A 57,671-nucleotide genomic window follows, 5' to 3' on the forward strand; every position below is an offset into this window, starting at 1 on the left:
AGCAGATGGCCCAAACGCTTGTAGGTGCGGACAACCGCCTGCCGGGAAATCACTGTGCTGCCCGGGGCGCGCTCTGCCAATTCCCGTTCGAATGCCTGGACTTCCAAGTAGTCGCGCACCCACAACGTGACCACCAGGTTCTGCGTTCCCAGCACTTGGGCGCTGAGGCGGCAGTTGTTTTGTGCAGCGAAGTAGCGGCCTATGTCGTCAACGTATTGCGCCGGGATGTTGAGCATGAGCGTGACCTCCCGCAAGCCTCTGTTCGCTGCAGTGGAGGCGTCGCACCTCAGCGTGACGTAGCCAGACGCGAGGAACCGCTCCACCCGGCGTCGTGCCGTTTGCGGTGAAACGCCACAGGCGGCACCCAGGTCGGACCAACTGGCCCGGCCGTCTCTGGAGAGTTCTTCCAGAAGGGCGGCGTCCAATCGGTCAAGTGAGTACCCCGCCGGCATGACCTTGGCCTGCGATGAGACCAGCCGTGCGCGAGCGGGTTCCAGGGTCCCACTACGCCATTCCGAGGCCTGCCGGTACAGCTTGGTGACGAAAACGACTTCGCGGTGAGTGACCCCCGGAAGCTTCGGAAAGGAGTCCGTGACAATGTCCATCAGTTCCTCGTGGCTCGACGCGAAGCAATCCATGAACACATCGTGCGCGCCGGTAACCATCGAAACCGTGCCGAAGGCGGGTTCGGCACAGAGTCGTTGGATCAGTGTCTCTGTTTCGCCGGGGAGCGAAGAGAGTTGGATGAATGCGGACCAGCCGGCGTTGAGGTAGCGCTGGCCTGGAGACGGCGTAATCCATGCCAGCCGCCCCTCGATCAAGGCTTGCCAGCGGCGGGCCACCGTTGGACCGGACAGCCCCAGCGCATCTGCAACCCGACTCCATTCCGCCCGCGGATTGATCTGAAGGGCATTAATGATTTCAAGATCAAGCTCGGTAATTGTGGCTGATTCGTTCAATATTTGCTGCCTCATGTTGATTCTGAACAATCCAGAGGCAAGTGTAATCGAGGGCTCTAACGTTGTGACTCGCATCACCACAGGCGCATCCGGCCATTTCAACCGGCACAACACCCAAGGAAACACATGGCAAGCAACACAGCATCAACTGCGGCAGCGGCCACCACCCGCAGGGCCATAGCGGGCATGATCCTGGCAATGGCGCTCATCGAGTCGCTCAGTGGCGTCACCCAGGGGTACCTGAACCCCATCCTGCCTGCGCTGGGACCGGTCTTCGAGATTGACGACCCCACCATCAACGGCATTTTCCTCATCTCCAACGTCAGCTTCGCTGTCCTGACCCCCATCATTTCGAGGCTCGGCGACAGCTACGGTTACCGCCGTGTGCTTCGGTTGTCGACGGGTGTAGTGACTGTCGGTGTCCTGCTGATGGCATTGTGGCCATCGCTGTGGACGGTGACCCTGGGCGTCGTCATGCTCACCTGCGTGGTGGGCTTCATCCCCCTGATGATGGGAATCCTCCGCGTTACCAGCCCCGCCGGCACCCGCACGGGTGTCAGCGTCATGATCGGCATGCTCATGATCATGGTGGGCGCTGGTGGTTTGCTCGCCGGGATCGTTGGAGTCACGGATCCCACCTTGGGGTTCTGGGTCGCTGTGCCATTCGCAGTGATCGCCTTGGTTTGTTCCTTTTTACTGCCCGACGCCGGGATCCCGACTCGTGAGGGCATCGCCCTGGCCCCGCTGTTGGCATGTTCGCTCGGTCTCATCGCCTTTGTTGTGGCACTCTCCATGGCGCCGGAATGGGGATGGCTGGACGCCCGCACGTTAGGGGCAGGTTTGCTGGGCTTCGCACTGCTGGCCTATTGGGCCAAGCGCGACTACAGCGGTGGTGCCGGAAAGCGGTTCATGGACTTGCGCATGCTCGCCAATCCGCGGATCCGAGTGGTTTCCTTGGCAACGTTCTTCTTCGGCTTTGCCTCTATCAGCTACTTCGGCACCAACGGGATCTTCCTGCATTCCAACCCGGACAAGACCGGCTACGGGTTTGGCCTCAGCCCCCTGATGATTGCGATCATTCTGGCCTTGGCTTCTGTTCTTTCGCTGGTGTCCTCATTGATGACGGCAAGGGCCTTGCGACTGTTCGGTGAGCGGGCCACGCTCGTTTTTGCCGGCGTCATGTTGGCAGGCGGATTCCTGGTCATGATGATCGCCCATGGTTCCTTTGCCGGCTACTGCCTCGGCTTCGCGATGTTCAACCTGAGCCTTGGAATGTACCAGGCTGGAACACGCTCCCTGTCGGTGGAGGGCGTTGCTTTGGAGGAAACATCGACGGCCGCAGGGCTTAATGAACTCGCCCTGTCCGTTGGCATCGCTGTAGGAGCAGCCGTGGTCAAGCTGTTGTCGTCAGCCTCAGTGGATTCCGGGCGCATCACGGAAGCCGGATTGCTGACCATATGGGGAACATTGGCCTTCGCGGCCCTGATCGCTGCTGCGGCCAGCGCCCGGTACCCGAAGCGTCAGGCTGCAGGGGTGACGGCATGACCGCCGGGGCGAACAGCGGGACCCGTGGGGCCGCCGTCGTGATTGCATCCCAAGGCGATCTTCACACCTTGCTGGAAAATGAACTGCAGCGATGGAAGCCCGAAATCCTGGACCTGAGCCATGCCATCCATGCGGACCCGGAGGTTGGGGGGCAGGAGTTCCGAGCGGTCAAACGCGTTCAAAGGGTGCTCCGAAAAGCCGGGTTCAGTTTCGATGAAGCCCAACCGACGCAAGGCACCGCCTTCAGCGCAAGCTGCGGAAGTGGGGAACTGGTGGTGGCGCTCTGTGTGGAATACGACGCCTTGCCGGACATCGGCCATGCCTGCGGCCACAACGTCAACGCGGCAAGTGCGGTGGGGGCGGCCTTGGCCTTGGCCGCAGTGGCCGGGGAACTCGACCTTACCGTCAGGGTCTTCGGCACGCCGGCGGAAGAGACCACAGGAGGCAAAGTGGACTTGATCGATGAAGGCTTCTTCGACGACGTTTCCCTCGCCATGATGGTCCACGCCGGCGCAGCCGATGTGGTGGGTGGCTCATCGCTGGCGATGTCTATGTGGGACGTGCTTTTCGAAGGTCGGCCAGCACATGCAGCAGCGGCACCCCATCAAGGCGTCAATGCTCTGGACGCACTGGTCATCGCACAGACGGCCATTGCTTTGGCGAGGCAGCAACTCCCGACAGGATCGATCGTGTCGCTCATTGTCACCGAGGGTGGAACAGCTGTTAACGTCATCCCCGAGCGGGCACGGGCGAGCGTGGAAATGCGGGCTCCTGGAATCGACCAGTTGCGCCTGATCCAGGACAACATCAGGCGGTGCCTGGAAGCCGGCGCCCTGGCGAGCGGGTGCACACTGCAGGTGACGCCGAAGGGCAACGATTACGCAGAGTTGCACCAAGATCCGTTCCTCACCCAGGCCTACAGACAAGCCATGCAGGCGAAGGGCAGGGAGGTAGCCTTCAACGCGGCTCCTGTGGCTTCCACGGATATGGGCAATGTTTCCCAGATGGTACCGTCCATCCACCCGGTGGTGGGTTACGACGTGCGGGGCGCCGCCCACCACACCGCCGAGTTCGCGGCTTTCGGAGCTTCAGCCGGAGCGGACACGGCCGTTCTGGACGGTTCCTTCGGCATGGCAGCGGCGGCATGCGCAGCCGCTCGAGACCCGGAGCAGCGGAGACTCCTGCTGGGGGGTGGCCGGGACTAAACCGGCCCGCCTGCTGGCTCCGCCCCTTCGACGGGCGGACAATGGAGTCAACACGCAGGTGCGTGGGTTCCAAGGGAGAGCCATGGAGCGGGAATGGCAAGCGCACCCCCGCGCACACCGGGACACGGTGGCGCAGAGGGATCCGGCGATCGACCTTGTCCGATTCACCTGCCTGCTCCTGGTGGTGGCAGCGCATTGCATGATGGCCAACCCTGTTCTGCAGAAGGACGGCACGGTCACCACGGAGAACGTGCTCATGGAGCAAAGCTGGTTTACCCCTGTGGCCTGGGCCCTCATGATCGTTCCACTGTTCTTCGTGCTGGGCGGTGTGACGGGCTTGCAGTCGTGGCGGCGCCTGAAAGCACGCGGCGGTACCGGATTCGACTTCGCCCAACTCCGGCTCCTCCGACTGGTCCGCCCTGCCATGGCATTGCTCGCCGCCATGTGGGGAGGGCTGTGGGTCGCGCTGCTGCTGGGTGTCCACCCCCAGGTCATTCAGCTCATGACAGCCGGCGCCGCCATGCCGCTGTGGTTCCTGGCCGCCTACCTCACGGCGCAGCTCAGCGTTCCATTCCTGGCCAGCTTGCACGAACGCGCACCATTGCTGACCTTCGCCGCGTTGGTGGCGCTGATCATCACGGTCGACTCACTTCGAGGCGCACTTCCCGTGCTCGCGTTCACCAACCTGATCTTCGTGTGGTGCGCGGTCCAGCAATTGGGTTTCCTGATGGCGGATGGCTTCTTCGAACAGCGCAGCCGTACCTGGCTGGTGGGTGTCATTGTCACCAGCAACCTGTTGTTGGGACTGGTGACGGGGGTGGCGGTTTACCCGGGAAACATGGTGGTAAATATCAATCCACCCAACATGTGCTTGCTGCTGTTGGGCGTCTCGCAGGTCGCGACACTTCAGCTGCTCCGGAACGGCATCACCTGGCTCGCGGGAGTCCGCTGGATCCAGGCAGTCATTGCCGTGGCCGGTCGCAGGTCCATGACGATTTACCTGTGGCATCTTCCGTTGCTGGTGGGCATGTCAGGGTTGTTGTTGCTCACCGACGTGCCCAAACCCGTAGGTGGCACGCCGGAGTGGTGGTGGGCCAGGATTCCGGTTTTCCTTGCCGTGGTCGCGTTGCTGGTGCCGGTGGTGTGGCTTTGTGGGTGGTTGGAGAACCGTCCGACGGCGGCAAGCCACGCGCGGGGTCCCTCGCGTGCCGCTGTGGCGACGGCCGCCGTCGTCGTTTTGATCCCGCTTGCGGACGCCGCGTTAAACGGCCTGACACTTGCCTTGTTGGGTGGGGGAGCGGCGTGCTTTGCCCTTTCAGTCCTGTTGCTGGGGAGGGTTCCGACGCCGGTGCTGCCGCCATCGTCTGGAGTGGAGGTCCCGCAGCACCGCGTAAGAAGGGTGTCCACGTTGCCAGAGCCAGGTTTAAGTGCCAATCTCGAACCATGACCGAGTACACGGATTCACTGGCAGAATCGTTCCGTCCTGGCGTCACCACGGTGCGCAACGATAAATTCCACCGCTATGAGCTGCATGTAGACGGCGAGTTGGCCGTGATTTCACAATTCCTTGATCGGCCCGGTCACATCGACTTCATCCACACAGAAACCAAGCCCGGGTTTAACGGCCAAGGCCTGGCTAAAGTCCTGGCGCACTTCGCGCTGGACGATGTTGTGGCATCCGGCAAGCGCATCATCCCGCATTGCCCGTACATCGCCGCGTACCTGACAAAGCACGAGGGCTACGAACAGGATGTTGATTGGCCTGCCGAGAAGCCGGTAGGCGAACCGGACAACGAATAGGACCTACGCGGGCGTTGGCTGCTCCGCTCTCTTCCTTCGTTTAGGCAACTGGCCCGCCCTGTCCGCCGGGAAGGGCCAGTCCGTCCGTGCGCCGCTGAGGGACACGATTGCGTCATTTTCATCGGAAACCACCTGGCCGCGGCAGGTGGCATGGACCTGCATGGCGCTGACCAGGCTGCCCCCATGGATATGGTCTGCGTCGGTCACCAAATACGCGAAGCTCCGCATGACGGATTGGCCGGGAGCCAGAAGCGCGATCCGAAGATCGCGTTCCACGGGTTCCGAGGTGTACTGGAGGATCTCCATGCCCTCGTTGGTGAAGGAACGCGGCACCAGTGTCACGTCCCGCAGGTGGCTTGCGGAGCTGTTGGTAATCCATGCTGTGAAGATGACGGTGTCTCCCGGAATGGCTACGGGGCGGTCCGCTCCATAGACCAAGGTGGCACGCCCTGCTGTCTTCTTACGGGTGAGCGGCGCTGATCTGTGGGGCGGCAATCCACGAACAATCCCGCTCGGTTGTCGTGTTCCGTCCTTATGGACAGCGCGCATCAGTTTCAGGAGAGGGCGCGGGCGGCGGATGTCCATCATTCCTCGATTCGCACCAGGGTTCAGAAGTGTCATGTCTATTAGTGCGGGCAACGTGGAAAACGTGATGCCAAAACAAAAGTTCTCTACAGGTCCGGAACCCTCGATTCAAGTCACACGGTTTCTGATGTCACACTATTGTTTATGGATCAAGTAGTTGCCGTCACCGCCGACGCCGTGTCACCACTTTCGGCGATGCCCACCGGCAGCGATCCGCAGATCATGGCTCTGGTACGCGAAGGCGTCACGGATGCCTTCGACGTGCTCTATCAGCGGCACATGAAGGTGGCACAGTTTGTAGCCCGTTCCCAGACAGACAACCCGAGCGATGCGGATGATGTGGTGGCCGAGTCTTTCGCTGCGATTTTTCAGCTGCTGACGGAAGGCAAGGGGCCCAAGGAGTTCTTCCGGTCCTACCTCCTGACCGTGGTGCGGCGCACCGCCCACGATCGAAACCGGAAAGCCCGCCGGATGCCCATCGCAGAGGACGACGCCATCCTCGACGCTCCGGTCATGGACAACGATCAAGTAGTCAGCGAACTTGAGTCAAGCATGATGGCCAAGGCGTTCAAATCCCTGCCGGAGCGCTGRCAGGCTGTTCTGTGGCACCTGGATATCGAGGGCCTGAAACCTGCAGCGGCCGCTCCCTTCGTGGGCCTGAGTCCCAATGGTGTTTCGGCGCTGGCGCTCAGGGCCAGGGAAGGCCTGCGGCAGGCCTACCTGCAACAGCACATCGGCCGGACCGTGGATCAGGCCTGCGACGAATACGCCGGCCAGCTGGGCAAGTACGCCCGGAATGCGTTGAAGCGCACTTCCTCGGAGAAAGTCGGCGCCCACCTGGAAGGCTGTGCCAAATGCACGGCCTTGTTGATTGAACTCAATGACATCCAGGGCGGCATGCGCTCCATCCTCTTCCCCCTTCTGACGGGAATCACTTTCACGCCGGCTGGAGCGGCGGCCATCGGATTCGGCGGCACCGTGGCAGCGACAGTAAACGGAGGTGCCGGGAGCACCGCTGTACCGGGAAATATCGCTACCCAGGGCATCCGTGGCCTCAGCAACGCGTGGAAGTTGACGGCCGCACTGGTAGTGGGCGTCATGGCGTTGGCAGGGACCCTCATCTGGTTCCTTCAGCCAAGCCCGGCGTCCCAATCCACGGCTACGTCCGAGGCCGTCTCCAACCTCCCGCCAGCTCAGGAGACGTCGCTGCCCACGGCAACTCCACTCGCCACCGCGTCCTTGCCTGCAGTACCGGAATCTCCCGCGGTCGTGATTCCACGGGCAACAACTCCCTCGCCCGACACTCCGGTCGCAGCGCTGCCGGAACCTCCCGCCGTCGTGTCTCTACCAGCCGCGGTCCCGCAGCGGAAGGCTGTTGTGGTGGACTCCGGTACGGTGACGTCGACGCCGGCACCCAGTGGCGTGCCTCCTGCGGCACCCGCTACCCAGACGGTTGATGCCAGGTTCACAGCTGCCCAGGGGGCGAACCCCACCGAACGGGAACTGAAAGTGCAGTTCGCGCTTGAGGGACAGGGCACGCCGACTACCGGCCACGTGGACTTCACCCTGCCTGGCCAGGCAACGTTCCTGGCTGGGAAAACCCTCGCTCCCGCGGGGTGGACGTGCGCCGGTGTCTCTGGGGGAGACCGCCTGATCCGGTGCAGTACCGACTCCTTGGCCGGCAACGACCTCTCGTTCGTGCTGGGAATAGCCATGCCAGCCTCCGCCGTAACTGGAACGCTGGACTACCGGTTTGCCGGGCAGGGCGTCATCACCAAGAACTTCACCAATACGTTCAGCTAGGCACCACAGGGCTTTCCGGGCTGGTGATGGTCTTCGTTGCGCCCTCCGGCGTTTGGTTCCAGGCTCCTCCGCTCAGCCGACTGCTCAGGCACGGCCGTTCATAAGCAGCTCCAGGCCGGCAGCCCGGCCACCAGCCTGCCACCTGCCCGGCACCTGCCCGGGCACCTGAGGCCGTTACCGATGAGGTCGACTGCCAGTCTCTTTAATCTTTTTTGGATTTTCCGCGTTTTTCGCGTCACGAAGAGTCGTCTCCGTCCACTGGAGTACTGGCGAGTAGCCTAGCTCGATGCCGATTCGCTTCTGCGAGTCGTCCTCTTGCGTGACACAGAAAAGCGAGAGACCGTGAAACACACACGTCCACAAAAGCTGTTGGCGGCAGTAGTCGCCACAGCGATCATGTCCCTGGGGGTGGGCGGCGCCTTAGCGCCGCCGGCCTTGGCGACAGTCCCGGGGTCACCGGGTGTCGCCCAACCCGGAACACCTGTCTATACCGAGGACTTCTCCAACGAGAACGCCACTGGCGGTGCCATCAGCATCCTCAATTACACCGGTGGCACTGAAGCTGCCAACGAAACATACTTCGCCGACGCTCCCTATACTCCGGCCGGCGGACAATGCAATGGCTGGGTGATGAACTCTTCCACCCCGTTGCCCACCTCAGACGCCGGTTGCGTCAACAACCAGCCTGCTGGCTGGGGCCAAATCGGTCAAATGGCGGTGGCCCTCGGCCAGGCCCAAGGGCAAACGGCCACCCAGGCCGCCACTAACCAGGCCCTGTCCGAATACACCAACAATCCCAGCGGCCAGATCGCTGCGGGCGTCCAGTTCCGCACCGAAGCCAACACCATCCCGGCTATTGCCGGTCATTACTACGCGGTATCTGCGTACTTCGCCCAGGTAAACTGCCAGGCGACGCACGCCAAAGAGACTTTCAGCCTGCTTATCAACGGAACCCGACAGGTTCTCAGTACGGGCCTGGACCCCTGTGGCGCCAGCAACCTGGCACGGGTCCACGTCACAGAACTCCAGTCTGCAGCCTTCCAGATTCCCATGGGCACCTCTCCCTCCCTTGGTCTTGAACTGAGGAATGAAGCCACCAGCGGTTCCGGCAACGATGTCGCTTTCGACCTTCCGCAGATCGTGGACGTCACGCCCCAGGTGGACAAGTCCTTCACGCCCTCCCTCATCGGACCGGGCGGAACCTCCACGGTGACCCTGACGGTGACCAACACCGACGACCTGAAGGCCAAGAACGACTGGTTCATCACGGACACCCTTCCTGCCGGCGTCGTTATCGCTCCTACCCCAAATATGGGTGGCACTTGCGTGCAGGCTTCGGGAACCAATCCCTTGGTACGCACGGCAATTGCCGGCAGCAATGTCTTCTCGGTCACCGGCGGCGACATCGCCCTGGGCATGACCTCCTGCACCATTACGGTGGACGTCACGGCAGCGGCCGAGGGCACCTACGTCAACGGTCCCGCCAACATTGCCACCAACCTGAACCCGCCGGCAGACGCCACCTTGGTAGTCAAGGCCCCGCGCCTTGAACTGAGCAAGGCACTGGATGCCACCCGCCTGATGGATTCGGATCAGTTCACCACTGAAATCCGCACCGGCTCGGCTACCGGTCCTGTTGTCAGCAACACTGCCAACGCCACCACAACTGGTACAGGCTCCACCGTTACCGCAGGTACGGGTGTCACCGGCGAATACGTCGCTGATGCCGGCGCAACCTACTACTTGACGGAGTCGGGAACCAACCTCTCGGGTTACAGCAAGGTGATCACCTGCGTTGATGCCAACGGTCTTCAGGCAGGATTGCCCAATGGAGCAGTAGTAGATTCTGCATACTCCTTGGTGCCAGTTGCAGGCGCCGATATCAGCTGTGTTCTCACCAACACGGCCGTCCCGGCACCGGAGTTGGAATTCACCAAGTCCGCTGACGCTTCGGACATCCAGGATCCGTCTGTTGTGGGTGACCAGATCACCTACACGTTCACGTCCACCAACACGGGCAACGTGCCGCTGACGGGTGTCACCATCAACGACCCCTTGGCTGGATTGTCGGCATTGACCTACACCTGGCCGGGAACTGCGGGCACTCTGTTGCCCGGCGAAACCGTGACTGCCATGGCCACCTATGCCATCACCCAGGCTGATATCGATGCAGGACACGTGGCCAACCTTGCCACCACCACGGGTAATCCTCCGACAGGTCCTCCCGTTTCCCCGCCGCCTGCAGGTACCGATACTCCGCTGACTCCGGCTCCGGCCATGGAGTTCAGCAAGTCTGCTGATGCCTCGGATATCCAGGATCCGTCGGTTGTTGGTGACCAGATCACCTACACGTTCACTTCCAAGAACACGGGCAATGTATCCCTGACCAACGTGTCCATCATCGATCCATTGGGTGGCCTGTCTGCATTGACCTACACCTGGCCCGGTGCTGCAGGAACCCTGCTGCCCGGCCAGACCGTCACCGCTACGGCGACGTACGCCATCACGCAGGCCGACATCAACGCCGGTCACGTCGCCAACACGGCGACTACCACCGGCACTCCGCCCACCGGTCCCGCGGTAACACCGCCCCCGGCTGGGACTGATACCCCCCTGACTCCGGCTCCGGCCATGGAGTTCAGCAAGTCTGCTGATGCCTCGGGCATTCAGGATCCGTCGGTTGTTGGTGACCAGATCACCTACACGTTCACGTCCAAGAACACCGGTAACGTTCCGCTGACCAACGTGTCCATCAACGATCCGTTGGCGGGCCTTTCGACGTTGACCTACACCTGGCCGGGTACTCCGGGCGAGTTGCTTCCGGGCCAGACGGTGACGGCTACGGCAACGTACGCCATCACGCAGGCTGACATCACGGCCGGTCACGTGGCGAACTCGGCAACCACCACGGGCACCCCGCCTGTTGGTCCTCCGGTGACGCCTCCTCCGGGAACCACGGACACTCCGCTGACGTCTACTCCGGCCATGGAGTTCAGCAAGTCCGCCGATGCGTCGGCGATTCAGGATCCGTCCGTTGTGGGTGACGTCATCACCTATAAGTTCACGTCCAAGAACTCCGGCAATGTGCCGTTGACCAACGTGTCCATCAATGATCCCCTGGTTGGCCTTTCGGCTTTGGTTTACACCTGGCCGGGCACTCCTGGTGAGTTGCTTCCGGGGCAGACGGTGACGGCTACGGCAACGTATGCCATCACTCAGGCTGATATCGACGCCGGTCATGTCGCCAATGCGGCGACGACCACGGGCACCCCGCCTGTTGGGCCTCCGGTGACGCCTCCTCCGGGAACCACGGACACTCCGCTGACTGCGGCTCCCGCTATGGAGTTCACCAAGTCGGCTGACGGTTCGGACATCCAGAATCCGTCTGTTGTGGGCGATCAGATCAGCTACACGTTCACTTCGAAGAACACGGGCAATGTGAAGCTCACAGGTGTGGTCATTGATGACCCGCTGGCTGGACTTTCACCGCTGGTTTACACGTGGCCTGGTGCCGCAGGTGAGTTGCTTCCGGGTCAGTCGGTGATGGCTACGGCAACGTACGCCATCACGCAGGCTGATATCGACGCCGGTCATGTTGCGAATGTCGCGACCACCATAGGCAACCCGCCCACTGGTCCTGCTGTCACGCCTCCTCCGGCTGGTACGGACACTCCGTTGACGGCTGGTCCGGCCATGGAGTTGACCAAGTCCGCTGATGCTTCGGCGATCCAGGATCCGTCGGTAGTGGGTGACCAGATCACCTACACGTTCACCTCGAAGAACACGGGCAACGTGAAGCTGACTGGTGTTGTCATCAGCGATCCGCTCGCGGGTCTGTCGGCCCTGACCTACACCTGGCCCGGTACTCCGGGCGAGTTGCTTCCGGCCCAGTCTGTAACGGCTACGGCAACGTATGCCATTACGCAGGCTGATATCGACGCCGGTCATGTGGCGAATGTTGCGACCACCACGGGTACTCCGCCCACCGGTCCCGCGGTAACACCGCCTCCGGCTGGTACGGATACCCCGTTGACGCCTGGACCTGCCTTGGAGTTCAGCAAGTCTGCTGATGCTTCGGCGATCCAGGATCCGTCGGTTGTGGGTGACCAGATCACCTACACGTTCACCTCGAAGAACACGGGCAACGTGAAGCTGACAAACGTGTCCATCAACGATCCGCTTGCTGGCCTTTCGACGTTGACCTACACCTGGCCGGGTACGCCCGGCGAGTTGCTTCCCGGTCAGTCGGTGACGGCTACGGCAACGTACGCCATCACGCAGGCTGATATCGACGCCGGTCATGTCGCGAACAGCGCCACGACCACCGGCACTCCGCCGGTTGGTCCTCCTGTCACGCCTCCTCCGGGAACGACGGATACTCCGTTGACTCCGGCTCCGGCCATGGAGTTCAGCAAGTCCGCGGATGCCTCGGCTGTTCAGGATCCGTCTGTTGTGGGCGATCGCATCGTCTACACGTTCACTTCGAAGAACACGGGCAACGTGAAGCTCACCAATGTGTCCATCACGGACCCGCTGGCTGGTCTTTCGGCTTTGGTTTACACCTGGCCGGGCACCCCGGGTGAGTTGCTTCCGGGCCAGACCGTCACGGCTACGGCAACGTACGCCATCACCCAGGCTGACATCAACGCCGGTCACGTCGCGAACAGCGCCACGACCACCGGCACTCCGCCTGTTGGTCCTCCTGTCACGCCTCCTCCGGGAACCACGGATACTCCGTTGACTCCGGCTCCGGCCATGGAGTTCAGCAAGACGGCTGACGCTTCGGATATCCAGTCGCCCTCCGTCGTGGGGGATCAGATCAGCTACACGTTCACTTCCAAGAACACGGGCAACGTGAAGCTCACTGGTGTGGTCATCAATGACCCGCTGCCGGGCCTCTCGGGACTGGAATACACTTGGCCGGGAACCCCCGGCGAGCTGCTTCCCGGCCAGACGGTGACCGCTACAGCAACGTATGCGATTACCCAGGCTGACATCAATGCCGGCCACGTCGCGAACACTGCAACCACCGTGGGCACTCCGCCCACCGGTCCCGCAGTGACGCCTCCTCCGGCTGGTACTGATACCCCACTGACTCCGGCTCCGGCCATGGAATTCAGTAAATCTGCTGATGCCTCCGGTGTTCAGGATCCATCTGTCGTGGGCGATCGCATCGTCTACACCTTCACGGCGAAGAACAGCGGCAACGTGACCCTGACCAACGTATCCATCACGGATCCGCTGGCTGGTCTCTCGGCWCTGACGTACGCGTGGCCCGGAGTGGCAGGAACCCTTCTGCCTGGCCAGACGGTGACGGCGACGGCATCGTACGCCATCAACCAGGCTGATATCGATGCCGGGCATGTTGCCAACTCGGCAACCACTACGGGCACCCCGCCCGTTGGCCCTCCGGTGACGCCTCCTCCGGGAACAACGGACACCCCGTTGACCCCGGCTCCGGCCATGGAGTTCACCAAGTCCTCGGATGCCTCCGCTATCCAGAACCCGGCGGTTGTTGGTGACCTGATCACCTACGGCTTCACGGCGAAGAACAGCGGCAACGTGACCCTGACCAACGTGTCCATTACGGATCCGCTGGCTGGTCTCTCGGCACTGACGTACACGTGGCCCGGGGCGGCAGGAACCCTCCTGCCCGGCCAGACCGTGACGGCTACGGCAACGTACGCCATCACCCAGGCTGATATCGACGCCGGTCATGTCGCTAACTCTGCGACCACTACGGGCACTCCGCCTGTTGGCCCTCCGGTGACGCCTCCTCCGGGAACAACGGATACTCCGTTGACTCCGGCTCCGGCGATGCAGTTCACCAAGTCGGCTGACGCCTCCGCTATCCAGAACCCGTCCGTTGCAGGTGACCTGATCACCTACACGTTCACGGCGAAGAACAGTGGCAACGTCAAGCTGACCGGTGTAGTCATCAATGACCCCTTGGCCGGTCTGTCTTCCCTTGAGTACACCTGGCCGGGTACCCCCGGCGAGCTGCTCCCGGGCCAGTCGGTGACGGCTACGGCAACGTACGCAATTACCCAGGCTGATATCGACGCCGGTCGTGTCGCGAACAGCGCCACGACCACCGGCACTCCGCCCGTTGGCCCTCCGGTGACGCCTCCTCCGGGAACGACGGATACCCCGTTGACCCCGGCTCCCGCGATGGCGTTCAGCAAGTCCGCTGACGCTTCTGACATCCAGGATCCTTCGGTTGTGGGTGACGTTATTACGTATACCTTCACCTCGAAGAACACCGGCAACGTCAAGCTCACCAACGTGTCCATTGCGGATCCGCTGGCCGGTCTCTCGGCGCTGACCTACACCTGGCCTGGTACCCCCGGCGAGTTGCTTCCGGGCCAGACCGTGACGGCTACGGCGACGTACGCCATCACGCAGGCAGACATCGACGCCGGTCATGTCGCCAATGCGGCAACCACCACGGGCACTCCGCCGGTTGGTCCTCCTGTAACGCCTCCTCCGGGAACCACGGACACTCCGTTGACCCCCGGCCCGGCGATGCAGTTCACCAAGTCCGCGGATGCCTCGGGCATTCAGCACCCCGCAGTTGTGGGCGATCAAATCACCTACACCTTCACGGCCAAAAACACGGGCAACGTGACTCTGACCAACGTGTCCATCACGGATCCGCTGGCTGGTCTCTCGGCGCTGGCTTACACCTGGCCGGGCACTCCCGGGGAGCTGCAGGCGGGTCAGACCGTGACGGCTACGGCAACATACGCCATCACGCAGGCTGATATCGACGCCGGACATGTCGCGAACAGCGCCACGACCACCGGCACTCCGCCGGTTGGTCCTCCTGTCACGCCTCCTCCGGGAACGACGGACACCCCGTTGACCCCGGCACCGGCCATGGAGTTCAGCAAGACTGCTGATGCTTCGGCTGTCCAGGATCCTTCGAAGGTTGGCGACGTTATTACGTACACCTTCACCTCGAAGAACACGGGCAACGTGAAGCTCACCGGTGTGGTCATCAACGATCCGCTGGCCGGCTTGTCTGCCCTCAAGTACACCTGGCCGGGTACCCCCGGCGAGTTGCTTCCGGGTCAGACCGTGACTGCTACGGCAACGTATGCCATCGCCCAGGCTGATATCGACGCCGGACATGTTGCCAATGCGGCGACTACTACGGGTACTCCTCCCACCGGCCCGCCGGTGACGCCTCCTCCGGGAACCACGGATACTCCGTTGACCCCGGCTCCGGCGTTGGAGTTCACCAAGTCGGCCGACGCCTCGGCAATCCAGGATCCTTCGAAGGTTGGTGACGTTATTACGTACACCTTCTCCGCGAAGAACATCGGAAACGTGAAGCTCACCGGTGTGGTCATCAACGATCCGCTGGCTGGCCTCTCGGCACTGGCTTACGCCTGGCCAGGCGCAGAAGGAACCCTCCTGCCCGGTCAGACGGTGACGGCTTCGGCATCGTATGCCATCACGCAGGCTGATATCGACGCCGGTCATGTCGCCAACAGTGCCACCACCACTGGTACTCCTCCCACCGGTCCGCCGGTAACGCCTCCTCCGGGAACCACGGACACCCCGTTGACCCCGGCTCCGGCAATGGAGTTCACCAAGAGCTCGGACGCGTCCGCCATTCAGAAACCCGCAGTTGTTGGTGACCAGATCACTTACACCTTCACGGCGAAGAACTCCGGCAATGTCACGCTGAAGAACGTCACCATTGACGATCCGCTGGCTGGTCTCTCGGCACTGGCATACACCTGGCCGGGTACTCCGGGCGAGTTGCGGCCGGGTCAGACGGTGACGGCTACGGCAACGTATGCGATTACCCAAGCTGACATCAATGCAGGCCATGTTGTGAACGCGGCAACCACTACGGGCACTCCGCCTGTTGGCCCTCCGGTGACGCCTCCTCCGGGAACAACGGACACCCCGTTGACCCCGGCTCCGGCGATGCAGTTCACCAAGACAGCTGACGCTTCCGCTGTTCAGGACCCGTCCGTCGCAGGTGACAAGATCACCTACACGTTCACGGCCAAGAACACAGGCAACGTCAACCTCACCAACGTGTCCATCACGGACCCGCTGGCCGGTTTGTCCGCCCTTGAGTACGTTTGGCCGGGCACTCCGGGCGAGCTGCTCCCGGGTCAGACCGTGACCGCTACGGCAAGCTACGCGATTACCCAGGCGGATATCGACGCCGGTCACGTCGCGAACAGCGCCACGACCACTGGCACTCCTCCCACCGGCCCGCCGGTGACGCCTCCTCCGGGAACCACGGACACCCCGTTGACCCCGAAGCCGGCGATGGAGTTCACCAAGTCCGCTGACGCTTCGGCGGTCCAGGATCCTTCCAAGGCCGGTGACGTGATCACGTATGCCTTCTCCGCGAAGAACACGGGCAACGTCACGCTGACCAACGTGTCCATTACGGATCCGCTGGCTGGTCTCTCGGCGCTGAGCTACACCTGGCCCGGAGCTGCAGGAACCCTCCTGCCCGGCCAGACGGTGACGGCTACGGCAACGTATGGCATCACGCAGGCTGATATCGACGCCGGTCATGTCGCGAACAGCGCCACGACCACTGGTACTCCTCCCACCGGTCCGCCGGTGACGCCTCCTCCGGGAGAGACGGATACTCCGTTGACCCCGGCTCCGGCAATGGAGTTCACCAAGTCCGCTGACGCTTCGGCTGTCCACGATCTTTCGAAGGCCGGTGACGTGATCACGTACACCTTCTCTGCGAAGAACACGGGCAACGTGACTCTGACCAACGTGTCCATCACGGATCCGCTGGCTGGTCTCTCGGCGCTGAGCTACACCTGGCCCGGAGCTGCAGGAACACTGCAGCCCGGTCAGACGGTGACGGCTACGGCAGCGTACGCCATCACGCAGGCTGATATCGACGCCGGTCATGTCGCGAACAGCGCCACGACCACTGGCACTCCTCCCGCCGGTCCGCCGGTAGCGCCTCCTCCGGGAACCACGGACACCCCGCTGGTCCCGAAACCGGCGATGGAGTTCACCAAGTCGGCTGACGCTTCGGCGGTCCAGGATCCTTCGAAGGCCGGTGACGTGATCACGTACACCTTCTCTGCGAAGAACACGGGCAACGTCACCCTGACCAACGTGTCCATCACGGATCCGCTGGCTGGTCTCTCGGCGCTGAGCTACACCTGGCCGGGTACTCCGGGCGAGCTGCTGCCCGGTCAGACGGTGACGGCTACGGCAACGTACGCCATCACTGTGGCTGATATCGACGCCGGTCACGTCGCCAACTCGGCGACCACCACCGGCACCCCGCCGGTTGGTCCTCCTGTAACGCCTCCTCCGGGAACGACGGATACCCCGTTGACTCCGGCTCCGGCAATGGAGTTCACCAAGTCCGCGGACGTCTCCGCTGTTCAGAACCCCACCGTTGCGGGTGACAAGATCACCTACAACTTCACGGCCAAGAACACGGGCAACGTGACCCTGACCAACGTGTCCATTACGGATCCGCTGGCCGGCCTCTCGGCATTGACGTACACCTGGCCCGGGGTAGCAGGCACACTGCTGCCCGGTGAGACAGTGAAGGCTACGGCAACGTACGCCATCACCCAGGCTGACATCGATGCCGGCCACGTCGCCAACTCGGCCACCACCACCGGCACTCCGCCCACCGGCACGCCGGTGACGCCTCCTCCGGGTGAAACGGACACCCCGTTGACCCCGAATGCAGGCGTGGAGTTCACCAAGACGGCCGATGCTTCGGCCGTGGGAGATCCCACCCAGGTGGGTGACGTGATCACATACACGTTCACCGCGAAGAACACCGGGAACGTCCCGTTGACGGGCGTCTCCATCAACGATCCGATGCCGGGCCTCTCGGCCCTGGCCTACACCTGGCCCGGTGTTGCAGGAACCCTGCTCCCCGGTGAGACCGTGACCGCTACGGCAACGTATGCGATCACCCAGGCGGATATTAATGCCGGCGAGGTTGCCAACACGGCGACCGCAACGGGTACACCTCCGACGGGACCCCCGGTCACCACACCACCTGCAAGTGTTGTTGTGACCTTCCCGCCGGTTGTTCCGAGCCAGCCTGAAGGCCCACTGGCCAATACGGGAGCTGTCCTCACCGTGTTGCCCATCAGCCTTCTGGTAGTTGGCGCGGGGCTGTTCCTGTTCCTCGTTGGACGCCGCAAGCGTTCCGAGGCATAGGACAAAAAGTGCGCGGCAATCGGGGCCCCAACCCCGGTTGCCGCGCATTTTCATCAAACGTACAACCCAGAAAGAACCAGGTAGCCACACCATGAAGAAGACTGTCGCATTCATAGCGGGGGCGCTTGTTTCAGCAGCCGCGCTCGCCGGCTGTTCATCAGCGGGCAATGAGGCGGGGACATCGCCGTCGTCAACTACAACCCAGGCCGCCACCACGGGTGAGACGAAGCCTGCCAACCCGGGCACCGGCATCATCGAGGCCACCAAGATGACTTCCTGCGATACTGCGCAGGGAAAGGTGACGGCGAAGGGGACCGTAACTCCTCCCGAGGGAACCAAGGGCACGGTCAAAATTACTGTCAGTTGGGTGGATTCGAAGACCTCGGCCGTCCTCGCCCGCGGGGAGCAAACCTTTAAGGACGCCGCAGCGGGCAAGGCCCTTGACTGGGTAGCCAACGCAGAGGTGACCAAGCCGGCCACAGAGATCAAGTGCGTCTTGGGGGCCACGGTTTTGTAACAGGCACGGTCTTGTAACACGCGCGGTCTGCTGCAGGCACCACGCCAAAGCGGTCGATCAGGTATTCACTACCTGGTCGGCCGCTTTCTTTGCCACTGCACCGCGTGCCAGAACAGCAGACCGGCGGTGATCAGCGCGGCAGCCAAGAGAGCATAGGGCGCGTTGGAGAGCATCATGAAGTTCACTTGGGCTGACTCGGCGGACTGGGCGGGCGTGGGGCCCGTCATCATCGCACCGACCGAAGTGGTCAGCGCCCAGAACCCAAGCCAGGCCAACCCGGCGTCCATCACCCACAACGCAATGACGAACGGGTTGACCGGAGTGCGCTTGCGTTCCGGATCCGCGGGCTCGGGCACGTGGGGGCTGACGGCCTGCACAGCGTTGCCATGCTCGTCGATTTCGCGGAAGCCGATGCGCTCGTGGACGTGGTCCTTCATAGGGTCCCCCAACCGTTGACTGCGGATAGTCTTTGCACTCTACTCCTGTCGTCGCGGCTCCCGGCAGGAAAGTGGGCACCCCGTGCGCGTGGCCCAATGGAGACACTTCGTGGCCGAAAAAGTGCCATATTTTGCACCCAAAGCAGCCTGAAGAAAAGTCAATGACGCAGTACCGGACGGTAGATACCCGAGAAACCGCCTTCTAAGCGAAATAGGTCACAAAAGTTTGACGGAAAGGCTTGCCTAAGTAAGGCTTGCCTTTGCTAACAAGCGCCCCAACGCAATGGAAGGAAGCTGACGTGACGTCACCTAGTGTCGAAGAGCGGATCGCTCAGGAGCAGGATTTTGGCTCCAAAGTGGAACTGGCCCTCGCTGCCACCAACCAGCTGTTCAACGCACGAAATTCACCCAGTTACGTCGCTCAGGTCCTTCAGGGGGTCAACGCGGTCTCCACCAAGGTCCAGCGCACCTCCCAGCCGTTTACCGGCGTCGGGCATGCTGAACTGAAGGCCAAAGTAGGCGCCGTGGACCTTGAACGTCCGCTTCCGGATACGGCTGCCGCCCTGGAGGAGCTGGACGAGCTCTACCTCAAGGACGCCATCTACTTCCACGATTCCCGCTACGCCGCGCACCTCAACTGCCCGGTCGTCATCCCTGCGTTGGTAGGTGAAGCAGTGCTCTCGGCCGTGAACTCCTCCATGGACACGTGGGACCAGAGCGCGGGTGCCACCATGATCGAGCGCCGCCTCATCGATTGGACCGCTGAGCGCATCGGTTTCACTGAAGAAGCTGACGGCGTGTTCACCTCCGGTGGCAGCCAGTCCAACTTCCAGGCGCTGCTGATCGCCCGTAACCATGCTGTCGCCAAGCTGAGGGCCGCCAATGGGGACGCACGCCTGCCGCACCTCCTTGACCGACTCCGGATCTTCACGTCCGTGGACAGCCACTTCAGCATCCAGAAGTCCGCTTCCATGCTGGGCCTGGGCTTCGACGCCGTCATCGCGGTCCCCACCACCGAAGACCACCGCATGGACCCCACCGCCCTTGCGGCTGCTTTGGCGGAAGCGCACGACGCCGGGCTGGTGCCGATGGCTGTCGTGGCCACTGCCGGGACCACGGACTTCGGTTCGGTTGACCCCTTGCCCGAAATGGCCGCCCTTGTTCGCGCCTACGATTCCTGGCTCCACGTGGATGGCGCCTACGGTGGCGGGCTGATCGTGTCCGGTCGCCACCGGCACCTCCTGAACGGCATCCACCTGGCGGATTCCGTCACGGTGGACTTCCATAAGACCTTCTTCCAGCCCGTCAGTTCCAGCGCTGTGCTGGTCCGGAACGGCGCCATGCTGGGCCATGTCACTTACTATGCCGATTATCTGAATCCGGAAAGTGCTGCAAAGGCCGAGATCCCCAACCAGGTGGACAAGAGCATCCAGACCACCCGCCGCTTCGATGCCCTGAAGCTGTGGCTGACTCTCCGCATCATGGGCGCCGACGCCATTGGTGCGCTCTTCGACGAAGCGATCGACCTCGCCGCCCGGGTAGGAACCTTGCTGGCTGACGATGCAGAGTTCGAGCTCGCTGCCGCGCCGCAGCTGAGCACCTTGGTGTTCCGCTACCGCCCTGTGATCGGCGGCGTTCAGCTGGATGAGGATGCTGCGGACGCCCTTAACCCGGCCATCCGCGCCGCGATCTTCGCCTCGGGTCAGGCCGTTGTTGCCGGCACCAAGGTGGCGGGCCGCCACTACCTCAAATTCACCCTCCTCAACGCCGAGGCGAGCCTGAGGGACATCCAGGAAATCATCGAACTTATCCGACGGACGGGCGACAGCCTGCTCGCGGACACCACGGAGGCTGCAGCGTGAGCACCCAAGACAACGGCAAGATTTACGACGTCGCCGGTATCGGCGTCGGGCCTTTCAACTTGGGCCTGGCCGCCTTGAGCGAGCCCGTGGAGAACCTCGACTGCGTATTCCTGGATCGGCGCGAGTCCTTCGACTGGCACCCCGGCATGATGCTGGAGCCGGCGCACCTTCAGGTCCCGTTCATGGCGGACCTCGTGACGCTCGCCGACCCAACGTCGCCGTTCTCGTTCCTGAACTTCCTCAAGCAGACGGGTCGCCTGTACCGCTTTTATATCCGCGAGAACTTCTACCCGCTGCGTGCCGAGTACAACCAGTACTGCCAATGGGTGGCCGGGCAGCTGGAATCCGTTCGTTTTAGCACGGATGTGCTGGATGTGACGTACGACGACGGCGTGTACCGGATCGCGGTCCAGGGCCCGGACGGCGCTGAGGTGCTTCGCGCCCGCAAGCTGGTCCTGGGCACGGGCACGTCTCCCTACGTCCCGGACTCCTGTGCAGGGATTGTGGATGCCGGCGGACTTGTCCTCCACAACGCCGACTACCTGTCGAGGAAGAGTGAGCTTCAGTCCAAGCGCAGCATCACCATCGTGGGCAGCGGCCAGAGCGCTGCGGAGCTGTACTACGAGTTGCTTCAGGAAATCGATGTGTACGGCTACCAACTCAACTGGGTCACGCGCTCGGGCCGCTTCTTCCCGTTGGAGTACACCAAGCTCACTCTCGAGATGACCTCACCGGAGTACGTTGACTACTTCCACTCGCTTCCCGGCGAGCAGCGCGATTCGCTGATCAAGAGCCAGAAGAACCTGTACAAGGGCATCAACTCGGACCTGATCGACGACATCTACGATCTCCTCTACACCAAGAGCCTCTCCGGCATGGTGGACACCCAACTGCACACGCACTCCTCGCTCACTGCCGCAGAGTGGGATGCCACCACCGGCACCCACACTCTCCAGTTGCACCACGAAGAACACGGCCAGGGCTACTCCTTGGAGTCCGAGGCCGTGGTCCTCGCCACCGGCTACACCTATAAGGAACCGGCTTTCCTGGCGGGCATCCAGGACCGGATCCGCCGTGACGCCAAGGGTCGTTTCGACGTCGAACGCAACTATGGCACCGGCATCGAACCCGGCGAAATCTTCGTCCAGAACGCTGAGCTGCACACGCACGGCTTCGTCACGCCGGACCTCGGCATGGCCGCCTACCGCAACTCCTGCATCCTGCGCGAAATCACCGGCCGCGAGGTCTACCCCGTGGAGCGCAGCATCGCGTTTCAGCAGTTCGGCGCGCCGGCTCCAGTGACTGCTGCAGAGCCTGCTGCCGTCCCTGAAACCGTGGGAGCCACTGTATGAGCTTCACTTTCCGGCCTGTCGATCCTGTGACGGACGCACCTGTCCTCCACAGCTGGGTCAGCCAGGAATATGCGCGGTTCTGGGGTATGGTTTCGGCCACCGAGCAGGACGTTGTGGAGGAATACACGCGGATCGCTGAATCCGGCCATCACCAAGCGTTTTTGGGGCTCGACGACGGTGCCCCCGCCTTCCTGATGGAGCGGTACCGGCCGGAGTCCTCGCCGTTGGCGGACGTCTACGAAGTCCAGCCCGGGGATGTCGGCATGCACCTCTTGGTGTCACCGCCCAGCGGTGAGCCGCAGCCCGGCTTCACCACCGCCGTCATGCAGTCCGTGATGGCTGAACTGTTCGCCGACCCCGCAACCCGGCGGGTCGTCGTCGAACCTGACGCCCGCAACCACAAGATCCATGTCCTGAACGAGAAGGTGGGCTTCCGCCCGCACGGTGTGGTGACCCTTCCCGCCGTCGATCCTGCCGAAGACCATAAGCAGGGCCTGCTGAGCTTCTGCACTCGCGAGGATTTTCTCGCTACCCTGACCCCGATTCTGGCCGCGCCTGCCGCGGCGACCAGAGGAGAATCCCTGTGACCACTACTGCCAGCACCGCTTCCGACACGACCATCGCAGAGGCTGCTGCCCCCGTGTCCCACCTGACCCCGGAGCGGTGGGCCATTGCCAACCGGCACCTCGTCCGGAAGGCAATCGCCGAGTTTTCCCACGAGCGCATCCTGGTCCCGGAGCTGATCCGCGAGGAAGGCTCCGGCGTCGGGCTTTACAAGGTAGCGAGCGATGACGACGCTACCGAATACCGCTTCCGGGCCCGGCTTTTGCAGCTGGAGCACTGGTCTGTCACTGCGGAATCCATTGTCCGATTGCGTGACGGCGAAGAGCTTCCTGTGGACGCCTTGGACTTCATTGCCGAATTCCATGAGGCACTGGCCATCCGCCAGGAAATGCTGCCCGTGTACCTGGAGGAAATCAGCAGTACGTTGGCCAGCCACGCCTACAAGCAGGGCAAGCCGTTCAGCTCGGCGCAACTGGCAGCGGGTGTCACCGGGGGACGTGACCGGGCCGCGGACTTCCAGGCCATCGAACACAGCATGACCGAGGGCCACCCATGCTTCGTGGCCAACAACGGCCGGCTTGGATTCGGGATCGCGGACTACCATGCGTTCGCGCCGGAAACGGGTGCCACAGTAAAGCTGCAGTGGATCGCTGTCCACCGCAGCAAAGCAGTGTTCACGTCCAGTGCCGGTTTGGATTACCGGACGCACTTCGAGGCCGAACTCGGCCCCGCGACCCTTGCATGGTTCAACGCGGAACTGTCCGCCTCCGGTCTGGATCCCGAGGACTACCTCCTCATGCCCGTTCACCCGTGGCAGTGGGACAACAAGCTCACGGTAACGTTCGCGGCAGAAATCGCCCAGCGCCATATCGTGAACCTCGGCACCGGCGAAGACGCGTACCAGGCACAGCAGTCCATCCGTACGTTCTTCAACACCGACCACCCGGAAAAGGCCTACGTGAAGACGGCCATGTCCGTGTTGAACATGGGCTTCATGCGGGGACTGTCCCCGCAATACATGAAGGCAACACCGGCCATCAATGACTGGCTGCAGGAACTGATCGGCAATGACCAGGAGCTCCAGAACCGGGGCCTGGCCATGATCCGTGAAACCGCGGCGATCGGCTACCACAACCACTACTACGAGGCTGCTTCGGCCAAGGGTTCCCCCTACCGGAAGATGCTCTCGGCCCTGTGGAGGGAAAGTCCGCTGCCGTTGCTCAAAGACGGGCAGCAGCTGGCCACCATGGCGTCATTGCTGCACGTGGATGCCGCGGGGGAATCGGTGGTTTCGTCGCTGATCCAGCGCTCCGGCCTGGCTCCCACCGAGTGGCTCCGCCGCTACTTTGAGGCCTACCTCGTACCTTTGGTCCACTGCCTCTACGAGTACGAGCTCGCGTTCATGCCGCATGGCGAAAACGTGATCCTGATCCTCGAGGACGGCGTGCCTGTCCGGGCGATCATGAAGGACATCGCCGAAGAAATCGTGGTCATGGGGGACCGGCTGGAGCTTCCCGAGGAAGTATCCCGCGTGAAGGCGGAGATCCCGGCCGAGGAAATGGTCCTGGCCATTTTCACCGATGTGTTCGACTGCATCTTCCGCTTCCTCGGAGCAATCCTTGTTGAGGACGGGACACTGCGCGAGGACGAGTTCTGGGGGACTGCCGCCGCCGTCTTGCGGGAATATCAGCAACGCCACCCGGAACTCGCGGACCAGTTCGCCATGCACGATCTCTTTGCACCGGACTTCGAACTCTCCTGCCTCAACCGCCTCCAGCTGAGGAACAACCAGCAGATGCTTGACATCTCGGATCCGTCAGGTGGACTCCAGATGGCAGGCCGCCTGGCCAACCCGCTGGCAAAGTTCGCCTAAAGAACCCCGCCGAGGTGGCATTTGATGACAATCGTGGTCGCAAACATTGTCATCAAATGCCACGTCGGCGCAGTGTGTGCTTCGAAACCCTTGACACTCCAACGTGACGCGGGATACATTGATGCACGTTATACGAATAACTGATACGAATAACCCTTACGCTGGAACGGCCCAAGGAGGTGCCCCATGGCTAAGTCGAAGCCACATTCCAAGCCGACCATGCACGATGTTGCTGCTGCTGCCGGCGTTTCACAAGCCACCGTGTCCTTGGTGCTGAACTCAGCCGGCGGGTCACGTTTTTCGGACGAAACCCGCCGCAAGGTCAAAGAGGCCGTGGATCAGCTCGGCTACCGGACCAACGCCCATGCGAAGATGCTTCGCGATGGATTGGCCGGCATGGTCGGATTTCTTGGCGACTCTGTGGCGACTTCCCCGTTTGCCGGGGCGATCATTGAAGGCGCGCAAGAACGCGCCTGGGAGGACGGGCTCCTCCTGCTGACCATGAACACCGGCGGCGACAAGGACCTTGAGGCTGCATCCCTTGACGCCATGCTCTCCTACAACGTGGCGGGCGTCGTTTATGGCTCCATGTATCACCGGCTGCTGGAGGTGCCCAAGGCTCTCGCCGGGGTCCCCTCGGTGGTGCTGAACTCACAGGACGGGGCGGGGCGGCTGCCCAGTGTCGCGCCCGACGAGGTGAACGGCGGCTATTCAGCTACCCGCCACTTGCTGGACGCCGGTCACACCCGCGTGGGGATGATCAACATCGAATTGCTCGAAAGTGGGCTCCCCGCCGCGGTTGGTCGCTACGAGGGCTACACGGCGGCCCTTTCAGAAGCAGGGCTGGACGTGGACCCTGCCCTGGTGCGCTTTGGCAGGGGCGGCGAAGATGACGGCTACAAATATGCCATGGAATTAATGACGGCGCCCAACCAGCCTACGGCGATCTTCTGCGCCAACGACCGGACGGCCTGGGGTGCATACCAGGCTGTGGCCGATCTTCGGCTTTCGATCCCCGACGACGTCTCGATTGTGGGTTTTGATAACCAAGCAATTGTCGCTCCGCATCTTCGTCCAGGGCTGACAACCCTTGAACTGCCCTTTGTTGCCATGGGCAGGCGTGCGGTTGACCTGATCCTCCAAGGTGCCGAACCCGATGGCCGGGTGGAGCTGATGGAGTGCCCCCTTATTGAACGAAAGTCAGTTACACACCCTAAGGAGATGCCATGAGCCGCACTATGCCGGCGAAACGCGGGCGTCCGTCTGCGGCACCGATGCCGCAACTTCCGCACCGAAAAATTTCTGCTTCGCTCCGCCTCAGGCGGGTTCTTCGGGCCTGGCAGTTATACGTATTACTAGCGCCGGCGATCATCTACATCCTGGTCTTCAAGTACTGGCCGATGTATGGCGTGCAGATCGCCTTTAAGAACTACAACCCGGTGGACGGCTTCACGGACAGTCCGTGGGTTGGGCTGGACCACTTCGTCCGTTTCGTGAACTCCTACCAGTTCGGCCAGGTGGTGGGGAACACGCTGTGGATCGCGGTTCTGGGCCTCCTGGTGGCCTTCCCCATCCCCATCATTCTGGCTTTGCTGGTCAACCAGCTTCAGAGCGAGCGGTTCAAGAAATTCACTCAGACGGTGCTCTACTCTCCGGCTTTCATTTCCACCGTTGTGGTGGTGGGCATCATGTTCGTGATCTTGTCGCCACGGTCGGGGCTGGTCAATAACGCAATACAGCTGGCCGGCGGCGAGCCGATCTTCTTCATGGGTTCGGCTGAGTGGTTCCGGCCCGTTTACGTCATCTCGGATGTCTGGCAGAACGCCGGGTTCTCCATGATCGTGTACCTCGCAGCGTTGGCCGCTATCGACCCTGCCCTGCACGATGCAGCGAAGGTGGACGGAGCGTCCAAGCTTCAGCGCATCCGCCACATCGACCTGCCGGGCATCATGCCGGTGGTGACCATTCTCTTCATCCTGGCTATCGGCAACCTGCTGAACGTGGGCTTCGAGAAGGCGTTGCTGATGCAGACACCCTTGAACCTCTCGTCCTCGGAGATCATCCAGACCTACGTCTACCACGCTGGCCTGCAGCAGGCCCAGTTCAGCTACTCGGCCGCCATTGGCCTGTTCAACTCCCTCCTCAACCTCGCGCTGCTGCTCGTTTTCAATACGATCGCGCGCCGGGCCAACCAAGCGACCCTGTGGTGATGCCGAAATGTCCCTGACAACCAAACCCTCAATTATCCGCCCGGGGACCCGCACTCCCGCCTTGGGCCGCCCGAAGCAGTCGCTGCGGGACAAATACGGCGATCGCGTCTTCAACGTGGCCGCCACGGCGGTGCTGCTGTTGTCCATCCTGGCCGTGGTCTATCCCCTCTACTTCATTGTCATCGCTTCCATCAGCGACCCCAATGCCGTCTATGAGGGGAAGGTCTGGCTGTTCCCTTCCGGTGTAACCACCGAGGGCTACGAACGGATCTTCGCTGACAGCAGGATCTGGAACGGCCTCGGGAACACGCTCATGTACACGGTCCTGGGAACCGCCATCAGCGTTACCACCATCCTGTGCGGGGCTTACGCGCTGTCCAGGAAGGACATGCCGGGCCGCAAGATCCTGATGCTCCTGTTCGTGATCACCATGTTCTTCGACGGCGGACTCATCACCAAGTATCTGGTGGTCCGGGACCTGGGCATGCTGGACACCATCTGGGCCGTGGTCCTGCCGGGAGCCGTGGGTGTCTGGAACTTGATCATCGCCAGGTCATTCTTTGAACACACCATCCCGAACGAACTGCGCGAGGCCGCCCAGATGGACGGGGCAACGGACTTCAAGTTCTTCTTCAACATGGTCCTGCCACTGTCCAAGCCATTGATCATGCTGATGATCATGGTGCACGTGGTGGCCCATTGGAACTCGTTCTTCGATGCGCTGATCTTCCTCAACGACGACACCAAGTATCCGCTGCAGCTGGTGCTGCGGAACATCCTGATCCAGTCAGATGTCTCCTCCACCGGGACAACCGGCGGGGACATCGAATCCTATGCGGCGGCGCAGAGGATCGCAGAGCTCACCAAGTACGCCATGATCGTCGTCTCGAGCCTGCCACTCATGATTGCCCTGCCATTCATGCAAAAGCACTTCACCAAGGGCGCCATGATCGGCGCCGTCAAATAGTCGTTCGCCCCGCAATACGGCCCCGGGCGTTCGCCTCTGGACCGCATCTACCCACACCTCAGAACAGGAAATGACCATGGCTATCAGCCGCAAACTCGCCGTTCTTGGCGCCGTCCTGGCCGGAACGTTGACGTTCACCGCCTGCTCCGGCTCTACCTCGGGAACCACGGAGATCAAAGACGCGTCCGCAGACTTCGGCTTTCAGGAAAAAGGCTTCCCCATTGTCGGCAAGCAGCTGACGCTGAAGTTCTCCGGGACCAAGGCGGCCCTGGCACCGGACTACAACACCATGACAGTGGTGAAGGAATGGGAAAAGGCCACCAACGTCCACGTCGAGTGGGAGAACCTTCCCGAGACGGTCTTCCAGGAAAAGAAGAACCTGATCCTGGCCAGCGGCGACCTCCCTGACGCGTTCTTCAACACGGGCCTCACGGACGCCGAGATCGCCACGTACTCTGCCAGCGGCACTTTGATCCCTCTGGAAGGGCTGATCGAGAAGAACGCACCAAACCTGTCAAAGCTCCTCTCCGAGCGCCCGGACATCAAGGCCGCGATCACCTCTTCGGACGGGCATATCTACTCCCTCCCGTCCGTGGAAGAACTCGGCCTGGTTCAGTTCCCCAACGAATTAGCCATCAACACCTCCTGGCTCAAGAAACTCAACATCCCCATGCCCAAGACCATCGATGAGTTCCACGCCGCCCTGGTGGCATTCAAGTCCCGGGACGCCTCGGGCACAGGCAAGACCATTCCCTTGAGCTTCATGCCCGGCTCGTGGTGCGGTGACATCGTGGACCTGATTGCGGCTCTCGGCGGGACACCGGACAACATGGACCACCGCATCGTCCAGGATGACAAGGTCATTTTCACTGCCACCCAGGATGGCTACAAGAAGGCCATCCAAACGCTGCACGAGTGGTACAAGGAAGGCCTGATCGATCCTGAGTCCTTCTCCCAGGACGACAAAGCCTATTTGGCCAAGGGCAAGGCCGCTACGGAAAACCTCGGCTCATTCGTCTGGTGGGAAATTCCTGAAATGGTAGGCGCGGACCGTGCCGGCGACTACGCCCTGGTGCCGGTTCTTGAGGGCGTCGACGGACAACGAATMGCCAGCCAGTCCAACAACCAGGAAATCGCCCGCGGCGCATTCGCCATCACCCGGGCCAACAAATACCCGGCAGCGACCATGCGCTGGGCCGACAACCTTTACGACCCCATCCAGTCCGCCCAAGCCAACTGGGGCCCTATCGGTGAGACCCTCCAGAAGGATGCCAACGGCATCCTGACCCAAATCCCGGCGCCGGCCGGAACCAGCGAAGGCGAACGACGCCAGAAGGTCGCCCCGGGTGGACCGAAGGCGAACACCGCCGAAAACTTCACGTCCGTCGTCGCGCCCGAACCACGCGCCGCAGCGCGACAGAAGACTGTCACCGAGCACTACAAGCCCTTCGTGGGCAATGACGGCTACCCGCCCGTAGCGCTCTCCAACGAAGAGCTCCAGCAGATCGGCACCATTCAGGCCGACGTCACCTCGTTGGTCAAGCAAAACACCGCGAAGTGGATCGTCACCGGCGGCATCGAGCAGGAATGGGATGGCTACGTCGCCCAGCTCAAGAGCGTTGGCGTCGACAAAATGATCGAGGTCTACCAAGCCGCCTACGACCGCTTCAAGAAGAACTCCTAACCAACACCGCCTGCCGGCAGGCCGACGCTGACCGCGCCGGCCTGTCGGGGCTGCCCCCTCCACCGAGAAACGAGACTCGTCCTTCATGACTGCCGCCACCGCCACGACAACCGACATCTTCCGACCAGCCCTGCATTACAGCGCCGGAAGTACTTGGCTGAACGACCCCAACGGCCTCATCCATCATGACGGCGTTTACCACCTTTACTACCAAAACAACCCCTTGGACTCAGTCTGGGGAAACCTGTCCTGGGGCCACGCAACATCCACGGACCTTCTGACCTGGACTGAGCACCCGGTGGCCATCCCCTGCGACGAAAAAGAAGACATCTTCTCCGGAAGCATCGTTTTCGATCGTCACAACACCAGCGGGTTCGGCCAGGACGGAGCAGCGCCGCTGGTGGCCATCTACACCAGTGCTTTCAAAGCTGCTTCCGGGCTGGAAGGCATCCAAGCCCAGTCTTTGGCGTACAGCCTGGACGGCGGTTACACGTGGACCAAACACACCGGAAACCCCGTCCTTAACCGCAACTCCGCTGAATTCCGTGACCCCAAAGTCATCCGCTATTCGGGCATATCCGGTGACTACTGGGTCATGGTGGCCGTTGAAGCGAAGGACTTCCAGGTTGTCCTCTACAAGTCCCATGACCTCAAGTCCTGGGAGTACCTGAGCACGTTCGGGCCAGCGAACGCCACGGGAGGCGTGTGGGAATGTCCTGATCTGTTCCCCCTCCCGCTGGACGGCGACCCGAACAACGTCCAGTGGGTCCTGATCGTGAACCTCAACCCCGGTGGCCCCAACCTGGGTTCTGCCGGCCAGTACTTCGTGGGAGAGTTCGACGGCGCCACGTTCACCTCAGCCACGACGGTGACTGAAGGCCTTCAAGACCCTGACAGGCTGGGCGAATACCGGTGGCTGGACTGGGGCCGGGACTACTATGCTGCCGTGTCATTCGCGGAGGTTCCAGACAACCGCAAGCTCACCATCGCCTGGATGAACAACTGGGAATACGCCAACAGCATTCCCACCTCGCCTTGGCGGAGCCCCATGTCGCTGGTCAGGGAACTGACACTCCAAACCGTTGACGGCGAAGCGCACCTGATCCAGCAGCCAGCGGGGGACTGGGCTGCCCTGGATGCCCCGGTAGCAAACTTCAGCCTCCCCGGGACCACCATCTCCCAGGGCACCGCGATTCTTGATGGTGCCGCAGGAACTGTCCAACGCATCGACGTCTCCTGGACGCCGGGAACCGCCAAAGAATTCGGGGTGGTGGTCCGGGGCGAAGGCGGGCAGGGAACCCGTATTGGCGTCCGGCCTGCGGAGGGAAACCTCGTAGTCGACCGCCGCGAATCAGGCCAGACGGACTTCCATGAAACGTTCGCGTCCATCGACACCGCACCCGTCCGCCTCATCGACGGACACTACAAGCTCACCCTCTTCGTGGACCGATGCTCCGTTGAAGTATTCGCACAGGGCGGGCAAGTCACCATGACCGAACTCATCTTTCCTTCACCGACCAGCAAGGACGTCTCCGTCTATGCTCTGGGAGGCTCGGCCACGATCAATGGCCTGCACATCAGCCAGCACGCGTAGGCCACCCACGCCACCGGAAAGGCCGCCCCTGGCGAAGTTGGCCTGGATAGGTCCCGCGAGGGGTTGGCTTTCGGCGCTTTCACCAGTTGAGAGAGTCGAAAGCTAACCCCTCGGCGAGGAAATGAGCGCCATGATTTCCGTTTGGTAGGCCTGCGATGAGCTCATGGAACCCCGGAACCAGCACACGGCGTGAACGGACGGGTCACCCGGCACCACTATGGGGCGGAGATTGTCTACGGCGGATTCCTCGGTGATGGCTTCCCACGTCCAGGCGGCACCTGAATCGGACGTGACGCCCCGGTAGATTTCGTAGTGCGCAGTGGTGGCGCCTGTCCGCGGATCTACAGGCGTGGAGATGTACACGCGGTTCAGATCGTTCGGGTCCACCGCTCCGAGTCCCGTGTAGTCCTGTTCGTGCGGCAAGAGGCCGGGACCGGCGACGGCGAGCGGATGAAGCTTCCAGCGCGCCCCGTCGAAGCGCGCGTACAGCAGGCGGTGATCGTCGACGTCGAGCATTTGCTCCCGCTGCAGCGGACCGTTGACGTCGTTGGCCCGGCAGGTGACGACGGCCGCCAGTTCCGTGCCCTGCCGGCGCAGGTCAGCAGTCCAACCGTGGGTGAGGATGTCGCCGTCGAGCGTTGTTCCGGCTTCGAAAATGGTGGTCAAAGCCGTTTGGTTGATACCGGCGGAACCGATGACCGGCTTGCTGACCACCTTCCCCTCGGCGTCGTGGAGCGCATCGTCCTGAAGATAGCCGTGGTAGATGCTGTTGTTGAAATCGCGCGGGTGGTGGTCCGTGGTGATGAGGTCGATCCGGTCTGCGCCGTTGCCGGCATAGCGGGTATACCCATTGACGTAGCCGATTTTGGGGCGGGTGAAGAGCTTGCCGCCGTAGCTCCAGGTGCTGCCCGCATCCTCGGAGATCATGAGCGTGGGGTCGTCGTTGATGGCACGGACAAAGTTGTAGACCCGGCCTTCCGCGCTCAGGGAGTGCAGGTTGGAATACGTGGCGCCGCGACCCTGGGCCAGTTCGGTCCAATCAAACTGCTGCTCCGGCTCCCACGCTGAAGCGTCGTGTGGCCGGGTGGAGACGCGCCAGCGGGAGTAGTTGTCCGTCTTGTGCTTGGCATACATGGCTACGTAACGCCCGTCTGGCCGGATCAAGAGCGCCGGGGCGTTGTGGTCATCGGACTCCAGCTGCTCATGGAGTACATGGACGCGGCTCTGGCCGGTAGCAAGATCCAGGACCGCGATTTCTATGTTTCCGCCGCGTTCAGCACCTCCAGGTCCCTCCGGAGACGCCACTGAACCGAGCAGCACGGTGTTGTTGGCGGGGTCGATCAAGGCGCGCTCGTCCTGGAACCAGCACCAGGCGCCGTTGTTGTTGAGGAGTAGTGGGGGCTGCGGGAAAAGGGCGTCGTTGACCATGTCCATCCTTTGCATCGTTTCAATCCCTTCATCCTAGCGGCCCTTCCACGAGCTGCGACGCTCAGGGAAGGCGCTCTTCCCCAGCTTCCGAAAGTCGACTCTCAAAAGATTTCAAAAACGGTGACACGTTTTCCCTCCCTGCGGTACTTGACGATCGAAGCCGCCTGCCTGAGGGCAGCGGCAAACGATTTGCACACATTCAGCTGTGTCATTCGTCGGCGTTCGATCAATCAACGGGGGCTGCCAGTGACGTGGATGACTCCGAGTTCTGGAAGGAAATCTCCCTTGAAGTCTCCCCTTGGGAAAGCAACGGCATTATTGGCCGCGCTCATGGTGGTCCTTGGGACGCTGTCATTTGGGGTATTTGGCCCTGGGACAGCTGCTCAGGCTTATCAGGTGCCCATTGCCAATCCGACGTTTTCCAATGGCATAGCCACCCTGACCACTCCGGTATCCGGCCTGAACGCCGCCTTTGGCGCATCCGGGTTGACTGAGATTGTGGGGGGTTCAACCCTGGACAGCCGGGGCTACGTGGCCAGCGACTACAGCCCGGGACTTGCAGGGTCCCGGCCCACGGTGTCCATCCTCACTCACGCGATAAACAACTGCGCGGCGACGGGACCGTGCTCGGATCTGGGTACGTTCACCATCAACTTCAGCCAGCCTGTCATGAACCCCGTGCTCAGCCTCGCGGGCCTGGGCGGCAACGTCAACCACGACGAAGGAACTGACGGCACCATTGACCGGATGTCGCAGATCCACGCAGTCCTTGGGCTCACCACTCCAGGCCTGTCCTTGACCAAGATGTCCGGCGGGAACCTGGCGGTATCCGGCAACTCGATCACGGCGATAAACCACAGCACGTCCGCACGGTGTCAGTCAACGGCCCAATTGAGCCCGGCTGGATCGCCGGATGCCGGGGCAACCGCTGCCTGCGGATCGGTGCGGGTCAACGGCCTCGTGTCCAGCCTGACCTTCGACATGTCCGCTGTCTTCACCCGAACCACATCATCCCTCCCGGGTTACTCGGTGAACGACCGCGATAACTCGACCCACAACCAGGACGGCTTCGTGATGACGCTGACCGCTGCGCAGGATTTTGGCGACGCACCTGCCTCCTACGACCAGAACAACGCTGCGTCAGCCATTCTTTCGGACGTGACCATGGGGGCTTCAGTAACTGAGGACAACGCCCAGGTCGCCAATGGAACCGCATCTCCCAATGCCGGGGCAACCGCTGCTTTGGACCAGGACAACGGGCTTGTCCTCGCTCCGCTGGCGTTGGGTGCCACAAACTACTCCACCACGGTGGCCCTCAGCGGAGCCAGCAAGGCAGGGACAACCTGTGGGTGGATCGACTTCGACAAGGACGGAATCTTCGATAACCCCGCCGAACGGTCATGTGCTGCTTTCGCTGCCGGTGCTGCGTCCGCGACGCTGACGTGGGCAACGGTCCCGGCAGGACTGACCGCGGGCACTACGTACGCCCGTTTCCGGGTGGGCTACACGGCCTCCCAGATCCAACTGCCCACCGGAGCCTCGAACTCGGGTGAGGTGGAGGATTACGTCTTTACGTTCGCTCCCGCCCCCGCCCCTTCCATGTCCTTGCTGAAGACCGTCAACCGGACCACGCTCGTGGCGGGGCAAACCGCAACCTACACTTTCGTCGCCACCAATACCGGCAATGTCGCGCTCACTGGAGTCGTCATCGCTGAGACGCAGTTCTCCGGCACTGGCAGTATGTCGGCGTTGGCCTACTCCTGGCCGGGAGTTTCCGGAACGCTCCTTGCCGGCCAGTCTGTCACTGCGACGGCGACGTATGTGGTGACCCAAAGCGATGTGACAGCGGGCGTCTTGACCAACACGGCGAGGGTTACTGGAACCCCGCCGGTTGGAGCTCCGATCACGGCCACCAGCAACGCAACTGTCACTGCTCCGCCCGCCTGGACCATGCAGAAGGCCGCAACCGTTGGCGGCACAGCGACTCCGTCCGTCAGCCCCGGCCAGACGATTGTCTACACCGTGACAGCCACCAGCACGAGCGGCCAAATCAGTGGAATTGTCCTGACAGACAACCTGGCGGATGTCCTGGATCAGGCAACATTCGTTGCCGGTTCGGCCACCCTGAAAATCGGAACGGCAGCAGCCACTCCGGTGGCGAACCCGGCCAACGGTTCAACGACCCTGACGACGACGGCCTTCACCCTCCCTGCCGGCCTCACCGCGACCCTGACTTACTCAGTGGTGGTCAAGGCAGACGCCTGGAGCGAAGAGCTCGTCAACACCGTGACCGGCAGCGGCAGCGTGGCCCCTGCCCGATGCGCAACGGGTGTCACGCCTGTGGCCCCCGAGTGCATGACGACGCATCGTGCAACCGCCAAGTTCTTGATTGAGAAGCTGGGCGAGTCATCAGATTCCTCCTGGGTGCCCATGAGCGGATCGTCCTGGGCCGTCCGGAGTGACGCCGGCGGCGCACCAGGAGCCGGGACCGCCTACACGGTGTCAGCCATTACCGCACAGACAGGCCGGTTCCAGGTAGAAGCCATCCAGCCGGGCACTTACTGGTTGGAAGAGACTAAAGCCCCGTCCGGATTCAATCTGCTGGCCGAAGCCGTCCGCTTCACGGTGGCGCCGGATGGCGCAATCACCCTGGGCCAAGGCGATGGGGCAGGGGTTGTCACCACCGGGGACCAGGACGGCGACGGGATCTTCCTTGTCAGCGTAAGGGATGTCCCGGCGCTGCAGATGCCCGAAACCGGTGGCATTGGCTACTGGCCGTTTGCCTTGGCCGGCTCAGCCACGCTGCTGGCCGCCGCGGTCCTGGCTTCAGGGAATCTCCGCCGCAGGAAAAGCCAGCCAGCCAACAGCTGAACCATCGTGCGTGCCCCGTTTCCCGGGGGACGCATGCCCAAAAATGTTCATTTCCGAACACCGCACCACCACTAAGAAAGAGGACAGAAGTGAGTACTCACAGCTCACGGCGGCTTTTGAAGACCGCCGCCGCCACCATCACGGGGGCGGTGTTGGCAATGTCGTTCTCCATGGCTCCGGCCACGGCCGCTCCCGTTGTTGACGGTGACCAGACGGGTTCCATCACCGTTCACAAGTTTGAGCGCCCGAACACCCCCACGGGTTTGCCCAACAACGGAACAGTGGTTGATACCACCGGACTTAACCCGCTTGCAGGCGTCCAATTCACCATCCAGCAGGTCAACACCATAGACCTGTCCAGCAATGCCGGGTGGGAAGCTGCGCACAACTTGAGCAGCGTCTTCTCGGCGAGCGACCCGGCTGGTTCCATCACTGGCGCAGGCTTTACCCTGGGCTCCGCACAGTCGGACACCACTGACGCTGCCGGTACAGCTGCTTTTGGCGGCCTTCCCGTAGGCCTCTACCTGGTGTCTGAAACGGCGTACCCGCAGGGCGTTACTCCTGCAGCACCTTTCCTGGTCTCCATTCCGCTGACGGACCCGGACAACACGGACAACTGGATCTACGACGTTCACGTTTACCCCAAGAACTCCGTCACGGGTGCTGAGAAGACTGTTTCGGATTCCGCTGACATCAAACTGGGCGACCAGATTGACTACACCATCACCGGTGACATCCCCAATGACGAAGTCATTGACGGCTACAAGATCGTTGACCAGCTGGATACCAAGCTGACCTACATTGATGCCACGGCAACACTGGTTGACGGCACGGTCATCACCGAAGGCACCGATTACACGGTGAACTTCGATGCAGCGGCAAACACCGTTTCGGTAGTGTTCACCCCGGCAGGCCTTGCGCTGCTCGCAGCGCACAACGACACCCGTGTCCAGATGGTTGTGAACACAGCCGTCAACACCATTGGCGAGATCGAAAACGAAGCCTTGATCTACCCGAACCTGGGCAGCTTCACCACCGCTCCGGGCCAGCCCGGCGGTCCCACCGTCACCCCTCCCGTTGTCACCAAGTGGGGTGCCATTACGCTTCAGAAGGTGAACGAGACCGGCGCCGCACTTGCTGGTGCTTCCTTCTCGGTGTACGCCACCGAGGCTGACGCCCTGGCTGGTACCAACCCCATCACGCTCAACGGCTCCAGCAACTTCACCGTTGCTGCCGACGGTACGCTGACCATTTCCGGCCTGCGCTACTCGGATTGGGCCAACGGCGCAGCCGTCGCTCCCGGCGCAGCTGACTACCTCACCTACTACCTGGTGGAAACTGCCGCTCCTTCCGGCTATGAGCTGCTCGCTGAACCGGTCTCCTTCCTGGTGAACGCGGCATCCACCACGGTGGGTGTTGACCTCGAGGTCAAGAACGTCCCGTCCAACGGCGGCTTTGAGCTGCCGCTGACCGGTGGCGTTGGGACCGGTCTGTTGTACGGTGCCGGCCTTCTCCTGGTGGTTGGCGCCGGCTTGCTGTTCGTCCGTACCCGCCGGACCACCAACAGCTAATTTCACGAGCCGGCTAAAGCCGCGCTTTTGGTGAAAACAGAGTGGGGGAGGGCGCATAACCTGCGTGTTCCCCCACTTTGGTTCCTGCATGTACCCGTTTTATCTGCCCAGGATTCAGATGTCACAGCCCCCAGCCCATACCCGCCGCCTGCGAGGCAACCTTTCCCGACACTGGGGCAAACAGCGCTTGTTCATAGTGCTGGCCGCCGTCATCGGTGTGGGGGTGCTTCTGTATCCGACTGCTGCTGCATGGTTCTCGGACAGGGTCCACGCCACGGAAATCAGCGGCTATGTGGACTCAGTGCAGAACCTCAACCCGTCCGAGCAACAGGCGCTGCTGGACGAAGCCCGGAGTTTTAACCAAAGCCTCCCTGCCGGGCCCCTCCGCGATCCATACTCCCTCAACGGAAAAGGGGAACAGACCGTCATCGGCGCCGGGTCTGAGGCCTACAAGAAGATGCTCGCAGTGGGACCAGGCGGAATGATGGGCCGGATCAGCATTCCTTCCATTCACGCTGACCTGCCGATTTTTCACGGCACGGACGAGGAAGCACTGTCCAAGGGGGTGGGGCACCTGTTTGGATCGGGACTTCCGGTGGGTGGCGAAAGCACCCACAGTGTTCTGACCGGACACTCCGGCTTTGTCAACGCCACTCTCTTTGACCATGTTGACCAAATGGTCGAAGGCGATGTCTTCAGCATTTCAACCCTGGACGAGACCCTGTATTACAAGGTGGACCAGATCCTGACGGTCCTCCCCGACGAAACCGATGCCCTCCGCAAGGTCGAGGGCAAAGACTACGTCACCCTCATTACGTGCACGCCCAAGGGCGTCAACAGCCATAGGCTGCTGGTGCGCGGCGAACGGACCGATCCGCCATCCTCCGGTGACGGCCAGCAGGTCCTCCCCAGTACTGCGATTGATCCCGGGTTTCCTTGGTGGGCACTTGCCATGGTGGGCATCACGGTGGCTGCTGTGTGGGTGACCCGCCCCCGCGAACGCAAGGATCCGGTGGCGGAGGCCACAATGCCTGAAGCCTCGCCTGAACCCGCCCGTTTGGAAGAACTCCTGGATCGTTCTGAATCCTGAACCAGTGCATTCTGCGCTCCAGCCCTACTAGTCTTGGCGCATGACGACACGAGCCAATGAACTCACTGCCCTGATCACCGGGGCCACCGCCGGGCTCGGTGCTGAATTTGCGCGCCAGCTTGCTGAAGCCGGCCATCACGTGGTTTTGGTTGCCCGCGACGAAGAACGACTGAAGGAAAAGGCAGCGGAGTTCGAACGAGACTTCAGTATTTCGGCGGAGATCATTCCCGCTGACCTGACCACCGACGTCGGGATTTCGGCCGTGGCGGACCGTCTGCGGGACGCTGCCCGGCCCGTGGACGTGCTGGTCAACAACGCAGGCATCGGACTCTTGAAGTCGTTCGAACGCAACGACCTGAACGAGGAACGTCGGCACCTCCGGCTACACGTGCAGACACCCATGGAGCTGTGCCACGCGGCGCTGGAGGTCATGCTGGCCCGGGGCCAAGGCAGGATCATCAACGTGGCGAGCGTTGCCGCCTTCGCCAACCGTGGAACGTACTCGGCGGCCAAAGCGTGGCAGGTGACCTTCAGCCGATGGGCCAATATTGCGTATGCGAAGTCCGGCGTGCAGATAACTGCTGTGTGCCCGGGCTTCACCCATACCGAATTCCATGACCGCATGGGGATGGACAAGTCCGTAGCGCCCCGCTTCCTGTGGCTTACCGCTGAGCGGGTAGTGCGCGAAGGACTGGAGGACAACGCCAAGGGCAAGGGCGTTTCCATCCCGACGCGCCGGTACAAAGTGGTCACCTTCTTTGCCCGGATGTTGCCGGCGAAGCTGACGTCCGGCCCGCCGCGCAGGCCGCTGGAGCCGTAGCAGAGGACTAAACCCGTTCCCGGGGCGCCCGTAACAAGGGCGCACGAACCAGCACAGCTACCGCAATGCCCACCACCGCGCCCACGAACGTCTCCACGGCCCGCTCCATCACCAGCAAGCCCGGGTCCATGGGGGCCGCGAGTTGCGCGATCAGCAGGATCACTGGGGTAAAGAACACCATGGCCCACCCGTAGTGCCGGGCCATAAACAGCTCGGTGGGGAACTGGCACAGGACCACCAGCACGGCCAACACCACGGCGGTGTGGCCCGGGAAGTATTGGAGCGGTGATAGCGGGCCGGGGAAAAGTACGACGGCGACCACCGCCAACCCGAGGAACGTCCCCACTATGCGGTGGATACCGCGGTGGACGCGGCTGGGGAGGTCGGCTCCAGCGAGGGGGACTGCCGCGGCGGCCATGGCCCAGTGCGGATGGCCGCTGCCGCTGAGGACTCCGATGGCCCCGGCCACGCTGACAGCGAGGGCATAGCGTGCAGCGTGAACCATGGCTGCCTGGAGCAATGTTCCCTGCCGGAGTGGGCCGCGGAGGACGGGAACGTCGCGGGCTGCGCCGGTCTCCCATCTGCGGTGCCGGAACCACCCGGTGAAGCCAACCAGGAGGGAGAAGGCGGCGGACCCGGCTCCGATGAGTACCGCCGTCGTGAGTGGGACATTGGTTGGCACCGACGCGCAGGCGCCCAGGGCGAGGATGCCGAAGAACGGGCCGATGGGTTTGAGTCGGACGGCGTCAGCGTAGAGGGAGCCGGCTCCGGCAAAGAGGGTCGCCACCAGCACCAGCCACCAGGAGTGGATGTGGTTGACGGAAAGGAACACGCCAATGGTCAGCCCACCCACCAGGAACAGGGCTGCCTGGGATTGGTGCTTGAGCCTGAGCTGATGCGTTTCATTGCGCCCGTACATCCCCGTCAACGCACCGAACACGGCGTACATCATGAGGTCCGGACGGCCGATAAGGATGAGGACCAGCCCCGGTACCGCGACACTCAGGGCAACGCGGACGGCCGAGAGGCGATCGTTGCTGGCAGGGCCAAGACGGTGGAGCTCGCGGGCATGGTCGATGATGGCGGGCACGGCAAAACACCACCAATCATCGAGGGACTCCCTTGAAAATTATCAGGACGACCCAGCGCCTCGCCATAAGCCCAGTCACAAGCCGTAGCGAGATGGGGCACACGCGGCCGGGAAGGTCTGGGAAGATCAAGGTATGCCCGTTGCTTTCGTCTGCCGCACCCGCTCCGCCATGCCGCCGCAGGAGTTGTTCGATCTATCCCGCGACATTGATGCCCACGTGGGGTCCATGACCAAGAGCCGGGAGAAGGCGGTGGGCGGGGTCACCACTGGTTTGATCTCAGAAGGTGAGACTGTCACGTGGCAGGCGTGGCACCTGGGAGTTCGGTTCCGCATGACCAGCCGCATCACGCAGATGGAGGCACCGGCGTCGTTCTCCGACGAACAGGTAAAGGGCCCTTTCAAGTATCTCCGCCACAGACACGAGTTCCGACCGGACGGTAGCGGAACGCTCATGGTGGACACCGTGGAGTTCGCCGCACCGTTTGGTCCGTTGGGCCGCATGGTGGAGAAGCTGGTCCTGGCCCGCTACCTGCAGGACCTGATCGAGAAACGCAACGAATTCCTGGTGGCCCAAGCGCCACCCGCCCCAACCCCGGACGCCCGGCAATGATCAGGCTCGCGCACGCGGACGATCTTCTGATTTTGCAGGACATCGAGCGTGCCGCGGGCCGGGCTTTCGGGGCGCTGGGAATGGACTCGGTGGCGGACGACGAGCCACCCTCCATCAATGAGCTGCAGGGTTACGCCACCGCGGGCCGGGCCTGGGTTTCCGTCGACGGGCTGGACTACCCGGTGGCGTACCTTTTGGCGGACGTGGTTGACGAGGCCGGGCATGTGGAACAAGTCAGCGTGCATCCGGACTACGCGCACCAGGGCCTCGGCCGTGAGCTCCTGCATGCCGCCCGGGTGTGGACCCGCGGCCATGGAATGCAGCGGCAAACCCTGAGCACCTTCCGGGATGTGCCGTGGAACGCTCCGTACTACCGCCGCCTTGGCTTCGAGGTGCTCGACGCCGGCAGCTGGGGTCCGCAGTTGACCCGCCTGATGGAACATGAGGCTGAGCTGGGCCTGACGCGCTGGCCGCGGGTAGCGATGTGGCGTACAGCTGTCCCTCCCAAGTAGCCCACCACGCACAGTCAGTCCGCTACCAACTCCACCTCGTAGCTGTCCGTGTTGAGCAGGTACGCCGCGTAGTGGTCGGGACCGCCGGCGTGCGGGTATTTCGACTCGAACATCTCATACCAACCGGCGTCCGCGCCGAGCGCCCTGATCCGGTCCACATTCTCGCGGGTGCCTGCGTGGAAGGCTACGTGGTTGACCCCCGGATCAGTGCGGCGGTGGGTTGTTGCGGTGGCGGCATCCGTCTGCTCCACCACCACGTAGGTGCCGCCAAGCTTCCAGCTGCACCCCGTGGGCCACTCCTGGAAGGGCAAGTAACCGAGCTCGCCCAGCAACCAGCCCCACTCTTCCCTTGCCCGCTCAAGGAACGGCACCCAGATCTCAAGATGATGGATGGACCCCATGGGTCCTGGGGATTCCGAAGCAACCTCACGCATGCGCCGAGTCTACGAGGTCCGTGCGCGTTCCACATCGGCTGCGCTCGACGAGTCGCCACGGGCACGGAGTCCCGCGATGACTCCGTCAACATCGGCAGGAGTACGGTTCTGGCTGAGTTTCGTCTTCGCCTCCACCCGGGTGATGACGAGTTCGACGCCGACAATCGCCTTCAGTTGCCCGGCAATGAACCGTTCGGGTGCTTCGTCAACGGTCCAGGGGCGGGGCATGCCGGCCTCATGCTGGTTGGACAGGTGACGCACGTGCCGGCCCAGCCAGTCGGCGTCGTCGTGGATCACCAGTTCGCCGTAGACGTGGGCCGTGGAGTAGTTCCACGTGGGGACCACCCGTCCGTGCTCGGCTTTGGAGGCGTACCAGGACGGAGAAATGTAGGAATCGTTGCCTTGCACGATCATGAGGGCTTCGCCTGTTCCAGCTGAAGACCACTGGGTGTTGTTCCGGGCCATGTGCGCGTGCAGGGCGCCGTGCCCACCGATCGAGGGTTCGTAGACGAACGGCAGGAGGGTGGCGAGCAACCCGTCCGCTGTCATGGTCACGAGGTTGGCTGCTCCCGCGTGCCGGAGCAGCGACTCGACGGTGTCGGGCGTGGGGGCGAAGTGTGCTGGCGTGTACATGGGTTCCTACTTCCTGAGCCTGACGCGGACAGCGGCTCCGGCGCAGAGGATCACTGCGAGGCCACCCACTACGGTGGTCCACGTCAGCGGTTCGCCCAGGAGAAGGCCGGCCCACGCGATGGTCATCACTGGTTGGACTAGCTGGATCTGGCTGACCTGCGCCATGGGCCCGATGGCCAGGCCGCGGTACCAGGCGAAGAAGCCGAGGAACATGCTCACCACACCGAGGTAGGCGAAGGACAACCACTGGACCGGTGTTGCTTGCGGCATGCCGGAGCCCAGGGAGAGGAGGGTCAGCAGGATCATGGCGGGAGCAGCCACCACCAGTGCCCACGAGATGGTTTGCCACGAGCCGAGTTCCCGGGCCAGCAGTCCGCCTTCCGCGTAGCCAATGGCTGCCGCGACCACGGCTCCGAGCAGCAGGAGGTCTGCCCAATGCAACGAGCCAAATCCGCCGGATTGAACCAGGGCAAACACCAGAGCAGCAACGACGCCAACCGCAGTCAGGATCCAGAAGAGCGGCCGTGGACGCTCCCTCCCGCGTATTACCGCCACGGTGGCCGTGGCCGCGGGCAGCAAGGCGATGACGATTGCCCCGTGGCTCGCGGAGGTGCTGGTCAGGGCGAAGGTGGTCAGCAGCGGGAACCCCGCCACGATTCCGCCGGCCACCACGGCCAAACGTATCCACTGTGTGCCGCGCGGAAACCGTTGCCGGGTGAGGGCCAGCGCGAGGGCGGCAAGAAGGGCGGCAACGACGGCCCGGCCCGCTCCGATGAACAGGGGCGACATGCCCTCCACAGCTACCCGGGTGAGTGGAACGGTGAAAGAGAAAGCAACGACGCCGAGGAGGCCCCACCAGATACCGGTCGAGGTCCGAGTGGATACCACTGGCCGCAAAAGTGTAGTAGCGCTACTATTATGACTCATGAATAACGATAGCAGTTCCCGGATTGTCTCGCGAGTAAAAGAATGGATCGCAGGCGCAGCCCCGGGGGCGAAACTGCCATCAACGCGCCAACTCGTGGCCGAGTACCAAGCCAGCCCGGTGACCGTGCAGAAAGCGCTGCGGACACTCACGGCGCAGGGGCTGATTGAAAGCCGTCCCGGCGTCGGAACCTTTGTTCGGGCCTACCGCACCGCACGGCCTTCCGACTATGGCTGGCAAACGGCTGCGTTGCGGTCAGCCCAGGCTGCGCGGCCCCTGAACTCTGCCGCAATGCGGAGCGCTACCAACGACGTCATTGCGTTCCACTCCGGCTATCCTTCCCGCGAGCTGTTGCCTGAACGGCTTGTTCGAGCCGCGCTGACACGTGCCGCAAGGGGAGACGCTGCCCTGTCCCGGCCGCCGGCGCAGGGCTTCCCCGAACTCCAGACCTGGTTTGCGCAGGAACTCAGTACCTCAACCCCAGTGGGCGTCACTCCGCCCCAGCCGAGCGACGTCGTGATTCTTCCCGGCAGCCAAAGCGGACTTAGCTCCATTTTCCGGGGACTGGTGGGACACGGGCAGCCGCTCTTGGTGGAGTCGCCCAGCTATTGGGGCGCGTTGCTGGCTGCCGGGCAGGCGGGCGTCAATGTCATCCCTGTCCCCAGCGGACCGGAGGGCCCCGATCCGGAAGAACTGGACCGGGCGTTCGAGGAATCCGGCGCGCGCTTGTTCTACGCGCAACCCAACTTCGCGAATCCCACGGGGGCCCAGTGGTCGGCGGCACGGGGCGAGGAAGTCCTGCGGATCGTCCAACGACACGGAGCGTTCCTGGTGGAGGACGATTGGGCGCACGACTTCGGCATCACCGCTCCGTCCGTTCCGCTCGCCGCCAAGGACGATTCCGGCCATGTGGTGTACATCCGATCCCTGACCAAGAGCGTTTCGCCGTCCATCCGCGTCGCGGCGATTATCGCCCGTGGACCAGCGCGCGAACGCATTATGGGGGCGCAGGCCGCGGAATCCATGTACGTCAGTGGAGTGCTTCAGGCAGCAGCGCTCGACGTCGTCACCCAGCCCGGGTGGCAGACGCACCTTCGCGGACTCAGCCATCAGCTGCAGTCACGCCGGGACCTCCTGGTCACCAGCCTCCGCGAGCACGTTCCGCAGGCGCACCTCAGCCACCTGCCCAAGGGCGGGTTGAATTTGTGGCTGCGGATGCCGGACGGGTTCGACGTCGAACGTCTCACCAAGGATTGTGAGGCAGCCGGGGTGCTCATTGCCGCCGGCACGGAGTGGTTCCCCGCAGAACCGGAGGGACCGTACATTCGGCTCAACTACGCTGGCCCCAACCCTGGCGGTTTCCCTGAAGGTGCCCGGATCATCGGTGAGGCGGTCAAAGGCTTGCTGCAGGCCTGAGGCGGTACGGCTTTTAACAGCCGTAGCCACCAACCTCAAGGAGAGCGCCTTGGGGCTGGTGGCTACGGTGGGCGGCAAGCTGCCGCGAACTATCTGAATCGCTGCGCAGAAGTTGCAGGCAAAGAGTTCCTAAGCGGGGGTCAGGTCCTTGCTGCCTTTGCCAAACACTGCGTCATCAATGGGCTGGCCGTCGAACGGCATCTCGTCCAGGTTGATGAGCGGGTTGGTGTCCTGCGTTGCTACGAGCTCGCGTGCTTCAGCCTGGGTGTCCACGCTGGGCATGGAGCCCGGCAGGGGACGCTGGGCGGATTCACGCAGGAAGTAGATGGCGATGGCGCCCACGATTGACGTGGCCATCAGGTAGTACGCCGGCATCATGTCATTGCCGGTGCCTTCGATCAGGCCCTGGACAATGAACGGGGTGGTTCCGCCGAAGATGGCCACCGAGAAGTTGTAAGCGATGCCCATTCCGCCATAACGGCTGGACGTCGGGAACAGCGCCGGCAGGGCCGAGGCCAGGTTGGCGATGTAGAACGTCACCGGGAAAGCAATCAATGCAAGGCCGGCCAGCGTGGACCAGATTTCGCCAACGCCGATCAGCATGAAGGCGGGGATGGAGAAGACGATGGTGCTGCCTGCGCCGACCCACAGCACCGGACGGCGTCCGATGCGGTCGGACAACTTACCGGTCAGCGGGATGCACACGGCCATGATCACCAGGACCGGGATGGTCAGCAGGGTGCCGTGGACGGGGTCGTAGCCCTTGGAGTCCGTGAGGTACGTGGGCATGTAGGAGGTCAGTGCGTAGCCAACAGTGTTGGCGGCAGCGGCCAGGATCATGGCCAGCACGATCTGGCGCCAGTAGGCCTTGACGATCCCAATGGGTCCCTTGGCGACGGCAGCGTCCTGGGAAGCTGCATCCTTGGCGGAGGCTTCCTGGGCGTCCAGGGTTGCCTGGAACTGCGGGGATTCCTCGATCTTGCTACGGAAGTACACCGCGATGAGGCCCAGCGGACCAGCGATCAGGAACGGAATCCTCCAGCCCCACTCCTCCATGGCGGCCTGTCCCAGCGTGAGCTGCAGGACGGAAACCAGGGCGGCGCCGAGGGCGAAGCCGATGTAGCTGCCCATGTCGAGGAAGCTGGCGAAGTAACCGCGGCGCTTATCCGGCGCGTACTCGCTGACGAAGGTTGTGGCACCGGCGTATTCGCCACCGGTGGAGAAGCCCTGGACGAGCTTCAGGATCACCAGCAACGCGGCGGCCCAGATGCCGATCTGTGCGTAGCCGGGAAGGAGGCCGACGGCGAACGTACTTGCCGCCATCAGCAACAGTGTCGCTGCGAGTACCTTCTGGCGGCCCACCTTGTCGCCGAGCCAACCGAACACGATGCCACCGAGGGGGCGTGCGATGAAGGTTGCGGCGAAGGTGCCCAGAAGGAAGAGTGTTTGGACCGACGGGTCTGCTTCTGGCAGGAAGACAGGGCCCATGGTGGTGATGAGGTAGCCGAAGACGCCGACGTCGTACCATTCCATGGTGTTGCCGACGATCGTGCCGCCGAGTGCTTTGCGCAGCATCGGCTTGTTCACCACATTGACGTCGGACTCTTTGAGCCGGCGCTTCGGGCGAAGCTTCGTTTTCTTTGATGCGTTCTTTACTGCGTTCGCGGCGGCCGGGGTTGGGCCTGCCAATACCTGGTTCCCGGTGGCGTTCCTTGCGCCATCCGGAGAGACGGTGTTGCTTTGGTCTGTGGGCATTTGGGCTTCTCCTAGGGAGGTCATTTGCTTGCGACTTCTGCTGCCCCGCTCTGGGCAGGGTTTCAATTTTACGCGTTTTGGGCCGAAAACCCGAGTTGAGATCGGATTATTGGGCCATTTGGGGGTGCAAATTGCCTAGGTGTGTTGCATCTCATTGCCCGCTCTTGCCCCGCAATCATGCGGATCCGGGCCTGTTTTTGCCCTCCGGAGCACGTTGTTACCAAATTGTTTAGCTGAGCCGACTTAACGGAGTCGATTCGGGCCTAGAAAGCTGACTGTTTGGGAGTCGTCGCTTTGATCATCGTGCCCAAAAATACGGGCCGGGCAGTTGCGCGAGTAGAACCAGTCGATGGCACATTGACGGTGGTCACCAGCATTGCGCCGGTGGCCACCGCTCCCGGTTAGGGGATGTTGTGCCAGAACAGGCGGACGACATCAACGACTAGTCGGATGATGTTGACCACCAGGTTCCAGGCGCCCCATGGTTCTTCACGTTTCCGTTTGGATTCCATGCCGGCACCTCCTCCCGGAGGAACAGGGCACGGCCTGCACGTGTCTGTGGGCACAACAACGTTGCGCCCTACGTGCGCAGGGCCATAGACTCAAAGTGTTCGGATTTGAGGATATGACCCTCTGACCGCACCAATGAGCGCACCGCGCTGAACAAAGACCCGATTGCACTCGGGTCTTTTGTTCGTTAACGGCACAGCAGGCTCTTGCCTGATGATTCCAGCGTATCGGCCAGAAGGCACCTCAACGACCACGCCGGCGTAGCTTCCAGCTAAAGCCGTGCCTCCGCAAACCGAGGAGCCATAGACTCCATCTGCTCCATCACCAGTTTGATCGCTTCAGGCTGCTTATCCGGCGGGTACCCGAAACGGACCAGAAGCCTCTTGATCGAGGAACGAAGTTTTGCCCTGACGTCATCGCGCACCGTCCAATCGGTCCGAACGTCCCGGCGCATCACCGACAGCAGCTCGCGGGCGATATCGGCGAGTACGCCTTCGCCCTGTATCTCCACAGCAGACTCGTTGGAGGCCACAGCGTCGTAGAAGGCCAGTTCGTCCGAATTCAGAGGGGGAGTGAAATGGGCGCCTCGGTTGCCCTCGGCCGCGACTTCGCGTGCCAGCTCGACCAACTCCGCTATGATCTCCGCCGACGTCAGCTGCTGGTTGGTGTACTTTCGCATCAGCTCGGTAATGCGTTCTGAGAAGGCCCGCTGGCGAATCACGTTGTTTCGGGTCGCAACAGCAGACTCGTCAGCGATGAGCTTCCGCAGTGCCTCTATTGCCAGTTGCGGGTTGCGGGCGTTCTGGGTCTTGGCCATGAATTCCGGCGTCAGGTCGTCCAGCGAGGGCTTCGGCATGCCAGCTGCCTCGTAGATGTCCAGTACCTCTCCGGAAGAGGTTGCCGACGCCACGAGGTTACCAAGCAGCCGCTGGATCTCCTCCGGCACCGGCTCCCCGCTGGCCTGTCGGTCTGCGGCGTCGAACTTGGCCATGTAGACCCGCGTCTCCTCGTAGACCTGGATTTCGGGCAGAAGTTCAGCCAAGTTATCCGAGCCGGAACACAGCGCCCACGCCCGTGACAGCTGGCCGGAGTACCGGCGGTACTTTGAGGCCAGAGTTTCTTCGCCTTCAGCCGGCTTGTTCCCCGGTGTTTCCGGGCTCCGCAGGTAGTTGGCCGCGCCCGTGGCAGCGCTGACAAAGGCCCGCAGGCCGCCCTTCATCAACACGGATTTCCAGTCGTATCCGGAGAGCATCCCACGGAGGTTTTCAACCAGCGACACCGTATGCCCAACCACTTCGTCGACGCTCTTGCCGACGGGCTTGTTCGTCTGATCGTCCTTAGTGTATTCACCCAACGCCTTGGTTAGACTCTCCGCCAGCGGCGCGTAGGCCACAAGCAGACCGTCCTGTTTGCCGCGGAAGGTGCGGTTAACGCGGGCCAGGGTCTGCATCAACAGCGCACCCTTCAGCGGCCGGTCCAGGTACAGCGTGTGCAGCGGTGGTGAGTCGTAGCCGGTGAGCATCATGTCTTTGACGATGACGAGCTCCAGTTCGTCGTCAACGTCCTTGAGTCGCTCCTTTACCGTCGCATTCGCCGACTCTCGGCGCACGTGATCGGACACCGGGGGAACATCGCTGGCGTCACCGGAGTAAACCACTTTGATTTTTCCCTCGGCAAGGTCATCCGAATGCCAGTCAGGCCTCAGCGCCACGATGGCCGAATACAGCTTGGCGCAGATTTCCCGGGTCCCGCCCACGATCATTGCTTTGCCGGGAGCCTCAATAAATTTGCCCATCTGTGCACGCCGGTTCTCCCAATGTGTCACCAGGTCCTCGGCCAACGCAGCGATACGCTGCGGCGCGCCGTACACGGCATTTACGACGGCGACGCTCGCCTCGAGTCGCGCCCGTTCAGTATCGTCGAGGCCGAGAGTGGCTTCGTCGGCTGCCCGGTCGAGGACCTCTTCAGTCACATCGGACGCGAGTCCCACCTTAATGAGCCGCGGCTCAAAGTACACCGGTACCGTGGCGCCGTCCTCCACCGCACGAGACAGATCGTAGACGTCGATGTAATCGCCGAAGACTTCCTGCGTGTTCCGGTCAGCAAAGGAGATGGGCGTTCCGGTGAAGGCGATCAACGTGGCGTGCGGGAGTGCGTCCCGCAGGTGCCGGGCGTATCCATCCAAGTCGTCGTAGTGAGAGCGGTGCGCCTCGTCCACCACCACAATGATGTTGCGCCGGTTGGACAGCAGCGGGTGCTCGGCACCGGAATCCTTTTCCGCTTTGCTGCGGCCGAACTTCTGCAGGGTGGTGAAGTAGATGCCGCCGGTCGTCCGGTTGCTCAGTTCCTCCCGGAGCTCGGAGCGCTTCCGGATCTGTTTTGGCGTCTCGGCCAGCAGCAGGCTCCTATGAAAGCCCTCGAACAACTGGCCGTCGAGCTCGTTTCGGTCCGTGATCACCACGACCGTCGGGTTTTTCAACTTTGGATGCCGTGCCACGAGGTTGGCGTAGAGCTCCATTTCCATTGACTTACCAGAGCCCTGTGTGTGCCAGACGACGCCGGCTTTGCCGTCGCTTTCCACTGCTTGAACGGTGCTGCCGACGGCTTTGGTGACGGCGAAGTACTGGTGAGGCTTCGCGATGCGCTTCAGTAGCCCTTCCGGGCCACCGTCGAAGGCCGTGAAACTACGGACTAATTGCAGAAAACGCTCCTGGTTATACAAACCGTAAAGGGCGGTCTCCAGAGCCGTGACGGCGACGCCGGCCTCCATGTAACCTGGTGCGACCGGCCGACCATCATCATCTACATTCCATGGCGAGAAGTGGTTAAGGGGAGTGAACGGAGTGCCGTACTTTGCTTGGATACCGTCTGATGCGAGCGTGAACACGCAGAAGCGGAACGCCATGGGAAACTCGCGAAGATACGTCTGTAGCTGCGCATGTGCCGCGGCCACGTCAGCTGTGGCGCTGCCTGCCTTCTTGAGTTCAATAACACTTACCGGCATACCGTTGCAGTACAGGACGACGTCGAAGCGCCGCTTATAGTCGCCCTGCACCAAAGTGACCTGGTTAACGGCGAGCCAGTCGTTCTGGTCGGGGTCCTGGCTCAGCAGGTGGATGGTGGGGTTTGCCTCGTTGCCGTCGGAATCGATGTAACTGAGCCGGTAGCCGTTCACGAGGTAGTTGTGGATACGGTGGTTTTCGGCCATTGTGTCGTTCGATTCCGGAGAAGCGATCTCGGCGACTGCCTGCTGCAGGTATTGCGCCGGAACAGTAGGGTTGAACCGCTGGAGGGCGCCGAGCAACCGCGGCCGGATTAGCAGTTCATCCCAGGTCTCGCGCTCACCCGTACCGGGAGCGATGTCCTGCCCAGGCAAGGGCCGCCAGCCGAGCGGCTCGGCCAAAAGCTCAAGGGCCATGCCCTCCCAGTCGGCTTCGGAAAAGGCTACTGCTGGTGTTCCTGCTGTCACGGTGGTTCCCCCTGTTGGACCGGTGGTTCTGCTGCAATGTTGTGCAAATCCTGCTTCGACGTCGGAGTCGCTGGTTGGACTGGCTCGTCCAACCTCACACTCCCGCATCCTCCAATACCTTCTCCGCGTCCTTAAGTCGCAGCTTGCCGGACATAAGCTGGGGGAGAAGGGCGTCTCGGGTTGATGCCAACGAATCCACCTCGTACTCGAGTGAGTCGCGAAGCTGAAGCAACGGACGAGCCACCGAAGCATACTTCTCCTGTGTCTTCCTCGAAACCAAGGGTGCTTGGAACGATGGGATTGCATCAGATGCTAGATGTAGGACCGTTGTACCGCTTGTTCGGATCCGGCAGTGTGCTCGGAAGCGTCCTTGTAACATCAAGCCGAGTAAGAATTCCACTGGCGATCCTTGCCTAGGACGAACGATTGCCAAGTCCAAGCTCGCGACTAGCTTCTTGTAGCCTGACGCTCCGGGTACGCGAACTACCCGCCCGATTACTTCTGCCGCTTGGGTCAGGTCTGTTTGCGCGACTACTAGTTCTCCCGGGGCAATCTGCTGAGAAGCCTTGAACGGCCCGGCATATTCCTTCAGACCCCTTAGCGAGTATCCGCCCTTCCTATCGAAGGATTTCAAAGTGATCAGTGCGCAGGACGACTCGCGGAGATCTGCGCTCCGGTATGAGACCCCCTTAGTTACCGTGACCAATTCGCTGAACGGTATAGTCTCGTCGGGCTGGCCGCATATCGACGCGAAAGAAGCCTCTAAGACTTCGCCAGCAGTTGCTATGGCTTTGGTGTTGGCGGCGATCTTGTCGTCGAGGGCGCCAAGCACCTCCACGATTGCCTGCTGCTCGACGATGTCCGGCACGGTCAACTTAAGCGAGCGAATGTCGGCGAGGTTGATGTAGGCAGCCATATCAGTGTTGTTCATACGGTCCGCAGCCTGTTGCCAGAACTCTGCGCTGCCGAACCAGTATCGCAAGTACGCTGGGTCCATGACTTCTGGATCAAGCACCCGAAAAAAACAGAGCTGCGGGCTGTAGACGACCCGCTCGTTCGTGTCGGGCAAGACTGCAACGCGGCCGACTGTGCCCTTTGTAGTCAGGAGGATGTCACCTGGTTTTCCTGCTTTCGTTCCGATGGCTTTGGTGTAATTCTCTGATACGAAATCTGGTCCGGTAAGGTGGACAACTCCTTCCATTACGTCGGCTACCCGAATGATTCGGAAGCCCTGCTGAGCGTGCTCACTTCGTTTGGTGCGATAGCCGTCGCCGATTTGAAGGACATCTGCAGAGACGAGTTCTCCGATAGTCAGGGAACTCACGAGACCCTCCTCAGCTGCTCGCGCACAACCGCCGCAAGCCGCTCGGACTCTTTGAACTGTTCAAACAGCTCCTTCGAAAGCCGCGCGATCTTCTCCTCGATCGGCTCGCCGTCGTCCGCTACGTCCGCGGCCCCAACGTACCTTCCCGGCGTGAGTGCATAGTCGGCTGCTTTGACCTCCGCGAGGCTGGCCGAATAGCAGAAGCCTGCTTCGTCGTCGTATGTCAGTCCGGCCTCAACCGCCGACGTCGTGCCGCGCCAAGCGTGGAAGGTGTTGGCGATCTTCGCGATGTCCTCATCGGAGAGCGCACGCTCGGCGCGGTCCACCATGTAGCCGAGGTTCCGTGCATCGATGAACAGTACTTGCCCGGTTCTGTCCACGGAGCCGCGAGGGCCGACGGTCTTGTCCTTTGCAATGAACCACGTGCAGACGGGGATGCCGGTGCTGCGGAAGAGCTGGGTGGGAAGTGCCACCATGCAGGAGACGAGATCGGCCTCCACCAACTGGGCGCGGATCTCGCCCTCACCTCCTGAGTTGGAGGACATGGAGCCGTTGGCCATGACCACGCCGGCGCTGCCGCCGGGTGCCAGCTTGGAAATGATGTGCTGGATCCAGGCATAGTTGGCGTTTCCGGCCGGAGGGACCCCGTACTTCCAGCGAGGGTCGGACTCGGAGCGGGCCCAGTCCTTGATGTTGAAGGGCGGGTTGGCCATGATGAAGTTCGCGCCATTGTTGCCGGTCAGCTCGGGGTGCTGGTCGCGAGCGAAAGTATCGCCCCAACGGGAGGCGAGGTTGGCATTGAGCCCATGGATGGCGAGGTTCATCTTGGCCATTCGCCAAGTGCGCTCGTTGAGCTCCTGGCCGTAGACGGAGATGTCGGAGCCCTCCATATTGTGGGCCTCAAGGAACTTCTCGGCTTGTACGAACATGCCGCCGGATCCACAGCATGGGTCATAGACGCGGCCCCGGTGGGGTTCTAGGACCTCGACCAGAACGCGGACCACACCCGCGGGCGTGTAGAATTCGCCGCCTCGCTTGCCCTCGGCCTTGGCGAATTTTTCGAGGAAGTACTCGTAGACCTCGCCTAACAGGTCTCGCGCCTTGCTGGCACCCTTGCCCGTAAACCGTGCGGAATTGAAGAGGTCCAGCAATTCGCCCAGTCGGCGCTGGTCCACGTTGTCCCTGTTATAGATACGGGGGAGCGTGGCGGCCAGGGACTTGTTGTCCATCATGATCATGTCCATGGCTTCATCGATGAGCTGGCCCACTAACTTCGGGTGCTCGCCCATGGCAGCAGGCAAGCCTTTGGCGTTTTCCGCCAGATAGGTCCACCGCGCCCGCGGCGCCACCCAGAAGACACCTCGGCCTGTGTACTCGTCGACGTCGTCGATCAGCTGGGCAATCTGGTCCTCGTTGAGACCGTCCGCCTCCAGTTCGGCTTGGATCTGCTCACGTCGTTCGTCGAAAGCGTCGGAGACGTACTTCAGGAACACCAGGCCCAAGATCACGTCCTTGTACTGTGAGGCATCCATAGAGCCGCGCAGCTTGTCTGCTGCTTTCCAGAGGGTGTCCTTGAGTTCCTTCATGGTGGACGGGGCGAGGTCCACCTTCAATTTCGGGGGCATTACTGGGTTCCTTTTGTCTGTGGTTCGGCGAGATTACTGCTGGGATCTATCAGGGTGAGACTTCCGCTCGCCACGCCGTCCGTAATCAGCGTAGCGACTTCGTGGAGTTGTCCGAGCCGTTCTCGGGCTTGTTGCTGCTCGTGCTGCAGCCGGGCATGAGCATCGCCCAGTTTCCTCCGCTGGGCCTCAGGTACGCGACGCAGGCGCCACCGGCGCCAGGCCTTGTCCGTTGAGGAAATGCTGTTGATGTCGAAGGCCACGACAAACGGCGACAGCCCGTCCGGGTCAGCGGCGTCGACCCTTAGTATCTTCGCCGGGAATATGACAACGGAACCACCGTGAGTGTCCACCGTGGCAGCGGGCCGAGGGCTAGTGCAGAAGACGACGTCCCCCGGCTGAGTGAGCCGGCTGGAAGGATAGTTGGCTGCCAGATCCAGGAGGCCGATGTACCGGTGCGGTGCGTTGTGCGGGTCAATCAGCTCCGCCGGGCCCAAGGCCTGGGTTCCCTTCTGCGGGTTCAGGTCCGCCTCGACCACCCGGTTCCCCTTTATGTGCATGAGAGTGCCGGCGGAGATGAGTTCTTGGACTGTAGCTGTCTGGGTGTTCATGGTCGTACCGGTGGGCAAGATGTGTAAGGCAGGCGAGTCGCTGGACTGCAGCAGACGCGCCAGTTCCTCCACCCGGAGTGCTGCCTCGGCACCATTTGGCATGTCAGCCGAACGATGGGGTGGCGCTGGCACCAGGGACTTCCTGCTGACCAGCAGGTGCCGGGTCTGCACTAGCCGGGCGAACCGGAAGGAATGAGCGCGCACCGTTGCGCCGTTTCCCATGGAGGCAACAATGTCACTGACCAGGTCCTGCTTCACGTCTTCTGTGAGGTCTTGGGTGCTGAGGTCCGCCACCATGGTCCAGCGTTCGGCAATGGGGACATCAGAGAAAGACGGTCCCATCACCCATAGCGCCTGAGCTTCGCGGGGTTTGGCGCGCAGCAGGCCTTGGGGTAGCCGCACGATGGCGCGGACCCGGCCGATTCGGAGCAACTCCGCACGGAGCCCTCTGGAGCTGCCGTCCGTCAGCGGATCGCAGAGAACCCGCGCCGGGCCGATGATGACAGCCCGCTGCTGATCATCCATCTGCAGGAGAAGCTGTTCCACTGCCGCAAGGATCTGCGCTCCGTCCATGCCGGATTCGCCTGGGGACGGGTACTGAGCCACGTGAACTACAGGTCCTTGGACGGCGAACTCCCCGCTCGGATCGAGATGGATCTGCCCGCAGTCCACGCCGTGCACCCGCAGTCGGCGACGCACCAGACGACCTGAAGCGCCGTCGTCGTCCGCTGTCATGAACGTGACCGGCGCTGCTTCCCCGGTGGCATGGGCGACGCCCAGCAGGAGATCGCTACCGCCTCGTGTGGAATCAGCAAAGACGGAGTTTCCGCCAAGAGTCGCGGCCAGTTCAACGACGGCAGCTGCCACCAACCCCACGGCAGAGTCGGTGAGGGCTGTGGCGGAGTACTCCTTCAGCCCATCGCGGAACCTCGCGGCAAGCAAATGCTCGAAGGCCCCTGCCACGTTGTAGGCACTGTCCACCAGTCGGTCGGTGAACGCCGCGCTAGCTACAAGCGACGTTCCCGCGGCTTCCATCTCGGAGTACAGGAATGTGTCATCTGGATCGCACTCGTCTGCAGCGTCCAGCAATTCTTCTCTAGTCAGCTGTGTCAACGCGTTGCCCGTAATTGCCTTGAGTGTCAGGAGTGCCGTGAGAGTTTCGAAGGTGTTTCCCCGGGTTCCATCGGCAGTCATACCGGGCATGCGGGTGAAGGCAGCGACGTCGTTGGCTGCTTCTCGGTTGTTGCCTCGTCCTGTATCGGTCAGCCAAGCGGCGATGTGGCCGGAGTCGAAGAGTTCCAACCTGCCGTTGAGCGCTACAGGCTTCGGAAATGGGTGGGCGGATCCGGCACTGCGCTTCCGCCACATGGACACAACGGGGCGCTGGACCTGTGCGAGGGCGGCAACGTCGGAGAGGGTCATGCGCAGTGCTTCTGTTTGGTTCATGTCCGCCTCCTTTCGTCGTTGACCTCAGCTTATCGCCGTGGAGCCACTGAAGCAGAACAATTTTGATAAGGGGGGTTATCAGGATATTTGCTTTCCTGCCAGCGTCCTTGCCGTAGCTTCGTTCTCAAGCAACGAGGGAAGGTCTCCGGAGTTGCGACTGCTGCAGGAAACCACGCATTGGGGGACCGGTTTCCGCGTATTTCGACAATCCCTCTCCTTCCGAAAGATCGGAGGGTCCACCAGTGCGGCTGCTCGAGGCCGACATAACTGATTGAGGTTCCAGACATGCATGACATCAAGTGCCCGCACTGCGGACAGACATTTACTATCGACGAGGCCGGCTACGCCGACATCGCCAAGCAGGTTCGCGATGCTGAGTTCGAACAGCAGATCAACGAACGGCTTGAACTGGCAAAGCAGGACAAGGCCACTGCTCTCGAGCTCGCGGAGACGAAGTCCGCCAGCGAACGTCAGAAGATCGCGACGGCCAAGGATGCTGAGATCCAGGAGCTGAAGTCGAAGCTCGATGCTGGTGAGGTTGCACAGAAGCTCGCCGTAACAGAGGCACTTGGAGCCGTCGAAAAGGAGCGCGATGGGCTGATGAAGGAGCTCGAACAGGCGAAGCAGGAGAAACAGGCATCAGTTGAACTGGCCGAGGCGAAGCTCGCTAACGAACTTCAGAAGACTGCATCGGAGAAAGACTCCGCGATCCAGGACCTCAAGGCTAAGCTCGAAGCCATCGAAACCGCGCAGAAGCTTGAGATCTCCGAAGCAGTCAATGCGGTCGAAAAGGAGCGGGACAAGCTCGCAAGCAGCCTTGAACGGGCCGAGCTCGAGAAGCTGCTTGGTGAGAAGTCTCTGAAGGACAAGTACGAAACCCAGATCAAGGACCGTGAAGAACAGATCGAGCGGCTGCGGGACCTGAAAGCGAAGCTGTCGACCAAGATGGTCGGAGAAACTCTTGAGCAGCACTGCGAGACCGAGTTCAACCGCATTCGTGCCACAGCCTTTCCCCTTGCCTATTTCGAGAAGGACAACGATGCTCGGGCCGGGAGCAAGGGTGATTACATCTTCCGCGACTCCGATAGTGCCGGTACTGAGATTGTGTCGATCATGTTCGAGATGAAGAACGAGAACGACGGAACCGCGACAAAGCACAAGAACGAAGACTTCCTGAAAGAGCTGGATAAAGATCGCACGGAGAAGGGGTGCGAGTACGCCGTGTTGGTCTCTCTGCTCGAGCCTGACAGCGAGCTCTACAACACCGGGATCGTCGACGTTTCTCACCGCTATCCGAAAATGTATGTCATCCGCCCGCAGTTCTTCATCCAGCTCATCGCGCTGCTGCGGAACGCCGCGATGAATTCGATCGAATACAAGACCGAGCTCGCACTGGTCAAGGCGCAGAACCTCGACATCACAAACTTCGAGCAGCACATCGACGATTTCAAGGACGCGTTCGGCCGTAACTGGCGGCTCGCCTCCGACGGTTTCGTGGAGGCGATCAAGCGTATCGACGAAGCGATCAAAGACTTGGAGAAGACGAAGGAGGCCCTCCACAAGTCGGCCAACAACCTTCGGCTTGCGAACGCCAAAGCCGAAGATCTCACGATTAGGAAGCTCACGCGAGGCAACTCGACAATGACCGCCAAATTTGCCGAGTTGGAGGCGGCGAAGACGGCAGGGTGGGACGTCAACTGACGGGCCATTCAGGGAGCCGCTGAATGTACTGCTTCCGCCACGGATTCTAGAGAACTCCACAGCAGCAATGGACTGACCGACACTTCCTGAGACAGCGAAGACCGGCACCCGGAATGGTGTCGGCCTTCGCTGTTTCTGTGTGGGCGGTTCTTTGGTCAAGGCTGAGGGGTGGACGGGCTATGCTCGATGACCGATCACCACGGTTGCGTCCAGCTCTTCATCGGAGGCAAGCTCCACCCGCAGCCCGGCCCCGCCAAGGATCCGGGCCGTCCCAGGCGCCTGGTGCCGGGAGGTTTCCATCAACAACACCCCGCCCGGCCCAAGCCACGCAGCCGCACCCTGCGCAACCCGACGCTGGACCGCCAAACCGTCAGCGCCGCCGTCGAGCGCCACCAGCGGCTCATGAAAACGCGCCTCCGGCGGCATCATGCCGATGGAGTCCGTGGGAACATACGGCGCGTTCGCGAGCAGCACGTCCACCCGTCCCAGGAGTTCACCAGGGAGCGCAGCATAAAGATCTCCGTGGTGGACCATTCCGCCGCGGGGCTCAACGTTGCGGCGTGCACAGTGGACGGCAGCGGGGTCGATGTCCGCGGCGTGCAGCTCGCAGCTCCCCAGATGGTCGCTCACCGCCGCACCCAACGCTCCTGAACCACAGCAAAGGTCGACGACGACGGCACCCGGC

General features: G+C 62.2%; 38 protein-coding genes (2 of these 38 only partly in view). 24 read left to right on the top strand and 14 right to left on the bottom strand.

Annotation, left to right across the window (positions count from 1 at the left end):
- Positions 1-974, bottom strand: partial view of an Lrp/AsnC family transcriptional regulator gene (locus tag AB4Y77_RS13715; protein ID WP_442014332.1) — the 5' portion only. The gene continues 61 nt to the left of window position 1, outside the view; only the first 974 of its 1,035 coding nucleotides appear in the window; it begins with the start codon at positions 972-974; its stop codon lies off the left edge, out of view.
- A 111-nt stretch (positions 975-1,085) separates the two neighbouring features.
- Between AB4Y77_RS13715 and AB4Y77_RS13720 the strand changes: the two genes are divergently transcribed.
- From AB4Y77_RS13720 to AB4Y77_RS13735, 4 genes are all read left to right on the top strand, one after another.
- The gene (locus AB4Y77_RS13720; protein ID WP_311211677.1) at positions 1,086-2,504 is read left to right on the top strand and encodes an MFS transporter; all 1,419 of its coding nucleotides are present in this window, start codon (positions 1,086-1,088) and stop codon (positions 2,502-2,504) included.
- Positions 2,501-3,709 (top strand): amidohydrolase, encoded by a 1,209-nt coding sequence (locus tag AB4Y77_RS13725; RefSeq protein WP_442014333.1) that lies wholly within the window; start codon positions 2,501-2,503, stop codon positions 3,707-3,709. Before AB4Y77_RS13720 ends, AB4Y77_RS13725 begins: the two co-directional genes overlap by 4 nt.
- 82 nt (positions 3,710-3,791) lie before the next feature.
- Entirely contained in the window at positions 3,792-5,156 is a 1,365-nt protein-coding gene (locus tag AB4Y77_RS13730; RefSeq protein ID WP_442014334.1) for an acyltransferase family protein, read from the top strand.
- On the top strand, positions 5,153-5,509 hold the full coding sequence (locus AB4Y77_RS13735) for a GNAT family N-acetyltransferase (protein ID WP_311211674.1): 357 nt from the start codon (positions 5,153-5,155) through the stop codon (positions 5,507-5,509). The genes AB4Y77_RS13730 and AB4Y77_RS13735 overlap by 4 nt, the downstream gene beginning before the upstream one ends.
- 3 nt (positions 5,510-5,512) lie before the next feature.
- Here the strand turns inward: AB4Y77_RS13735 and AB4Y77_RS13740 are convergent, their stop codons facing one another.
- Positions 5,513-6,130, bottom strand: a complete 618-nt coding sequence (locus AB4Y77_RS13740; RefSeq protein WP_311211673.1) for a hypothetical protein — start codon at positions 6,128-6,130, stop codon at positions 5,513-5,515.
- A gap of 108 nt (positions 6,131-6,238) precedes the next feature.
- On the opposite strand from AB4Y77_RS13740, the gene AB4Y77_RS13745 reads away from it, so the two are divergent.
- The 3 genes from AB4Y77_RS13745 (at position 6,239) to AB4Y77_RS13755 (ending at position 18,605) form a co-directional block, all read left to right on the top strand.
- The gene (locus AB4Y77_RS13745) at positions 6,239-7,897 is read left to right on the top strand and encodes a sigma-70 family RNA polymerase sigma factor (RefSeq protein WP_442014335.1); all 1,659 of its coding nucleotides are present in this window, start codon (positions 6,239-6,241) and stop codon (positions 7,895-7,897) included.
- Positions 7,898-8,239: 342 nt separating this feature from the next.
- Positions 8,240-18,088, top strand: a complete 9,849-nt coding sequence (locus AB4Y77_RS13750; RefSeq protein ID WP_442014336.1) for a DUF7507 domain-containing protein — start codon at positions 8,240-8,242, stop codon at positions 18,086-18,088.
- A 91-nt stretch (positions 18,089-18,179) separates the two neighbouring features.
- Positions 18,180-18,605, top strand: a complete 426-nt coding sequence (locus AB4Y77_RS13755) for a hypothetical protein (RefSeq protein ID WP_442014337.1) — start codon at positions 18,180-18,182, stop codon at positions 18,603-18,605.
- A gap of 68 nt (positions 18,606-18,673) precedes the next feature.
- Here AB4Y77_RS13755 and AB4Y77_RS13760 read toward each other — a convergent pair whose 3' ends face one another.
- On the bottom strand, positions 18,674-19,042 hold the full coding sequence (locus tag AB4Y77_RS13760) for a hypothetical protein (RefSeq protein ID WP_442014338.1): 369 nt from the start codon (positions 19,040-19,042) through the stop codon (positions 18,674-18,676).
- A 299-nt stretch (positions 19,043-19,341) separates the two neighbouring features.
- Between AB4Y77_RS13760 and AB4Y77_RS13765 the strand changes: the two genes are divergently transcribed.
- From AB4Y77_RS13765 to AB4Y77_RS13805, 9 genes are all read left to right on the top strand, one after another.
- Complete coding sequence (locus AB4Y77_RS13765; RefSeq protein ID WP_442014339.1) at positions 19,342-20,904, top strand: pyridoxal phosphate-dependent decarboxylase family protein; 1,563 nt, start codon at positions 19,342-19,344, stop codon at positions 20,902-20,904.
- A complete protein-coding gene (locus tag AB4Y77_RS13770) occupies positions 20,901-22,256 on the top strand; it encodes a lysine N(6)-hydroxylase/L-ornithine N(5)-oxygenase family protein (RefSeq protein WP_442014340.1) in 1,356 nt (451 codons plus the stop codon). The genes AB4Y77_RS13765 and AB4Y77_RS13770 overlap by 4 nt, the downstream gene beginning before the upstream one ends.
- Positions 22,253-22,843 (top strand): GNAT family N-acetyltransferase, encoded by a 591-nt coding sequence (locus tag AB4Y77_RS13775; protein ID WP_442014341.1) that lies wholly within the window; start codon positions 22,253-22,255, stop codon positions 22,841-22,843. Before AB4Y77_RS13770 ends, AB4Y77_RS13775 begins: the two co-directional genes overlap by 4 nt.
- A complete protein-coding gene (locus AB4Y77_RS13780) occupies positions 22,840-24,693 on the top strand; it encodes an IucA/IucC family protein (RefSeq protein ID WP_442014342.1) in 1,854 nt (617 codons plus the stop codon). The genes AB4Y77_RS13775 and AB4Y77_RS13780 overlap by 4 nt, the downstream gene beginning before the upstream one ends.
- A 186-nt stretch (positions 24,694-24,879) precedes the next feature.
- Positions 24,880-25,923 carry a LacI family DNA-binding transcriptional regulator gene (locus AB4Y77_RS13785; RefSeq protein ID WP_442014343.1) on the top strand — a complete coding sequence of 348 codons (1,044 nt, stop codon included), beginning with the start codon at positions 24,880-24,882 and terminating at the stop codon, positions 25,921-25,923.
- Positions 25,920-26,903, top strand: a complete 984-nt coding sequence (locus AB4Y77_RS13790) for an ABC transporter permease (RefSeq protein ID WP_442014344.1) — start codon at positions 25,920-25,922, stop codon at positions 26,901-26,903. The genes AB4Y77_RS13785 and AB4Y77_RS13790 overlap by 4 nt, the downstream gene beginning before the upstream one ends.
- A gap of 7 nt (positions 26,904-26,910) precedes the next feature.
- Positions 26,911-27,870 (top strand): carbohydrate ABC transporter permease, encoded by a 960-nt coding sequence (locus AB4Y77_RS13795; protein WP_442014345.1) that lies wholly within the window; start codon positions 26,911-26,913, stop codon positions 27,868-27,870.
- A gap of 76 nt (positions 27,871-27,946) precedes the next feature.
- Positions 27,947-29,554 (top strand): ABC transporter substrate-binding protein, encoded by a 1,608-nt coding sequence (locus AB4Y77_RS13800; RefSeq protein ID WP_442014346.1) that lies wholly within the window; start codon positions 27,947-27,949, stop codon positions 29,552-29,554.
- Positions 29,555-29,639: 85 nt separating this feature from the next.
- Complete coding sequence (locus AB4Y77_RS13805) at positions 29,640-31,148, top strand: glycoside hydrolase family 32 protein (protein ID WP_442014347.1); 1,509 nt, start codon at positions 29,640-29,642, stop codon at positions 31,146-31,148.
- Between the two features lie 102 nt (positions 31,149-31,250).
- On the opposite strand, the gene AB4Y77_RS13810 is transcribed toward AB4Y77_RS13805, so the two are convergent.
- A complete protein-coding gene (locus tag AB4Y77_RS13810) occupies positions 31,251-32,576 on the bottom strand; it encodes a BNR-4 repeat-containing protein (protein WP_442014348.1) in 1,326 nt (441 codons plus the stop codon).
- Positions 32,577-32,861: 285 nt separating this feature from the next.
- On the opposite strand from AB4Y77_RS13810, the gene AB4Y77_RS13815 reads away from it, so the two are divergent.
- The 4 genes from AB4Y77_RS13815 (at position 32,862) to AB4Y77_RS13830 (ending at position 38,928) form a co-directional block, all read left to right on the top strand.
- Complete coding sequence (locus tag AB4Y77_RS13815; RefSeq protein WP_442014349.1) at positions 32,862-35,447, top strand: DUF7507 domain-containing protein; 2,586 nt, start codon at positions 32,862-32,864, stop codon at positions 35,445-35,447.
- A gap of 89 nt (positions 35,448-35,536) precedes the next feature.
- Entirely contained in the window at positions 35,537-37,018 is a 1,482-nt protein-coding gene (locus AB4Y77_RS13820; protein WP_311211657.1) for a SpaH/EbpB family LPXTG-anchored major pilin, read from the top strand.
- A 118-nt stretch (positions 37,019-37,136) separates the two neighbouring features.
- Positions 37,137-38,108, top strand: a complete 972-nt coding sequence (locus AB4Y77_RS13825; RefSeq protein WP_442014350.1) for a class C sortase — start codon at positions 37,137-37,139, stop codon at positions 38,106-38,108.
- Positions 38,109-38,148: 40 nt separating this feature from the next.
- Positions 38,149-38,928 (top strand): SDR family NAD(P)-dependent oxidoreductase, encoded by a 780-nt coding sequence (locus tag AB4Y77_RS13830; RefSeq protein ID WP_311211655.1) that lies wholly within the window; start codon positions 38,149-38,151, stop codon positions 38,926-38,928.
- 7 nt (positions 38,929-38,935) lie between these two features.
- Here AB4Y77_RS13830 and AB4Y77_RS13835 read toward each other — a convergent pair whose 3' ends face one another.
- Complete coding sequence (locus AB4Y77_RS13835; protein WP_311211654.1) at positions 38,936-40,018, bottom strand: FUSC family protein; 1,083 nt, start codon at positions 40,016-40,018, stop codon at positions 38,936-38,938.
- A 133-nt stretch (positions 40,019-40,151) separates the two neighbouring features.
- Between AB4Y77_RS13835 and AB4Y77_RS13840 the strand changes: the two genes are divergently transcribed.
- Positions 40,152-40,628 carry an SRPBCC family protein gene (locus AB4Y77_RS13840; protein WP_311211653.1) on the top strand — a complete coding sequence of 159 codons (477 nt, stop codon included), beginning with the start codon at positions 40,152-40,154 and terminating at the stop codon, positions 40,626-40,628.
- Positions 40,625-41,140: a GNAT family N-acetyltransferase gene (locus AB4Y77_RS13845; protein WP_311211652.1), complete on the top strand. Its 516-nt coding sequence runs from the start codon at positions 40,625-40,627 to the stop codon at positions 41,138-41,140. Before AB4Y77_RS13840 ends, AB4Y77_RS13845 begins: the two co-directional genes overlap by 4 nt.
- 14 nt (positions 41,141-41,154) lie before the next feature.
- On the opposite strand, the gene AB4Y77_RS13850 is transcribed toward AB4Y77_RS13845, so the two are convergent.
- From AB4Y77_RS13850 to AB4Y77_RS13860, 3 genes are read right to left on the bottom strand one after another with little or no spacing between them, the layout of a single operon-like run.
- Positions 41,155-41,574: a VOC family protein gene (locus AB4Y77_RS13850; RefSeq protein WP_311211651.1), complete on the bottom strand. Its 420-nt coding sequence runs from the start codon at positions 41,572-41,574 to the stop codon at positions 41,155-41,157.
- Positions 41,575-41,583: 9 nt separating this feature from the next.
- Positions 41,584-42,207 carry an FMN-binding negative transcriptional regulator gene (locus AB4Y77_RS13855; RefSeq protein ID WP_442014351.1) on the bottom strand — a complete coding sequence of 208 codons (624 nt, stop codon included), beginning with the start codon at positions 42,205-42,207 and terminating at the stop codon, positions 41,584-41,586.
- A 6-nt stretch (positions 42,208-42,213) separates the two neighbouring features.
- Positions 42,214-43,134, bottom strand: a complete 921-nt coding sequence (locus tag AB4Y77_RS13860; protein ID WP_442014352.1) for a DMT family transporter — start codon at positions 43,132-43,134, stop codon at positions 42,214-42,216.
- Here AB4Y77_RS13860 and AB4Y77_RS13865 point away from each other — a divergent pair.
- Positions 43,133-44,548, top strand: coding sequence for an aminotransferase-like domain-containing protein (locus tag AB4Y77_RS13865; RefSeq protein ID WP_442014353.1), 1,416 nt, complete (start codon positions 43,133-43,135; stop codon positions 44,546-44,548). The two genes, AB4Y77_RS13860 and AB4Y77_RS13865, sit on opposite strands and share 2 nt — an antisense overlap.
- A 129-nt stretch (positions 44,549-44,677) precedes the next feature.
- Here the strand turns inward: AB4Y77_RS13865 and AB4Y77_RS13870 are convergent, their stop codons facing one another.
- The 5 genes from AB4Y77_RS13870 to AB4Y77_RS13890 form a co-directional block, all read right to left on the bottom strand.
- A complete protein-coding gene (locus AB4Y77_RS13870) occupies positions 44,678-46,303 on the bottom strand; it encodes an MFS transporter (protein WP_442014354.1) in 1,626 nt (541 codons plus the stop codon).
- A gap of 781 nt (positions 46,304-47,084) precedes the next feature.
- Positions 47,085-50,231, bottom strand: coding sequence for a type I restriction endonuclease subunit R (locus AB4Y77_RS13875; RefSeq protein ID WP_442014427.1), 3,147 nt, complete (start codon positions 50,229-50,231; stop codon positions 47,085-47,087).
- A 145-nt stretch (positions 50,232-50,376) separates the two neighbouring features.
- Positions 50,377-51,606, bottom strand: a complete 1,230-nt coding sequence (locus AB4Y77_RS13880) for a restriction endonuclease subunit S (protein WP_442014355.1) — start codon at positions 51,604-51,606, stop codon at positions 50,377-50,379.
- A complete protein-coding gene (locus AB4Y77_RS13885; protein ID WP_442014356.1) occupies positions 51,603-53,231 on the bottom strand; it encodes a type I restriction-modification system subunit M in 1,629 nt (542 codons plus the stop codon). The genes AB4Y77_RS13880 and AB4Y77_RS13885 overlap by 4 nt, the downstream gene beginning before the upstream one ends.
- Positions 53,231-55,285 carry a helix-turn-helix transcriptional regulator gene (locus AB4Y77_RS13890; RefSeq protein WP_442014357.1) on the bottom strand — a complete coding sequence of 685 codons (2,055 nt, stop codon included), beginning with the start codon at positions 55,283-55,285 and terminating at the stop codon, positions 53,231-53,233. The genes AB4Y77_RS13885 and AB4Y77_RS13890 overlap by 1 nt, the downstream gene beginning before the upstream one ends.
- A 285-nt stretch (positions 55,286-55,570) precedes the next feature.
- On the opposite strand from AB4Y77_RS13890, the gene AB4Y77_RS13895 reads away from it, so the two are divergent.
- Positions 55,571-56,986 (top strand): DUF2130 domain-containing protein, encoded by a 1,416-nt coding sequence (locus AB4Y77_RS13895; protein WP_442014358.1) that lies wholly within the window; start codon positions 55,571-55,573, stop codon positions 56,984-56,986.
- A 177-nt stretch (positions 56,987-57,163) separates the two neighbouring features.
- Here AB4Y77_RS13895 and AB4Y77_RS13900 read toward each other — a convergent pair whose 3' ends face one another.
- Positions 57,164-57,671, bottom strand: partial view of a putative protein N(5)-glutamine methyltransferase gene (locus AB4Y77_RS13900; protein WP_442014359.1) — the 3' portion only. The gene runs 263 nt beyond the window's last position; only the last 508 of its 771 coding nucleotides appear in the window; the start codon falls outside the window, past its right edge; the stop codon is at positions 57,164-57,166.

Source organism: Paenarthrobacter sp. YAF11_1 (assembly GCF_052113445.1).
In the GTDB taxonomy this organism is placed as follows: Bacteria; Actinomycetota; Actinomycetes; order Actinomycetales; family Micrococcaceae; genus Arthrobacter.

Coding starts and splice junctions, on each gene's coding strand:
- AB4Y77_RS13720 (WP_311211677.1), top strand. CDS start 1,086: ATGGCAAGCAACACAGCATCAACTGCGGCAGCGGCCACCACCCGCAGG.
- AB4Y77_RS13860 (WP_442014352.1), bottom strand. CDS start 43,134: ATGAGTCATAATAGTAGCGCTACTACACTTTTGCGGCCAGTGGTATCC.
- AB4Y77_RS13740 (WP_311211673.1), bottom strand. CDS start 6,130: ATGACACTTCTGAACCCTGGTGCGAATCGAGGAATGATGGACATCCGC.
- AB4Y77_RS13870 (WP_442014354.1), bottom strand. CDS start 46,303: ATGCCCACAGACCAAAGCAACACCGTCTCTCCGGATGGCGCAAGGAAC.
- AB4Y77_RS13725 (WP_442014333.1), top strand. CDS start 2,501: ATGACCGCCGGGGCGAACAGCGGGACCCGTGGGGCCGCCGTCGTGATT.
- AB4Y77_RS13895 (WP_442014358.1), top strand. CDS start 55,571: ATGCATGACATCAAGTGCCCGCACTGCGGACAGACATTTACTATCGAC.
- AB4Y77_RS13825 (WP_442014350.1), top strand. CDS start 37,137: ATGTCACAGCCCCCAGCCCATACCCGCCGCCTGCGAGGCAACCTTTCC.
- AB4Y77_RS13830 (WP_311211655.1), top strand. CDS start 38,149: ATGACGACACGAGCCAATGAACTCACTGCCCTGATCACCGGGGCCACC.
- AB4Y77_RS13855 (WP_442014351.1), bottom strand. CDS start 42,207: ATGTACACGCCAGCACACTTCGCCCCCACGCCCGACACCGTCGAGTCG.
- AB4Y77_RS13805 (WP_442014347.1), top strand. CDS start 29,640: ATGACTGCCGCCACCGCCACGACAACCGACATCTTCCGACCAGCCCTG.
- AB4Y77_RS13760 (WP_442014338.1), bottom strand. CDS start 19,042: ATGAAGGACCACGTCCACGAGCGCATCGGCTTCCGCGAAATCGACGAG.
- AB4Y77_RS13890 (WP_442014357.1), bottom strand. CDS start 55,285: ATGAACCAAACAGAAGCACTGCGCATGACCCTCTCCGACGTTGCCGCC.
- AB4Y77_RS13875 (WP_442014427.1), bottom strand. CDS start 50,231: ATGGCCCTTGAGCTTTTGGCCGAGCCGCTCGGCTGGCGGCCCTTGCCT.
- AB4Y77_RS13775 (WP_442014341.1), top strand. CDS start 22,253: ATGAGCTTCACTTTCCGGCCTGTCGATCCTGTGACGGACGCACCTGTC.
- AB4Y77_RS13885 (WP_442014356.1), bottom strand. CDS start 53,231: ATGCCCCCGAAATTGAAGGTGGACCTCGCCCCGTCCACCATGAAGGAA.
- AB4Y77_RS13755 (WP_442014337.1), top strand. CDS start 18,180: ATGAAGAAGACTGTCGCATTCATAGCGGGGGCGCTTGTTTCAGCAGCC.
- AB4Y77_RS13850 (WP_311211651.1), bottom strand. CDS start 41,574: ATGCGTGAGGTTGCTTCGGAATCCCCAGGACCCATGGGGTCCATCCAT.
- AB4Y77_RS13845 (WP_311211652.1), top strand. CDS start 40,625: ATGATCAGGCTCGCGCACGCGGACGATCTTCTGATTTTGCAGGACATC.
- AB4Y77_RS13795 (WP_442014345.1), top strand. CDS start 26,911: ATGTCCCTGACAACCAAACCCTCAATTATCCGCCCGGGGACCCGCACT.
- AB4Y77_RS13810 (WP_442014348.1), bottom strand. CDS start 32,576: ATGGTCAACGACGCCCTTTTCCCGCAGCCCCCACTACTCCTCAACAAC.
- AB4Y77_RS13730 (WP_442014334.1), top strand. CDS start 3,792: ATGGAGCGGGAATGGCAAGCGCACCCCCGCGCACACCGGGACACGGTG.
- AB4Y77_RS13790 (WP_442014344.1), top strand. CDS start 25,920: ATGAGCCGCACTATGCCGGCGAAACGCGGGCGTCCGTCTGCGGCACCG.
- AB4Y77_RS13785 (WP_442014343.1), top strand. CDS start 24,880: ATGGCTAAGTCGAAGCCACATTCCAAGCCGACCATGCACGATGTTGCT.
- AB4Y77_RS13840 (WP_311211653.1), top strand. CDS start 40,152: ATGCCCGTTGCTTTCGTCTGCCGCACCCGCTCCGCCATGCCGCCGCAG.
- AB4Y77_RS13735 (WP_311211674.1), top strand. CDS start 5,153: ATGACCGAGTACACGGATTCACTGGCAGAATCGTTCCGTCCTGGCGTC.
- AB4Y77_RS13865 (WP_442014353.1), top strand. CDS start 43,133: ATGAATAACGATAGCAGTTCCCGGATTGTCTCGCGAGTAAAAGAATGG.